The sequence below is a fragment of the Acinetobacter sp. BY419 genome, from assembly GCF_019038395.1.
Lineage (GTDB): Bacteria > Pseudomonadota > Gammaproteobacteria > Pseudomonadales > Moraxellaceae > Acinetobacter.
In genome coordinates, this window is record NZ_JAGFXZ010000027.1 from 1 (window position 1) to 43,304 (window position 43,304).

The 43,304-nt window shown below is 44.3% G+C and carries 41 protein-coding genes, 1 other RNA gene and 3 pseudogenes; 23 read left to right on the forward strand and 22 right to left on the reverse strand.

Annotation, left to right across the window (positions count from 1 at the left end; genetic code table 11):
- From KUG37_RS10950 to KUG37_RS14900, 3 genes and pseudogenes are all read left to right on the forward strand, one after another.
- A pseudogene (locus KUG37_RS10950) lies at positions 1-111 on the forward strand (IS982 family transposase); the annotation flags it as partial.
- Between the two features lie 27 nt (positions 112-138).
- The gene (locus KUG37_RS10955) at positions 139-945 is read left to right on the forward strand and encodes an SDR family NAD(P)-dependent oxidoreductase (RefSeq protein WP_216936498.1); all 807 of its coding nucleotides are present in this window, start codon (positions 139-141) and stop codon (positions 943-945) included.
- Between the two features lie 144 nt (positions 946-1,089).
- Positions 1,090-1,329 (forward strand): helix-turn-helix domain-containing protein, encoded by a 240-nt coding sequence (locus KUG37_RS14900; RefSeq protein ID WP_216936412.1) that lies wholly within the window; start codon positions 1,090-1,092, stop codon positions 1,327-1,329.
- A gap of 30 nt (positions 1,330-1,359) precedes the next feature.
- Here KUG37_RS14900 and KUG37_RS14905 read toward each other — a convergent pair whose 3' ends face one another.
- Complete coding sequence (locus tag KUG37_RS14905) at positions 1,360-1,665, reverse strand: helix-turn-helix transcriptional regulator (protein WP_367947477.1); 306 nt, start codon at positions 1,663-1,665, stop codon at positions 1,360-1,362.
- Entirely contained in the window at positions 1,586-2,032 is a 447-nt protein-coding gene (locus tag KUG37_RS10970) for a hypothetical protein (protein ID WP_216936418.1), read from the reverse strand. The genes KUG37_RS14905 and KUG37_RS10970 overlap by 80 nt, the downstream gene beginning before the upstream one ends.
- A 154-nt stretch (positions 2,033-2,186) precedes the next feature.
- Here KUG37_RS10970 and KUG37_RS10975 point away from each other — a divergent pair, with 154 nt between their 5' ends.
- Positions 2,187-3,068: a phytanoyl-CoA dioxygenase family protein gene (locus KUG37_RS10975; RefSeq protein WP_216936420.1), complete on the forward strand. Its 882-nt coding sequence runs from the start codon at positions 2,187-2,189 to the stop codon at positions 3,066-3,068.
- Positions 3,069-3,302: 234 nt separating this feature from the next.
- Positions 3,303-3,647: pseudogene (locus tag KUG37_RS10980) on the forward strand (phage tail protein); the annotation flags it as partial.
- On the opposite strand, the pseudogene KUG37_RS10985 reads toward KUG37_RS10980, so the two are convergent.
- Together KUG37_RS10985 and ssrA are read right to left on the reverse strand one after the other, a co-directional pair.
- Positions 3,607-3,768 (reverse strand): annotated as a pseudogene (locus KUG37_RS10985) (Arm DNA-binding domain-containing protein); the annotation flags it as partial. The pseudogenes KUG37_RS10980 and KUG37_RS10985 overlap by 41 nt on opposite strands.
- 205 nt (positions 3,769-3,973) lie before the next feature.
- Positions 3,974-4,332, reverse strand: a transfer-messenger RNA (tmRNA) gene (gene ssrA, locus KUG37_RS10990).
- Between the two features lie 131 nt (positions 4,333-4,463).
- Here ssrA and glpK point away from each other — a divergent pair.
- The gene (glpK, locus tag KUG37_RS10995; protein WP_216936424.1) at positions 4,464-5,948 is read left to right on the forward strand and encodes a glycerol kinase GlpK; all 1,485 of its coding nucleotides are present in this window, start codon (positions 4,464-4,466) and stop codon (positions 5,946-5,948) included.
- Between the two features lie 82 nt (positions 5,949-6,030).
- Here the strand turns inward: glpK and KUG37_RS11000 are convergent, their stop codons facing one another.
- Entirely contained in the window at positions 6,031-6,528 is a 498-nt protein-coding gene (locus KUG37_RS11000) for a thioesterase family protein (protein WP_216936427.1), read from the reverse strand.
- A 105-nt stretch (positions 6,529-6,633) separates the two neighbouring features.
- On the opposite strand from KUG37_RS11000, the gene hemB reads away from it, so the two are divergent.
- Both hemB and thiO read left to right on the forward strand, forming a co-directional pair.
- Entirely contained in the window at positions 6,634-7,647 is a 1,014-nt protein-coding gene (gene hemB / locus KUG37_RS11005; protein WP_216936430.1) for a porphobilinogen synthase, read from the forward strand.
- A 15-nt stretch (positions 7,648-7,662) separates the two neighbouring features.
- Positions 7,663-8,787: a glycine oxidase ThiO gene (gene thiO, locus KUG37_RS11010; protein WP_216936432.1), complete on the forward strand. Its 1,125-nt coding sequence runs from the start codon at positions 7,663-7,665 to the stop codon at positions 8,785-8,787.
- On the opposite strand, the gene KUG37_RS11015 is transcribed toward thiO, so the two are convergent.
- Positions 8,776-9,681: a TIGR01777 family oxidoreductase gene (locus tag KUG37_RS11015; RefSeq protein WP_216936434.1), complete on the reverse strand. Its 906-nt coding sequence runs from the start codon at positions 9,679-9,681 to the stop codon at positions 8,776-8,778. The genes thiO and KUG37_RS11015 overlap by 12 nt on opposite strands.
- A 152-nt stretch (positions 9,682-9,833) precedes the next feature.
- Positions 9,834-10,295: an ABZJ_00895 family protein gene (locus KUG37_RS11020; RefSeq protein WP_216936437.1), complete on the reverse strand. Its 462-nt coding sequence runs from the start codon at positions 10,293-10,295 to the stop codon at positions 9,834-9,836.
- Positions 10,296-10,767: 472 nt separating this feature from the next.
- Here KUG37_RS11020 and KUG37_RS11025 point away from each other — a divergent pair, with 472 nt between their 5' ends.
- From KUG37_RS11025 to KUG37_RS11035, 3 genes are read left to right on the forward strand one after another with little or no spacing between them, the layout of a single operon-like run.
- Positions 10,768-12,021: an exonuclease SbcCD subunit D C-terminal domain-containing protein gene (locus KUG37_RS11025; RefSeq protein WP_216936439.1), complete on the forward strand. Its 1,254-nt coding sequence runs from the start codon at positions 10,768-10,770 to the stop codon at positions 12,019-12,021.
- 8 nt (positions 12,022-12,029) lie between these two features.
- Complete coding sequence (locus tag KUG37_RS11030; protein WP_216936440.1) at positions 12,030-15,635, forward strand: AAA family ATPase; 3,606 nt, start codon at positions 12,030-12,032, stop codon at positions 15,633-15,635.
- A 5-nt stretch (positions 15,636-15,640) separates the two neighbouring features.
- Positions 15,641-16,750: an acyltransferase gene (locus KUG37_RS11035; RefSeq protein ID WP_216936442.1), complete on the forward strand. Its 1,110-nt coding sequence runs from the start codon at positions 15,641-15,643 to the stop codon at positions 16,748-16,750.
- Positions 16,751-16,784: 34 nt separating this feature from the next.
- Here KUG37_RS11035 and KUG37_RS11040 read toward each other — a convergent pair whose 3' ends face one another.
- Complete coding sequence (locus KUG37_RS11040) at positions 16,785-17,474, reverse strand: YggS family pyridoxal phosphate-dependent enzyme (protein WP_216936500.1); 690 nt, start codon at positions 17,472-17,474, stop codon at positions 16,785-16,787.
- A gap of 121 nt (positions 17,475-17,595) precedes the next feature.
- On the opposite strand from KUG37_RS11040, the gene KUG37_RS11045 reads away from it, so the two are divergent.
- Both KUG37_RS11045 and KUG37_RS11050 read left to right on the forward strand, forming a co-directional pair.
- Entirely contained in the window at positions 17,596-18,633 is a 1,038-nt protein-coding gene (locus KUG37_RS11045) for a type IV pilus twitching motility protein PilT (protein ID WP_216936445.1), read from the forward strand.
- Positions 18,634-18,663: 30 nt separating this feature from the next.
- Positions 18,664-19,785, forward strand: coding sequence for a PilT/PilU family type 4a pilus ATPase (locus tag KUG37_RS11050; RefSeq protein WP_216936447.1), 1,122 nt, complete (start codon positions 18,664-18,666; stop codon positions 19,783-19,785).
- Between the two features lie 67 nt (positions 19,786-19,852).
- Here KUG37_RS11050 and fur read toward each other — a convergent pair whose 3' ends face one another.
- Positions 19,853-20,290 carry a ferric iron uptake transcriptional regulator gene (gene fur / locus KUG37_RS11055; RefSeq protein ID WP_005096051.1) on the reverse strand — a complete coding sequence of 146 codons (438 nt, stop codon included), beginning with the start codon at positions 20,288-20,290 and terminating at the stop codon, positions 19,853-19,855.
- A 112-nt stretch (positions 20,291-20,402) separates the two neighbouring features.
- Between fur and KUG37_RS11060 the strand changes: the two genes are divergently transcribed.
- Complete coding sequence (locus KUG37_RS11060; protein WP_216936449.1) at positions 20,403-20,801, forward strand: outer membrane protein assembly factor BamE; 399 nt, start codon at positions 20,403-20,405, stop codon at positions 20,799-20,801.
- Positions 20,802-20,901: 100 nt separating this feature from the next.
- Here KUG37_RS11060 and KUG37_RS11065 read toward each other — a convergent pair whose 3' ends face one another.
- The 9 genes from KUG37_RS11065 to KUG37_RS11105 form a co-directional block, all read right to left on the reverse strand.
- Positions 20,902-21,234 (reverse strand): RnfH family protein, encoded by a 333-nt coding sequence (locus KUG37_RS11065; RefSeq protein WP_216936451.1) that lies wholly within the window; start codon positions 21,232-21,234, stop codon positions 20,902-20,904.
- Entirely contained in the window at positions 21,234-22,313 is a 1,080-nt protein-coding gene (locus KUG37_RS11070; protein WP_216936453.1) for a hypothetical protein, read from the reverse strand. The genes KUG37_RS11065 and KUG37_RS11070 overlap by 1 nt, the downstream gene beginning before the upstream one ends.
- Positions 22,314-22,456: 143 nt before the next feature.
- The gene (locus tag KUG37_RS11075; protein ID WP_216936455.1) at positions 22,457-22,912 is read right to left on the reverse strand and encodes a bacteriohemerythrin; all 456 of its coding nucleotides are present in this window, start codon (positions 22,910-22,912) and stop codon (positions 22,457-22,459) included.
- Between the two features lie 286 nt (positions 22,913-23,198).
- On the reverse strand, positions 23,199-24,047 hold the full coding sequence (locus KUG37_RS11080) for a class II glutamine amidotransferase (RefSeq protein ID WP_216936457.1): 849 nt from the start codon (positions 24,045-24,047) through the stop codon (positions 23,199-23,201).
- Between the two features lie 143 nt (positions 24,048-24,190).
- A complete protein-coding gene (argB, locus tag KUG37_RS11085; protein ID WP_216936459.1) occupies positions 24,191-25,099 on the reverse strand; it encodes an acetylglutamate kinase in 909 nt (302 codons plus the stop codon).
- Positions 25,100-25,109: 10 nt separating this feature from the next.
- Positions 25,110-26,528, reverse strand: a complete 1,419-nt coding sequence (locus KUG37_RS11090; RefSeq protein ID WP_216936467.1) for a phosphomannomutase/phosphoglucomutase — start codon at positions 26,526-26,528, stop codon at positions 25,110-25,112.
- A 559-nt stretch (positions 26,529-27,087) separates the two neighbouring features.
- Positions 27,088-27,540, reverse strand: coding sequence for a dUTP diphosphatase (gene dut, locus KUG37_RS11095; protein WP_216936469.1), 453 nt, complete (start codon positions 27,538-27,540; stop codon positions 27,088-27,090).
- Between the two features lie 46 nt (positions 27,541-27,586).
- Positions 27,587-29,626: a UvrD-helicase domain-containing protein gene (locus tag KUG37_RS11100; protein ID WP_216936471.1), complete on the reverse strand. Its 2,040-nt coding sequence runs from the start codon at positions 29,624-29,626 to the stop codon at positions 27,587-27,589.
- A 147-nt stretch (positions 29,627-29,773) separates the two neighbouring features.
- Positions 29,774-30,427 (reverse strand): OmpA family protein, encoded by a 654-nt coding sequence (locus tag KUG37_RS11105; protein ID WP_216936473.1) that lies wholly within the window; start codon positions 30,425-30,427, stop codon positions 29,774-29,776.
- Between the two features lie 254 nt (positions 30,428-30,681).
- Between KUG37_RS11105 and KUG37_RS11110 the strand changes: the two genes are divergently transcribed.
- The 6 genes from KUG37_RS11110 (at position 30,682) to KUG37_RS11135 (ending at position 35,339) form a co-directional block, all read left to right on the forward strand.
- Positions 30,682-31,608, forward strand: a complete 927-nt coding sequence (locus KUG37_RS11110; RefSeq protein WP_216936475.1) for an acyltransferase — start codon at positions 30,682-30,684, stop codon at positions 31,606-31,608.
- 17 nt (positions 31,609-31,625) lie between these two features.
- The gene (locus KUG37_RS11115) at positions 31,626-32,690 is read left to right on the forward strand and encodes a preprotein translocase subunit SecA (RefSeq protein ID WP_216936477.1); all 1,065 of its coding nucleotides are present in this window, start codon (positions 31,626-31,628) and stop codon (positions 32,688-32,690) included.
- Between the two features lie 159 nt (positions 32,691-32,849).
- Positions 32,850-33,566 carry a septum site-determining protein MinC gene (minC, locus tag KUG37_RS11120; protein WP_216936479.1) on the forward strand — a complete coding sequence of 239 codons (717 nt, stop codon included), beginning with the start codon at positions 32,850-32,852 and terminating at the stop codon, positions 33,564-33,566.
- A 66-nt stretch (positions 33,567-33,632) separates the two neighbouring features.
- Positions 33,633-34,445 (forward strand): septum site-determining protein MinD, encoded by an 813-nt coding sequence (minD, locus tag KUG37_RS11125; RefSeq protein WP_004646120.1) that lies wholly within the window; start codon positions 33,633-33,635, stop codon positions 34,443-34,445.
- Between the two features lie 2 nt (positions 34,446-34,447).
- Complete coding sequence (gene minE / locus KUG37_RS11130) at positions 34,448-34,720, forward strand: cell division topological specificity factor MinE (RefSeq protein WP_216936481.1); 273 nt, start codon at positions 34,448-34,450, stop codon at positions 34,718-34,720.
- 331 nt (positions 34,721-35,051) lie between these two features.
- A complete protein-coding gene (locus KUG37_RS11135) occupies positions 35,052-35,339 on the forward strand; it encodes a PA4642 family protein (RefSeq protein WP_005096030.1) in 288 nt (95 codons plus the stop codon).
- Between the two features lie 66 nt (positions 35,340-35,405).
- On the opposite strand, the gene KUG37_RS11140 is transcribed toward KUG37_RS11135, so the two are convergent.
- Positions 35,406-38,462, reverse strand: a complete 3,057-nt coding sequence (locus tag KUG37_RS11140) for a DNA translocase FtsK (protein ID WP_216936484.1) — start codon at positions 38,460-38,462, stop codon at positions 35,406-35,408.
- 250 nt (positions 38,463-38,712) lie between these two features.
- Here KUG37_RS11140 and trxB point away from each other — a divergent pair, with 250 nt between their 5' ends.
- The 3 genes from trxB (at position 38,713) to KUG37_RS11155 (ending at position 41,335) form a co-directional block, all read left to right on the forward strand.
- Entirely contained in the window at positions 38,713-39,675 is a 963-nt protein-coding gene (trxB, locus tag KUG37_RS11145; protein ID WP_216936486.1) for a thioredoxin-disulfide reductase, read from the forward strand.
- A gap of 91 nt (positions 39,676-39,766) precedes the next feature.
- Positions 39,767-40,498: a leucyl/phenylalanyl-tRNA--protein transferase gene (gene aat / locus KUG37_RS11150; protein ID WP_216936488.1), complete on the forward strand. Its 732-nt coding sequence runs from the start codon at positions 39,767-39,769 to the stop codon at positions 40,496-40,498.
- 21 nt (positions 40,499-40,519) lie between these two features.
- Positions 40,520-41,335 (forward strand): arginyltransferase, encoded by an 816-nt coding sequence (locus KUG37_RS11155; protein WP_216936490.1) that lies wholly within the window; start codon positions 40,520-40,522, stop codon positions 41,333-41,335.
- 15 nt (positions 41,336-41,350) lie between these two features.
- Here the strand turns inward: KUG37_RS11155 and rimI are convergent, their stop codons facing one another.
- The 3 genes from rimI to KUG37_RS11170 form a co-directional block, all read right to left on the reverse strand.
- On the reverse strand, positions 41,351-41,809 hold the full coding sequence (gene rimI, locus KUG37_RS11160) for a ribosomal protein S18-alanine N-acetyltransferase (RefSeq protein WP_216936492.1): 459 nt from the start codon (positions 41,807-41,809) through the stop codon (positions 41,351-41,353).
- A gap of 105 nt (positions 41,810-41,914) precedes the next feature.
- Positions 41,915-42,796: a metal-dependent hydrolase gene (locus KUG37_RS11165; protein WP_216936495.1), complete on the reverse strand. Its 882-nt coding sequence runs from the start codon at positions 42,794-42,796 to the stop codon at positions 41,915-41,917.
- 221 nt (positions 42,797-43,017) lie between these two features.
- A partial coding sequence (locus KUG37_RS11170) for an elongation factor Tu (protein ID WP_216936497.1) occupies positions 43,018-43,304 on the reverse strand: 287 nt, incomplete at its 5' end.

A 43,304-nucleotide genomic window follows, 5' to 3' on the forward strand; every position in this document is an offset into this window, starting at 1 on the left:
AAAGCACGTAGTCTTCATGGATTTCTCAGCGGAATTTATGCTTCGCTATGTGCATATCAATTAACCCATCGAAATAAGCCAAAAATTCAAATTATGAAATCATCGGCTTAAGCAGGATTCAGGTTATTTAGAAAAAAAATAAAGCCAAGCCAGAAAGTATTTGCTGTCGTTACAGGCGCCGGAAGCGGGATTGGCCGCAGCTTTGCACTTGAGCTGGCTAAACGTGGCGGTATGATAGTCTGTTCTGATATTAACTTAGAGGCTGCTGAAGAAACAGTAGCACTGGTTGAAGCGCTGGGCGCTCGAGCTTTTGCAGTAAAATGTGATGTTAGCAATGCCGAACAGGTCAGACAACTGGCAAATCAGGCTGAACAATTGATGCAGCATCCGACCACATTAGTGATTAATAATGCGGGCGTGGGTATGGGCGGTAAATTTGATGAAATGACCCTGGAAGAATGGAAATGGGTTGCTGATGTGAATTTATGGGGAGTGATTCATGGTTGTCATTATTTTGTACCTAAGTTTAAACAGTTAGGGTACGGGGCAATTATTAATGTGGCTTCTGCCGCTTCCTATACGGCTGTCCCAGAAATGGCAGCATATAACGTTACTAAGGCTGGTGTACGTGCTTTATCGGAAACTCTGGCTGCTGAGCTTAGAAAATTTAATATCAAAGTTAATGTTGTCTGTCCGACGCTAGTACCGACCAATATTATTAAAAATGGCAAAGTTCCACATCAAGCGATTTTGGACTATGCCTTGACTAATTTTGCATTTACCACTAGCAATAAAGTCGCTAAATTGACTTTGGACCGTCTGGATAAAGACCAGCTTTACACTATTCCACAACTAGATGCCAAACTGCTTTGGTTAATGAAACGTACCGCTCCGAATTTATATGTAAGATTTCTAGGCAATTTATATCGATTCATACCTAGATAGGAATATGAAATGAGACTAATTGTTGTCTTAATTTTTTCCTGATTACTGTTTTTTACCAACGGTCGACCATTTACAGGAATGATGTGTTTATTTCTACAAGTCGGTGGGTAATCCTCCCATAAATAACCGAAATCTGCAAAAACATTGGGGGTAAGTCAGAAAGTTTTACAGCTATGTTTTCATGAAATTATGGGAACAAGTCCAGCGCAATATTTGAAAGCAGTGCGTTTAAACCGAGTAAAACGCAACCTCAAGAAGGCTGATCCACAAATAAAATCAGTGCAAGATATAGCGTGTGAATGGGGATTTTGGCATCCAAGTAATTTCACTGCCAACTATAAAGCGATGTTTGGTGAGCTACCTTCAGAAACCTTGATGCATTAGTATTGACCAATTTCCTGCTAGCATTTACTCCTATTTAATCAATTGATGGAGGAGAACATTTAAATGGAGGCGATCATCAAGATTTAATTTTTCAAAAATACGGTTCATGTTAATTTTTACAGTCCCCAGGGAAATATTCATACTGTTCGAAATATCTTTATTGGCATACCCCTCCATCACCAATAAACATACTTCAATTTCCCGCCGCGTTAGTTTCATCTCTAATAAAGAATTTTTAATAATCTGTTGTTTGAAATCATCTATTTCTAAAAATACTTGTGCTAAGAATATGTTGTAAGGCCTGTATTGCGGAGTAATCCTGTTTTTTATGCTCATTTGGATTAGTCAAAGCAATACCAGCATAAGCATGATTATTTTTCCAGAACACAATTTCCATAATTTCATTAATCCCACATTGATTTACAAAAATTTTATAAGGTTCCGATTTAGGCTTGGTTTGCAGACTACGACTCAATAAATTTGTACTGTCATGACTTTTTAAAAAATATTCGACATTCAATGGATCATACGCTTGTAGTATTCCATTATATTTATCTACAAATTGCTTAGGGATATTAATATTTGAATTAATTAAAGCATCTTGATTATGTTCATCAACTTTATAAAAAATTGCCCCTTCAGCGTCTAAATAGTGTTTGGCGAGAATTAAGGAACTTTCAATAATCAAGCGTTCTTCAAGCACTGGTTCATCCATTTGTTATTTTATATAGATAAAGCAAAAATCATTCCAACCTTATATGATTTTTTCTATTTTTATATAACTAAGGTTAGATGCTGCCTTTTGAGAAACCGCTTAATTTTATTTCAACGACTTGTAGTTAGTGTGGAGAAATAAGATGGAATTAGTGCGTTTTGCAAATACAGTGAGCAGTGAAGAAATTATTAATGCTGTGAAAGAACATGGTTACTGCATCATTGATAATTTAGTTGATAGTGAGGTCATGGATAAAATTGCCGAAGAAATGGCAGAGTTTATTGATACAAGCCCTTATGGCTGTGACCGTTTTTTGGGACACACGACCAAACGTACAGGTTCACTGGTAGCACGCTCAGAAACGGCACGTGAATTAATTGCCTTACCAGTAATTCTAGATGCTGCCCAAAAGCACTTATCTAAGTCTTCTACGTTCCAGCTGAACTTAACCCAAATTATTAGTGTATACCCCGGCTCTCCTGCACAAGTATTACATCAAGACCAACTGACTTGGGACTTCTTTAATTTTCCTGATGAATTTGAAACTCAATTCAACTTACTTTGGGCGTTGACGGACTATACAGAAGAAAATAGTGCAACTCGTTTAGTTCCTAAAAGTATGTATGCGGGTACACGTCAAAAATTTACACCTGAGCAAACAGTGTGTGCTGAAATGAAAAAGGGGTCAGTTCTGATTTATACCGGTAAGATTTACCATGGCGCAGGTGAAAATAAAACAGATAAAGTTCGCCAATCTATTAACATTACTTATTCTGCAGGCTGGTTACGCCAAGAAGAAAATCAATACTTGGCAACACCGCCTGAGATTGCTGCAACACTTTCAGACGATATGTTGAAGTTAATGGGTTATCAATGTGCTTGCTTCGCACTCGGTTATGTACGTGACTTTGAAGATCCTTTAAATGTTTTCCGTAATAAGCAAAAACGCATCGTACCCGGTTTAAATATCGTAAAAGAGAATGGTCATGACATTGCAAAATCTTATGCTTTAGAAGAAATCTAATATTAGATACTGGCGAAGAATGAACTATGAAAATAGAAATTCTTCGCCACTTTTTTTTGATGGTTTATCAATACTCATTCTTGTATGCAGAGAAGCTGTACACTTAGTATGGTGACAATTGAACCGAAGAAATATTTAAAATAATTTTAATAACTTAAGTAAAAATAAATCTTAATTTATCCCCAATTTTACCCTTCCTTTATAAACTTCCAATAACCTAGGCAATACGCAGACAATGCTGTGGCCACAGGACGCAAGAAACGTCAATTTATAGGCTCAGGAGATGATAACATTTCTCTCTCTGGTTTTATTTATCAGGAGCATGTTTTTGGTAATCGTGCTGAGCTTGATGACTTGGCAGCGATGCCTGATACAGGACAGGGCTTTTTTCTGGTCAATGGCAGCGGTTATTTGTATCGGGTTTATACCATCGACAGCATTGACGAGACTAAGCAAGTTTTATTGTTCAAGGGTGTGCCCAGAAAGATTGATTTTATGATCAAACTTAGCCGTGTTGATTATGAGCGTATCGAACAGCGCCGATACCCAACCATGACCATTTCCCATCGGGCTTTTTAAATCTCAGTTGCCATGATTTAGTGCCATTCGCTTTAACAAAGAAGTAAAGCCCATTACCGTCAAGCTCGCGATAATCTTTATCTTCAGATTCTAAGTTTTCGAGAATGGTATCTGACAGCAGTCGCTTTCTTAATGTCTGACCTTTTCATTTTTGTATCACTTCGGTTTCAATAACTATCGAATGATACAAGATGTGATACACGACAAGCATTACTATAGTTATTGATGATTCGTTATAAATACACGTAAAAAAGCCCTGAATCCTTTACAGGTCAGGGCTTTCCAATTCATAAGTCGTTATGCAACGTCATGTGAATTTATAAATTTGGTGGAGGTGGCGGGAGTTGAACCCGCGTCCGCCAGCATTACGCTCGAGAATACTACATGCTTAGATATCGTCTATTGTTTTAACTCTTTGTGACCCGACGAACAGGGTACAAATCGCGATCCTCTTAGTTTAGTACAAAGCCCCGAGGCTTGGCTTTATACGGCCTTGTGTGCGTGCGCTTCAGTCGGTCTCTCTAACCACAAGTATTCGGAGAGGCGGACAAGCTGCCCTTAGGCAGCTAGAGCGTATGATTCGTCGTTTGCGACTAAAAAATGCAAATTTGATTTACGAGAGAAAATGCGCTCTCGGCATGCATCTATGAGTTTCATCACCAGCGTCGAAGCCAGAAACACCCCCAAAGTACGAAGCCATCATAGCATAACTGTCAAAAATTACGATGCATTTTCTGAACATTTACACAACTTGATGTGCTTAATTACATTATTGCGCTAATATTTTACTTTTCAAGCCGTATAACAGAAAAATTTATGAGCTATTTACTGGCCCTGGATCAGGGAACCACCTCAAGCCGGGCCATTATTTTTAATGAACATGGACAAATCCAGGCAACAGCTCAACGTGAAACGCATATTCAGACCCCGCATTCGGGTTGGGTGGAACAAGATGCGCAAGAAATCTGGAGTTCACAAATTGCGGTGGTACAGCAAGCTCTCGCTACCGCAGGTATTCTGGCGAAGGATATTAAAGCCATTGGCCTGACCAACCAACGAGAAACCACGGTGGTCTGGGATCGCAGAAACGGCAAACCGCTTGCACCGGCAATCGTCTGGCAAGACCGCCGCACATCTGACTGGTGTAACCAGCTGATTGAAAAAGGCTGGATGTCCAAAATTCAGCAAAAAACCGGGTTACGGATTGACCCTTATTTTAGTGCGGGAAAATTGGTCTGGTTTCTGGAGCATGTCGAGGGAGTACGGGCACTGGCTGAACAAGGTCATGTGGCGTTTGGTACCATCGACAGCTGGCTGATCTGGAATCTGACCCAAGGCGCAGAGCATGTGATTGAAGCCAGTAATGCTTCTCGCACCATGTTGATGAATCTGCACCAACAAATCTGGGATGAAGAACTGCTTCAGCTATTTAATATCCCTGCTTCGGTATTGCCGAAAATTATTAGTTCAGACTGTTATGTCGCTGACACAGCCTCAGGTTTACTCGGTGCCAATATTCCCATTACCGGTATTTTGGGTGATCAGCAATCTGCTCTGTTTGGTCAGTCCTGTTTTGAGGTGGGGAGTGCTAAAAACACGTATGGCACAGGCTGTTTTATGCTGTTCAACACCGGTCATGATATTCAGCTCAGTCAGAACAAGCTGCTTTCCACCCTCGCTTGGCAAGCGCATGATCAAACCACCTATGCGCTGGAAGGCAGCGTATTTATGGCCGGCGCTGTAGTGCAATGGTTACGCGACGGCCTCGGGATTATTCAAAAAAGCAGTGATGTAGAAAAGCTAGCCTGTAAGGTCGAACATAGTGACGGCGTGGTATTGGTGCCGGCATTTACCGGACTCGGCGCGCCGCATTGGGATAGTGAAGCGCGTGCCTTGTTATGCGGCATGTCTCGCGGCACCACCAAAGCGCATATCGCCCGTGCCGCATTAGAGTCAATCGCCTTTCAAGTATCGGATGTCCTCAGTGCGATGCAATCCGATATTGCCCATCCTTTAAAAGAATTGCGCGTCGATGGCGGTGCGAGTAGCAATGACATGCTGATGCAATTTCAGGCAGATATTCTGAATGTACCGGTACTACGTCCGAAAATGCTGGAAGCTACTGCCTGGGGCTCGGCCGCCATGGCCGGCTTAAAAGCTGGAGTATTTTCCAACCTGGATGAAATTGCCGAGTCCTGGCAGCTGGAACGTGCTTTTGAACCCAAAATGGAAAATAATGAGAGAGAAGCACATCTAGCCAAATGGCAGAATGCCTTAAAACGGGCTAAATCTGATCTCTAAATCCTCCAGACGCATATTGAATCATGATAAAAAAAAGCACTGTTGAACAGTGCTTTTTCAACTTTCTTATTTCATTAATTTATTAATAGGCATAAGACGCAATTGCGGTTGCAATCGCCTTATCTTCATCGTTTACCATGGTCATGCGCATGGTGCAGCCCTTTCGCCCCAAACGTAAGGTTTCTGCACGCGCAATAAAATATTTGCCACGTCCAGGCGCCAGATAATCAACACGCATATCGACCGTGGCCAAGCGGGACACTTTTTTGATCGTATCTGCAATCGTTTCAGGTTCAGCTTTTTTATACAGTTCGCCCATGGCAACAATCCCGCCAATACTGTCAAGGATCGTGGCCGCAAGCCCCCCATGCAGAATCTGAAAAGCCACATTGCCAATCATGAAATCCTGCATTTCCACATAAGCCTCAATCTGGCCCTCGACCACGCGCATGGTCATGCCATTATGCTTAAAAAAAGGAGAACTATTAAAAGCATGTACCAGCTGATTCAGGACCACATCAATATCCACTTTCGAGCCCAGATGTATATTACCTGTCCAGCTTCTCTCTGTCTTACTCATCACTCTGCTCGAATCCACCACAATAAAAAACCGCTAATTTATGCCCAAAAATTTGAGTTAGGGCTACAATAGAGGCCTAGTTTAATACTGATTACTGAGATTTTTATGACTTATACGTTCAATCGTCCCGCGTTTCCTGCAACTCGCATGCGTCGTATTCGTAAAAATGAACATTTACGTTCGATGGTTCGTGAAACCCATCTCGCGGCAGATCATCTCATTTATCCAGTATTTGTCTTGCCAGGTCAAAACCAGACTCAAGATATTCCCAGTATGCCGAATATCCAGCGCCTGTCAGCTGACTTGTTGTTAAAAAAATCAGAACGCCTGCTAGAACTCGGTGTCAATAAACTGGCGCTATTTCCGGTCACCCCACAAGAAGATAAAAGCCTGACTGCAGAAGCCGCATGGCATGAAGATGGTCTGGTACAAAACACTTTACGTTTATTAAAAAAAGAACTGCCAGAAATGGTGCTGATTACTGACGGCGCATTAGACCCATATACCACCCATGGTCAGGATGGCATTATTGATGAAACTGGTTATGTCTTAAATGATGAAACGGTCGAATGTCTGATTAAACAGGGCTTGAGCCATGCCGAAGCAGGCGCAGATGTGTTTGCCCCAAGTGACATGATGGATGGCCGGATCGGGGCGATTCGTCAGGCTCTTGAGGCGAACGGCTATATTTATACCAGTATCATGGCCTATTCAGCCAAATATGCATCGAGCTTTTATGGCCCCTTCCGTGATGCAGTCGGTTCTGCAAGCAACTTAAAAGGCGGCAATAAATACAATTACCAAATGGATGTTGGTAACCGTGCTGAAGCCCTGCATGAAATTGCGCTGGATATTCAGGAAGGCGCCGACATGGTGATTGTCAAACCGGGCATGCCTTATCTGGATATCGTCCGTGAAGTGAAAGATACGTTCGGTGTGCCAACTTTTGTCTATCAGGTCAGTGGTGAATACGCGATGCTGGCAGCGGCAATTCAAAATGGCTGGTTATCTGACAATGTGATTATTGAATCGCTGATGAGCTGCCGCCGTGCCGGTGCAGACGGCATCTGGACTTATTTTGCCGAAGAAGCTGCGCTTAAACTGAAAGACATGAAGTAAAAGGATTTCGGCGCAATGCATATCGCCATTATCGGCGCTGGCATCACCGGGTTGATGTCGGCGCTGGAACTGCTTGAACAGGGATGTTCTGTTACTCTTTTTGATCAGCAAGCCGCTGGACAGGCTGCATCTTGGGCTGGAGGTGGCATCCTCTCCCCGATGTATCCCTGGCGTTATCCAGTTGCTGTAAATGCCCTTGCTCGCCATGCCAAACCGCTATATCAGGAGTGGAATCAAAAATTGCAGCCAGTGACGGGTATTGATTTCCAGATTCATGCAACAGGCATGCTGATTTTTGATGAAGCCGATTTTAAAATTGGTTTAAGTTATGCCGAAACACATCAAGATCCGCAGCAACAGGCCGAATGGCTAGATCAGCCTCAGCTGCAACAGATCAATCCCCGAATTGATCAGAGCAAGTTCAAACAGGCGATTTATTTCCCCGAGCTGGCCAATATCCGTAATCCACGACTATTACAGTCGATCATTAGCTACTTAAAGCAGCATCCGCGTGTCACCTGGCAAGAAGATTGTAAAATCACTCGGCTCAATATTCAGCAAGGCCAGCTAAAAAATATCTCGGATGAAAAGGGTCACATTTTTCAGGCCGACCAGTTCGTGTTTACCACAGGTGCATGGTCACAGCGCTGGTCAGAGCAACTAGATCTCGAGATTCCGGTACAACCGGTGCAAGGCCAGATGCTGCTGTTTAAAACTCCAGAAAACTGGCTGTCCACCATGTGTATGAACAAGGTCATGTACCTGATTCCACGACAGGACGGGCATGTTTTATGTGGTTCCAGTATGCGTCAGGTCGGTTTTGACACCTCGCCTTCTGCTGACATCCGGCAGGATATTCTGCAAGCCTGTTTAGAGATGGTGCCAGAACTGGCAGATTTTCCGCTGGTCAAGCAATGGGCGGGATTAAGACCCAGCTCTCCCGATGGTATTCCCTATATTGGCAAAATTCCCAAGCTACACAATGCCTGGGCTAATTTTGGACATTTCCGTAATGGTTTATGTATGGGGCCGGCATCAGGCAAACTACTCGCTCAATTAATCCTTGAACAAACGCCAAGCGTTGATCCGCAGCCCTATGATCCGGCCCGTTTATTGGAGCCAGGTCGCTTAGCGTTTTAAGATATTGCTCAGCGCTTCTTTCAGGGTTGGATAATGAAACTGGAATCCAGCCTCCTGCAAAGCTTTGGGCTGTACATACTGACCGTTTAATACCAGTTGTGATTGTTCTCCCAGCATCATTTTCAGGCTGCATGCCGGCAGTGGCAGTAAGGGTTTGCGTTTCAGTAGCTGAGCTGCAGTGCGTGCAAACTGAGCCTGACTACTTTTTTCTGGCGCGGCCACATTAAATATCTGCTCGGTCGTGGTTTCAAGCATCAAGAATTCAATCGCACGTAATACATCTTGCAAATGCACCCAGGTGACTGGCTGACGCCCATGACCAATCCGCCCGAACAGATTCAATTTAATCGGTAACAACATCTGCGGAAGAATCCCGCCGCCTTGACCGAAAACCACAGCAAAGCGAACAATTCTGGTGTTCAGCCCGGTATAGGATAAGGCCAGTTGTTCCCACTTGGCACAGAGCTCAGACATAAAAATATCTTGTGGCGGGCTTTGTTCCGTACAGACCTGTTCCCAGTGCTCTGTCGGATCAATACCATAATAGCCAACGGCCGATGTTGAAATAATCCGTTTTGGTTTAATCTGATTTTTTTCTAAATAATCAAATAACTGTCTGGTGGTATCTAAACGGCTATCCAGCAATTTCTTTTTACGCGCTGCCGTCCAGCGGCCCTGACCAATACTTTCGCCAGCCAGATTCACTACATAATCAATCTGATGTTGTTTTAACTCATCCAGCCGGTTAATCCAGTGAAAATCCGGATGCGGTTCACGTTGATTTTTTCGACGGGTCAGGCCAATCACCCGATAATCGCGCTCTAATAAAAACCGCACGAGATGACTGCCAATAAAACCACTGGCCCCAGTCACCAGCACGACAGGTTTATACATCAGTCACTCGTCACCTTATTATTTTCTTGGTTTAAATTATACGCCACCCACTTTCAGATTTTTAAACAGAAAGAATCTTTGTAGTGGTGTATTTGTATCTTTAGCCATGCGATCAATCTATAAATATCAATCGACACAGCATGCTTCACCTATTAGGATTGCGGTGAATTGCCAAACATTTTATCTGCCATACGCTGTGCCTGCTTGCCATAGAACCAGTAGGTCAATAAATATAGCGGAATCGCGATTATCAGGAACATAATCGCAACGATACTCATAAACTGTGGCTGCTGTAGATACAGCATAAAGTCCTGCCAGGCATTCGGATTAGACCGGGTTGCAATGACAATACCGAGCAAGAGAAATAATAAATTATAACCCCAATAAATCAGGCTAAACCCGAGGGTGATTTTTTTGCGCTCTGCCTGAGTCGGTGCGCGTTTTTGCTGTTTTAAAAATTTAAAGAGCACCCAAATCATGGCTACCAGATAGGGAACAATCGTCAAGACTGCACCCATACCCATTGGCAGCAAGGCCGCCAGTACACCGCAGATACAGGTAAAAATAAAACAGATAAAGAAAAACCAGATAAAATAACGACTTAGCGGCAGCATATGCATGACTCTGTGATCTTCAACTAACTAGTATAAAAAAAATTAGGTTTTTTTTCATTTTATTGTCAACCATCCACTACAAGGTGACGTTATATAGAGTACAAGGTACAAAAATTTGGACTGGCATCCACGAATTTTTGTTGACCTTTAGAGCTAAAGCAATAAGTCTAGTGTACAGGAAAATTTTGAATAGCAGCCAAAATCTTCATGTAACACAAATTTTGACCGACGATTTCATCATCACTCGAATCGTCGGTTTTTATTTTTTAAAAACCATATTTTTTTAAGCCTGACGGATCGCAGGACTTTTCAATATTTAGGATTGATAGGCAATCAGCCGTTTATTTTCGCCTTGATTAAAATAAATTCAGATGGCGATAAACCACAGCCAGATGAAAATTTCTTTTTCAAGTAGATTTTTACCTGCGCTTTTTCCTATAGTAGCAAGGCAGACATCTAAAGGTTCATCTACATGGCAGTTCATTTTCTTCACACTTCCGATTGGCATCTGGGACAATTTTTCCATAACCATGACCGTGAATTTGAACATGCGCAGTTTTTGAATTGGCTGCTGGAGCAAATTAAAGTAAAGCAGCCCCATGCCCTGCTGATTGCCGGTGATATTTTTGATGTGATCAATCCGGCTTCGAGTGCGCAAAGACAGCTGTATCAGTTTCTGGCCGATGCGCATGACCTGGCGCCGCATATGCAGACCCTGATGATTGCAGGCAATCATGATTCCGGCTACCGGATTGAGCAGGTTGAACCTTTGCTGGCTAAATTCAATGCCAAAGCGGTGGGAATTGTAGGCCGAACTGCCGAGAACACCCTGAATCTGGATCGTCTATTAATTCCGATTTATGACCAGAATAAAAATATCATCGCCTGGTGTCTGACCCTGCCCTATTTACGCAGTGCTGAAATTACCGGACTGAATGAACATACCAGCAATAGTCAGAATGCCATCAGCTATCTGCATCAACAGCTGATTGCCGAAGCCAAGGCGCGCAAACAGCCGCACCAGGCACTGATTTTAATGTCACATGCGCATATGCAAGGCGGTGAGACTTCTGACTCTGAGCGTCCGATTATTGTCGGTAATGAAGAAGCCCTGTCGACGGCGCTGTTTGATGACGTGATTGATTATGTCGCACTCGGTCATTTGCATAAACCGCAAAAGGTCGGTCAGCCGCACATTCGTTATAGTGGCTCACCCATTCCCCTGTCATTTAGTGAAATAAATTATCCGCATCAGGTGATTGAAGTCCGGATTGATCCTGAACAAAACCTGGAAAACTGCTTTCAGTATGATGCCTTAACCATTCCGCGTACCGTTGAGCTGTTCCGGATTCGGGAAAAGCTGGAAAATTTAATTACTCAAATTCAGGCGCTACCTGCCGGAGAAATTGAACAGCTATCTGCACGGCATTTTCTGGAAATAGAATACACCACCGATGCTCCGCCTCCGGTAGATTTACGCCAGCAAATTGAGCTGGCTTTGCCCGCCAACCGTTATCGTCTGCTACGCATCAGCCGGATTTATCAGCAACAAGCCGCACATACACCCGGAGATTCGAAGATTGATCTGGCACCACCGACCCCGGAAGCTTTGTTTTTCAATATCTGGAAAAAAATGGGCTATGAGCAGGATCATTCGGTACAACGGGATTTTCAGGAATTATTGATTGAAGCCCAGCACGAACTCGCACAAAAACAACAAGCCTAGGATTGGCCATGAAAATTTTACGTCTAAGCCTGAATAACCTGGCATCTCTCACTGGCACTCATCATATTGATTTTGAATCCAGCCCACTGGTTCATGCCGGATTGATTGCGATTACTGGAAAAACCGGTGCCGGGAAATCCACCCTGCTCGATGCCATGTGTCTGGCACTGTACAATGAAATCCCACGGCTAAAAGGTGCGTCAGGCAGCCTGAAAGATGCCGGTGGTCAGGATGTTTCCATCAAGGATTCCAAGAATATTTTACGCCGTGGCTGTGTGCATGGTTTTGCCGAGCTGGAATTTATTGCGCTCGACAGCAAACGCTATATGGCACGTTGGGAAATTAAACGGGCACGCCAGAAAGTCGATGGTAATTTAAAAGTAGACCGTTACATTAAGTGCATTGATGATGACACGACGCTGACTCAAAAAATATCCGAAGTCACACCCTTGATTGAAAAGCTGGTGGGCTTAAGTTTTGAGCAGTTTACCCGCGCGGTTTTATTGGCACAGTCGGAAGTCGGTGCCTTTCTTAAAGCCAAAGATAATGAACGCGCGGACTTGCTGGAATATCTGACCAATTCGCAAATTTTCAGTCTGGTCAGTCAGAAAGCTGCAGAAAAATTTAGTGAAGTTAAAAACCAGCGCAACGATCTGGAAAAGTTGATCGGGCATATTGAAATTCTGTCTGAAGAAGACATGAGTGCCTTAAAACAGCAACAAAGTTCCTTATCTTTACAGCTTCAGAATCTGCAGCAATCCGAAAAACTGCTTGAAAATGAGAAACAATGGCATCTGGACCGACATAAACTGTATGCAGAAGTCCATGCCAAAAAAGAAGTCTATGAGGTACAGCTGGATGCAGTAAACAAGTCTGCTGGGCAGCAACAGTTACTGGAGCAGCTAGATGAATTCCAGTCGATTCGAGATCAGTTCGTCAGTCGTACTCGTTTAGTCCCTCAAAAAGAGCAGATTCAGCACCAGCACACCCAATTCACGCTGGAATTTGAAAAGCTCAAACAGTGCTTTGTAGCAGAAGAGGCCAAACTTACCGCCTTGCAACAACAGCAGCAACAGTTTCAGCAACATTTGGTAGGCCTGAAGCCACATCTGGAAGCAGGTTTAAAACTGGATCATGCAATTGATACAGTATCGGAGCAGTACAAAAAACTGCATGCAGAACAAAGCCAGTTTAAAACTCTCCGTTTACAGCCTTTAGAAGAGCAGTTGCAACAGCAACAACAGACATTGAATCAGCTTCAGACACGACAGGAAAAAGTCACACAGCAATTGGCGGAATCTGACTTTTTAAATGTGTTTGATCTGGAACCGCAAAGTACCTTACAACGCATACAGGACTATATGCGTCAGCAGCAACAACTTCAGCAGCAGAATCCTGAAAGCTTCAATCAGTCTTTGGCTGAACTGGAAAAAACCGCCACAGCGCTTTCAGTCAATCTAAACCAATGGATACAACAGTATCGTAGTCTGGAACAGCTAGATCAGCAGCTCAAAGCGATTCAGGAAACGCGTCAACAAGGCCAAGCTGAACAGCGTCAGCTCGACCTGCTGCAGCAACGTGTGCAATACGCAGTTCAACAATCACAAGAATTTGAACAACTGCAATCGACTGTACACACTCAACAGCAGCAGCTGAAAGCGCTGCAAGATGCTGAACAGATGCAGCAACAACAGATTCAAGCCGAACAACTGGCCTATGAACAACTCGAACAGATACTTGCCCAGCAACGTTTATTGCATGCACAAAGTGTGCAGGATCTTCGTGTCCGGTTAAAACCCGATGAGCCATGCATGGTTTGTGGGAGTTCCGTCCATCCTTTTGTTGATGCAGCCCATGAACGTCTGGAACACAGCCTGAACCAGTTACAGGAACAACAGTTACAACAGGCGAAACAGCAGCTGGATCAGCACCTGCAATCTCAGCAACAGCAAAGGATTGAAACCTCCAAAGCACAAACGGTGATTGAACAACAGCAACAGCGTTGCCAGGCCTTGGAAAATCAGATTCAGCAACTCTATGCTGAATGTAAATCGCAACTGCTTAAGCTCGAAGTTATCACAGCGCATCACAACGATCTTGCTACATTTACGCAGTTACTGGCAAATCACACCCAGAGTCTGGTCCAGCAGCTAGAGTTGTCGCAACAGCAGGAACAACAGCTCCAGCAACACTTACAACAATGGCGTCAGCAACAACAGCAATTGCACCAGTTACAACTGGCTTTACAGCAACGTCAGCAGCTTGATCAGCTGATACAACCGCTTCTGAGTGCACTGCCCGAGCAGTACCAGTCGCAACCGCCTATGGTATGGCTACCTCAGTTGCAGCAACAATTACAGCAGCGCATGCAGTATGTGTCTGTAAAAAAACAGCTGGACTCCGACCTGCATCAACAGCAGCAAATACTTGAAAAGAGCCAGTATCAACTACAACTGGAACATCAAAGTTTTGCTCAATTGAGCCAGTCTGTAGAGCAGTTAATTCAGCAAGGCAAAGACCTACGTCAACAGTTGGCTGAACTGACCGAGCAGCATGCAGGACAAGTCTACCGTGTCGCTGCGGAATGGCGCGATGCACTGGATCAGCAAGCCAAGACCTTAGAACAGGCTTTAGAACAACAACGACAACGCACAGCGCATGCTGAAAAACAATTGCATCAAGCCAACCTAAAACTGCAAGAGTTTATGACGCAACTTCAGCAAATCGACCGGCAACTGCAGCAATATCAGCAGAATATTCAGGTCTGGCAATCGGCGCATCCGCAGGTAACGGCAGTTCAGATTGAGCAATGGCTCAGCATTGATCTGAGCAGCCATCAACGTATTCGTCAGGATCTGGCCAATCAAAAACAGGCGCTAGAAAATGCCAAAACCGCTTGGCAATTACTGGAAGAACAGTATCAGGCTCATTTAAAATTGCAGCCAGAACATGAATTTGAGGACATTGCACAAAAGCTGAGTACGCTGCATCAGGAAAAAATAACGCAGCAAGAAGCACTCAATGAGACTGATGCCAAACTGCGTATGAATGCCAATAATCAAAGCACATATGCCAAATATCAGCAGCAAATCGAGCAGATCAAAGCCGAAGAATATCGCTGGGGTCGTATCTACGATTTAATCGGACATAAGGAAGGTACCAAGTTCCAGAAAATTGCGCAGGAACATCATCTGGATATCCTGGTGGAATATGCGAATCAGCAATTGCAGCCATTGGCACCGCGTTATCAGTTGCATCGTATTCCGGACAGCCTGAGTCTAGCGATTATCGATCTGGACATGAACAGTGAAGTGCGTCCGGTCTTGTCCTTATCTGGCGGTGAAACTTTCCTGGTGTCGCTGGCCCTGGCACTGGCCATTGCCAATATGGCTTCCGGCTCCATGAAACTGGAATCACTGTTTATTGATGAAGGTTTTGGTACGCTAGATCCGGCTTCGTTACATATGGTGATGAATGCGCTGGATCATTTACAAAGCCAGGGCCGTAAAGTGGTATTGATCTCGCATGTACAGGAAATGCATGAACGGATTCCGGTACAGATTCAGGTCAAACCGGTTGGTGCAGGTGCCAGTACCATTCAGATTATAGGTTAAGGATCATGAACGCTGCCCCGGACAAGCTCTCGCCCTATTTCAGTCTACAGCTCGAGAGCCTGCGGGGCATCAGTGCCATTGTGGTGCTGTTCAGTCATTGCTTTCAGGCATTTATTGCGCCTTTTGATCTAAGCTTATATTCCTGGGTACGCCTGCTTGGTCAGGCTGCGGTCATGATTTTCTTTGCCTTAAGCGGTTATCTGATCGGTTATTCAATCCAGCACAATATTCATCAGCATGGCCAGTTCAATCTGCACCGTTATATCCAACAACGTTATCGCAGGATTTTGCCACCCTTCCTGTTTGCCATGGCCTTGACCCTGCTGCTATATCTACTCGCTCCACTCTTATTTTCCAGCCAGACTCAGGCCTTTCAAAACAGCTTTGGCATGATGATCCGGACTGGCTATAATTTAGATATGCCGGAGTTTATTGGCTCTCTGCTGTTTTTGAATGGCTTTGTCACGCCAACGGTTTCAGCCAATGCTCCGCTCTGGAGTCTCAGCTTTGAAGTCTGGTTTTATGTACTGGCCGGCTTTCTGCCTTTTTTGAAAGATTCAGAGATGGCTAAAATCGGCTTTTTTATTGTTTTGGCTGTACTGTCAGTCCTGAATATCCAGTTTTTTATTTATTTTTTGGTCTGGCTTAGTGCCTTTGCCTGTTCATTTCGATATATCCAGATGCGTTTTTTAAATCGCTTACAGCCGGTCAAGTTGGGCCTATTTGGCTTGGCATTGTTAATCGCCTGTTTTGATGCTTACCAGTTTCAGGTGATCGATGAGACTCAGCAATACCGTGCTGCGAATTTTGTCCCTTTTAATTTCTGTCTGGGTCTGGCATTTAGCTGCTGGCAGGTACAGCTTCAGCATCAACGCAGCCACTATTATCCGGTCTGGGTACAATCCGCTGATTTTTCCTATACCTTGTATGTGACCCATTTCCCTTTGCTGCTGTTTATTCTGGGCTGTATTCCGGCAACCTTGGCTTATGGTCTTGGCGGAGCTGTTTTAGCCTTGCTCGGCAGCATGGGCGGCTTAATTGTCTTTGCCTGGCTCATGGCCAAATGGCTCGAGCCAGGCAGACAAAAAACATTATCTACTACGACCTTAAAATAATGCTTTGCTGCAACAAGTAACTGACTGTTGAGGATTAGTCCTCCTTTTTAGGACGTGCACCAAATAATGCTGTGCCCACCCGAACCATGCTGGAACCGGCAGCAATCGCAGCCTGCATATCGGCCGACATCCCCATACTTAAAGTATCCCAGTCTTCAGGATGAGCATGTTGTGCCTTGACCTGTTCAAATAACGCTTTGGCATCACTAAAAGCTTGAGTATTGTCCGGAGCAGGAATCACCATCAGGCCACGCAGGCGTAAATTTGGCAGTTGGCTAATCTGTGTGACCAAATCCGCGACTTCTTCCGGCGGGCACCCATCTTTCGTATCTTGTCCATCAATATTGACCTGAATACAGATATTCAGCGCGGGCTGATCCTCGCTGCGTTGACCGGATAAACGCTCGGCAATAATCAGGCGATCGACTCCATGCACCCAGGCAAAATTTTCTGCCAGATGTTTGGTCTTGTTACGCTGTACATGTCCAATAAAATGCCATTCAATATCCAGCTCTTTTAAAGCCGTCATTTTTTCCAGCGCTTCCTGCAAATAGTTTTCACCAAATGCGCGTTGCCCGGCCTGATACATTTCTGCCAGTACCGCACTTGGCTGGGTCTTTGAAACGGCAAGCAGTTGCACTGACTCTGGCTGACGACCGGCTTCGGCACATGCGCTTTCAATCTGAGCTAAGACCTGATTTCGTGACTGTTGCAACATATTCATTGATGGGTTTCTCATTTCATTCATTTTTTTCCCTTGCCCATAAACTAAGGGTTGGTTAAGCTGTGGGAAAGCCTTATTATTCTATCAAAATAATTAACATTTTAATGAACTCGGGGACCTTATGGATATCACAGAATTGTTGGCATTTTCTGCTAAAAATGGTGCGTCGGATTTACACTTGTCTGCAGGCTTGCCGCCAATGATCCGTGTCGATGGGGAAGTTCGTCGCATCAATCTGCCGGCATTAGAACATAAAGAAGTGCATAAACTCGTTTATGACATCATGAACGATAAACAACGTCGTGATTTTGAAGAAAACCTGGAAACTGACTTCTCTTTTGAAGTACCGGGTGTAGCCCGTTTCCGTGTCAACGCATTTAACCAGAACCGTGGTGCCGGTGCAGTATTCCGTACCATTCCATCTAAAGTCCTCACCCTTGAAGATCTTGGCATGGGACAGATTTTTAAAGATATCTGTGAATATCCGCGTGGTCTGGTATTGGTCACTGGCCCTACCGGTTCGGGTAAGTCAACCACATTGGCAGCGATGCTGGACTATATTAATGACAACCGCTATGACCATATCCTGACCGTTGAAGATCCGATCGAATTTGTGCATCAGTCGAAAAAATGCCTGATCAACCAGCGTGAAGTGCATCGTGATACCCACGGCTTTAATGAAGCGTTGCGTTCAGCACTACGTGAAGACCCGGATATTATTCTGGTCGGTGAGATGCGTGACCTTGAAACCATCCGTTTGGCCCTAACCGCTGCAGAGACTGGTCACCTGGTATTTGGTACCCTGCATACCACCTCAGCGGCCAAAACTATTGACCGTGTGATTGATGTGTTCCCTGCTGAAGAAAAAGATATGGTCCGTGCCATGCTCTCAGAATCCTTACAAGCCGTTGTTTCACAAGCGCTGCTGAAGAAAAATGGCGGTGGACGTGTTGCGGCACATGAGATCATGATTGGTATGCCTGCCATTCGTAACCTGATCCGTGAAAATAAAGTCGCACAAATGTATTCTGCGATTCAAACCGGTGCCAATTATGGCATGGTGACGCTGGATCAGACCCTGAAAACGCTGGTATCCAAAGGCATCATCAGCCCGCAAGTTGCACGTACTGCAGCCAAGCAGCCAGAAGCATTCTTATAAGAAAATTGAATTGTATTAGGATTTATATACATGGATTTTAACGGCTTACTTGATTATATGGTGGAGAAAAAAGCATCGGATCTGTTCATTACTGCCGATGTCGAACCTTCCATCAAAATTAATGGACAGATTTTACCGATTGGCTCGATAAAGTTACCCGGTGCGGCAGTAGGACAACTGCTTAATTCCATCATGACCGAAAAGCAGCGTAAAGAATTTGCTGAGAGCCGTGAATGTAACTTTGCCATCAGCAGGCCGGACAAAAATGCCCGCTTCCGTGTCAGTGCTTTTCAGCAACGTGATCAGCCCGGAATGGTTTTGCGTCGGATTGAAACCGTGATTCCAACCATGGATGAACTCAAGTTACCGCCTATTTTAAAAGAACTGGCGATGACCAAACGAGGCATTATTATTTTTGTCGGGGCAACCGGTACCGGTAAATCAACCTCGTTGGCATCTTTGGTCGGTTATCGCAATGAAAATTCCAAAGGTCATATCATTACCATTGAAGATCCGATCGAGTTTATTCACCAGCATAAGGGCTGTATCATTACCCAGCGTGAAGTTGGCATTGATACGGATTCATTTGAAATTGCCCTGAAAAACACCTTACGTCAGGCACCGGACGTGATCCTGATCGGTGAGATCCGTTCGCGTGAAACCATGGACTATGCCATTGCCTTTGCTGAAACCGGCCATCTGGTTTTTGCCACCCTGCATGCAAACAACGCCAACCAGGCGATTGACCGGATTATTCACTTCTTTGAAGCAGACCGGCATAATCAGCTGTTCATGGACCTCTCCTTGAACATGAAAGCTATTGTGGCGCAGCAACTGATTCCAACCATCGATGGTAATGGTCGCCGCGCAGCCATTGAGATTCTGATTAACTCACCACTAATTGCCGACATGATTCGTAAAGGTGATGTGCATGAGATCAAGGACCTGATGAAGCGTTCCCGTGAACTGGGCATGCAGACCTTCGATCAGGCGCTGTATGAGCTGTATAAAGCCAAACAGATCAGCTATAAAGATGCGCTGAAACACGCGGACTCCCCCAACGATCTGCGTTTGCAAATCAAGCTGGCAGAAGAAGGTAGCGGCCATTTATTGCGTGCACACTCCAATATTACCTTTGATGGTCAGTCCTGATGATCTTGAAGGTATAAAAAAACAGGCTTCCCATGAAGCCTGTTTTTTGTTTTAACCGAAGGTCAAATTATTTCTTACGGAATACTTCCTGGCAGGCAGGCGCATCGCAATAGCCATACAGATTCAGTGAGTGACCGGTCAACTCGAAACCAAATTTTTCGGCAACGTCATGCTGCTCTTTTTCGATGGTATCATTAATAAATTCAACAACTTTGCTGCAATTTAAACAAACCAGGTGATCGTGATGATCTTCCTGCATAATTTCAAAAACTGAATGATTATTTTCAAAATTATGGCGTTCGATGATGCCCGCGGCTTCAAACTGCGTTAACACACGATACACAGTTGCTAAACCTACATCTTCGCCCTGATCGAGTAAAGTCTTGTAAATATCTTCCGCACTTAAATGATGTTGTCTTGAATTTTCTAGTAATTCTAATATTTTAATTCGTGGAAGGGTAACTTTCAGTCCAGCTTTTCGTAAATCTTGGTTTGAAATAGTCATGTAAAAAGGTCTCTCAACAAAATCAAAGTTGGAATATGCAACAAAGTTTAGATGCAGTATGATCTATCCTTGGATCAAATGCATCATAATTAATTTGGGATAGTTTAGCAAAATGCAAAAAATCATGCTGACGTTATTCGTCACTTCATTGCTCGTCGGCTGTTCGACATTAGGTGTTTATAAAGTAGATATTCCACAAGGAACCCCTTTAACCAAAGCACAGGCCGCTAAAATTCAGGTGGGAATGAGCCATCAACAGGTGCGTTTCTTACTGGGCAGTCCAACAGTAAGCGATCCACTTAATCCTTTACGTTGGGACTACATTTATAACTATACCCCAGGAACCTACGCTAAAAAAGCCAAGATCCCGGCAGCGCAAGGCCAGCATTTGAAAATCTACTTTAATCAGTCCGGTATCGTAGAACGTGTTGAAGGTTTGGAGACTATTCCAGAAACTCAACCCGGCTTACCAGGATCAAGAGAAGCAATTTTAAATGCGCCTCCACTATAGTCGGTTTCTCATGAAAAAGCCCCTGAATCATCAGGGGCTTTTTTGATTACGTTGATTGATTGATCAGATAATCAAGGGCACTGCTCATTCAAACAGCTTTCTATTCGGAAGAGGGTTTCAGCTTTCTTAAAAGATTGCCTCTGGCATAACGACCCACCGGATTCTTCTCGGCGCGTTTACGCCTGATATCTTTAGGATTGATGGTCAGTGGTCGATAAATTTCAACCCGGTCACCTGCTACCAGTGGCTGATGATAATCCTGCAAGCGCACGCCAAAGATACCCAAAGATAAGGGTTCAGGTAATGCAACCTGCTCTGCTATATCACTTTGCTGGATAGCGTCCAATGCAGTCATACCAGCCTGAAATGGGACAGCCAGATGCCACTGTTGCTCCGGAGTCGCATAAGCCACCCAGATCATCGGCTTATTCATCAGATTAACTGTCCTAAGACCGCAACCATCGCCAGAATAATCCCAACAGGCAATACCACACGTACTGCAATACGCCACATGTTATAGAAGACTTCAGAGCTGAAATTCATTGATTTACGCAAATGGCTGATCTTCATGATCCAGCCGGCAAATAGCGCGTAGATCAAGCAAATCAATAAACCCCAGAGTAACAGCACCACATTGAAAATTGGCGTCACATTTGGTATTACCCAGATTAGAGTAACAACAGCCACAATCACCCATCGAATCGCAGGATGAAGCTGACGTTGCTGTAACTGTTCACGTGCCATTTGCAAAATTAATGCGGCAGCCGCCACTATCGCTGCGACCAAGGTGAATGCAGGGATTTGTGCCTGCACTGTGAAAAAGGCAAATGTAATGACAGCAACTAACTGTGCAATCCAGATCGGCAAGACTGTCTTGCTGGCAACATCCTGTTGTTTTACCGCGCTCAGGCTAGACTGCCAGTACAGACCCATACCCAGTCCACTGGCAACCAGTGCCAATACCGTCGCATTCCCCCACTCAGAAAACTCGACTGGAGTCACTTGCCATACAGGCAATGCTGTTCCCATGACATTTGCCAAGAGCAGTGAAGCCAGCACCCCCACTGCTGTAATGAGCAGTAGAATTTGACGTGGTAACAAGGACAAGGCCAGAGCCGCCAACGCCAATCCTATAAACAAAAGATTCGGTGCAAGATCAAATGCAGCAAGCGCCAGAATATTGCTGGCATTGTTCAGCATGGCACCTGCCAGAAACGGAATAAAGATCACACTTAACCAGCCGACAATACGCCATTTCTGTGACGCATCCGCTTCACGGGTCAGCGTAGACAGCGCCTGTAATGCGGTAGTTTTAGAGCGCTTGGCCAAAGCAATTTCCAAGTAGCAGACTGGAAGTGCCAGAATCAGCATGGTGGCTAACCAGAGCATCCAGAAATCCAGCTGACGATCAATCTGTATACCGGTTATCGGTGCGAGCGTCGCGATGATAATAAACGATAAACAGAAAGCCATCAGCGGCGATAACCATTTTGACATAGCATTGTCCTGCATGATGCATTCCTATAAAAATCTAGCGCTATTTTGCCTTGTGAAGCGGTGAAAATCAAAAACAAAAAGCAAACCACCATGATGATGATTTGCTGCGCCAAATTTATAATTGAATTGTAATTCTTGTTATCTGCTCAGATCTTTTATTATGAGAAAAACCGGGCGAACCAGTTTTTACCTTTTTTCTGTTCTTTTTCTTTAATGATTCCCATCATATTTACTTTGACTGCACCCACATAATCGGCATCATCGTGCTGAATATGGTTAATGAGCCATTTAGATAATACTTCATGCAGTTCTGATTCAATCGACTGCCCAAGTTCAAAACGGTCACGATAAGACTCGATTTTTTTAATAAACAGGTCATGCACACGTTTATGGGGAACTCGGTATTTATAACCTGCTTCTTCCTGAAGAGATTCTTCGAAGGTAAAATGCGACTGGGTATAATCAATAATATTATCGAGGATCTGTTTAATACGGGCACGGTCGGTGTTTACATTGATCTCCTCAATTTCATTGATATAATCAAGAATTCGTTTGTGCTGATCGTCAATCACATCGATGCCAGTATTATAATCTGGGATCCATTTCATTTTCATTACGACCACCTATATAAATATTAATGACTTATCACATTAAAGGCATCATATAGACTATTGATTCAAATAAAAATGAAGTAAATCAGTCAACTTTGAGCTAATAACCACAAAAACAGCATAAGCATCTGTTTTAAAGACAAATTAAATATTAAACCCAAGCATAAGAGTCAGATATTATTTAATCAATTCACGATTTTAAATATTGTATTTTCCATCTCATTTAAATAAAAAACTCATTAAAAAACGGGAATTAACACCCGCTCTTTAAAATATTAAGTGCTGTTTTTTAATATAAGTCTGCTTTGGTCAAACGTTTTAAGGAAGGATCCAGACGTTCCCGCTCCAACCGCTCAACCTGAGTCAGTTGGGAACGATGCTTGGTACCATCTTTAAACAGGATCATTTCTCCCGGTTGAAAAGCGGTCCATTCTTCATTCTGGGTCAATGGCTCGGTGGTAATGACGGCGACCCGATCTTTCGGGGTGGTCACCTGGCTAAAGTCGACTTCAACATCAATATCAATGAGCTGGGCCGGTCTAAACGGGTATTCACGTACCAGCCAATGTAATTTGGTGATGGCATAACTAAACAGGGCCTGACCATTGGAAAGGCAAAAATTAAAGGTGCCATGTTCTGCAATCGCAGGGCAGACTTCAGTCAGCAAATCAAAAACCTGATCCAGATGCGGTTCATCATAGCCAAAGCGTTTCACCAGTTGATCAAGTAAATAGCAAAACGCACGTTCGCTATCGGTATTGCCGACCGGGGTAAAACGGCCACTCAGCACCGGGAAATAATCATGTAAATCGCCATTATGGGCAAAAATCCATTGCCGGCCCCAAAGTTCACGGCTAAAAGGATGCGAATTTTCCAGATTGATCTTGCCTTGGGTCGCTTTACGGATATGCGCAATCACATTACGCGATTTGATTGGATAATTCCGCACCAGCTCTGCAATTGGTGACTCAACCGCAGACTGATTATCCACAAATAAACGACAGGCTTTATCCTCAAAGAAAGCAATTCCAAAACCATCAGCATGATCCGATGTTATTCCTGCCCGTTGAGAAAACCCGCGAAATGAAAAAGTAATATCCGTCGGGGTGGCACAATTCATTCCAAGCAGTTGGCACATGGTCTGGATTCAGCTCGCTATTGACTTAGAAACTTATTGTGCATGACTACTTCAGTCATTTCAAATATCTGGCGCGAATAAATTAAGATAAAAAAGAGCCTCCATCGAGACTCTTTTTTTCAGCATATGTTGTGCAGCATCACTTATGTACGATGTGGATTCGGGCGGTTGGTAATCAGGGTACCTACACCGTGATCGGTGAAAATTTCCAGCAGGCTCGCATGCGGTACGCGACCATCAACAATATGTGCACTCACCACACCGCCTTTCACCGCATCAAGCGCACAGCCCACTTTTGGAATCATGCCACCATAAATCACGCCAGTCTCGATCAGACGATCGACTTCCTGCGTGGTTAAACCGGTCAGCAAGTTTTTATTTTCATCAAGCACACCGCTGATATTGGTCAGCAAAATCAGCTTCTCTGCACCAAGAGCTTCAGCCACCTTACCCGCTACCAGATCAGCATTGATATTGTAAGTATTACCTTCTTCATCTACCCCAAGCGGTGCAATCACTGGAATAAAATCACTATTGGTAAACATTTCCAGCACATCGGTTTTTATACCGACCACTTCACCGACCAGACCCAAATCAATTTGCTGGACTGAGCCATCTTCGGCAATTTTTTCCATTAACAGCTTTTGAGCGCGAATCAGGTTACCATCTTTACCGGTTAAACCAATCGCACGACCACCATGCTGGTTGATCAGGTTCACAATCGATTTATTGACACTACCACCCAGCACCATCTCGACCACTTCCATGGTCGCAGGATCAGTCACGCGCATCCCGTCAATACGGTCTGACTCACGGCCCAGCTGTTTCAGCATGGAATCCACTTGCGGACCACCGCCATGTACCACGATCGGATTAATGCCGACCGTTTTTAATAATACGATATCGCGTGCAAATGAGCTTTCCAGTTCAGGATCGGTCATTGCATTGCCGCCGTATTTTACCACCAGGGTTTTACCCGCAAAGCGTTGAATATACGGCAAAGCTTCTGTCAAAATCTGTGCTTTGTCGATGCCTGTTTGTTGATTTGGCATTCGCCTCTCCCTATTGAGCATCTAAAATATCTTGAGCGATCTCTGGATAACGGTCACGCAACATGGCCACAAACAGATGACGAATCTCATTCAGACGCTGGGCATCATCGGCATCAAAGCGCACTGTGAAATACTCACCTGTATTGGATGCTCGAATGATGCCAAAACCATCCTCAAAATCAAGACGTATCCCATCAATTTTACTGATTTGCGCGTCAATTGTTGCAGATTGCTGCTCAACAACGTTTAAAAGCTCAACTGGAGACACCTGATGGGTCGAAATATACAGGTCTTCGGTTCCACAGCATTTAGGATAAGCGGCTAAGGCCTGTGACAGCGTTTGGCCCGTTTGGTCCAGATATTCCATGACTCTGAGCGCTGCATACAGGCCATCATCGTAGCCCCAGCCACGACCATCATTAAATACATAATGTCCGGCATATTCACCGCCAAAAATCGCCTGCTGCTGAGATTTTGCCAGATAAGTTCGCAAGAATGAACTGCCCGTACGGATCATCACCGGCTCACCACCCAAGCGTTGCACCGTATCCCGAACCAGGGTCGAACATTTGACATCATAAACAAATTGACGGGGTGCCGAACCGGTTAAACAGATTTCCGCAAAAAGGCACAACAACTGATCCGCAGTGATAATCCGGCCCTGCTCATCAATCAGAACCACACGGTCTCCATCACCATCCAGTGCAATGCCCAGATCGGCCTGCTGCTGCAACACAGTTTGGCGTAAATTATCCAGATGTGCTTCTTGTGAAGGGTCTGGGGCATGATCTGGAAAATGACCATTGGCATTACAACGCAAGGCTGTAACTTCGCATCCCAGCTTATTGAGTACCAGGTTGGCACAACGTCCAGCCGAGCCATTTAGACCATCCAGCACGACTTTGAATGATCGAGTGAACTGGATATCTTGCAAGATTCCCTGCTGATATTGCAGACAAAACTCAGAAATAATCAGATGGGGCTGTTCCGGCAATGTCAGTAACTGATGACTACAATGAGGTTCTGCCAGTTGCGCCACCTGCTGAATCAGATCGGGACATGGCGGCTCACCACAGATTATCCATTTAATTCCGTTATCTTCTTTAGGATTATGGCTAGCAGTGACCATAATGCCGTTGCCATCAAACTGGCGTGCGGTGAAATACAGCATTGGACTGGAGCAACAACCGATAATGGTGGTTTCAAGTGAATAATCTTTAAAAATACGCGCAATAATGTCGGCAAAAGCCGGACTACTGATCCGTGCATCATAACCAATCGCGACACGTGTCTGTCCCGCAACCTGATATTGCTGCGCTAAACCGTGGGCAATTGCTTCAATAATTCCCGTACCCAATACACTGACTTTACCGCGTATATCATAGGCACGAAAAATATGCAGCGGGAGTGGATGACTCATAGATCCCATAAACTATTCTTTTCACTATTCGTTAGTATAAGGAGATATAAAATGATGGTTTCATCATAATGACTTTAAACATTTGTTTTTGTTTTAAGACTCGCTATTTTTAAACGATTTCAATGTAACAATCAATTATAAAAATATAATCCAAAATTTTAGAAGTATAGTATTCTTGTAATTAAATCGCTTTGATTTACTCTTTATTCAAATTTTATTTTCTTAAGATTCAGTCTATTTATTTTGATTGAAGAGCAATTTACTTATCACAGCCAACTACCCTTATTTAAATAAATAATATTTTATTGCCTAAAATATGAGAGTTTTTCCAAACATCATTTTTTAATCACTGATATTCCTCAGGAAGCGGTCCTTTTATGCCCCTTATCCCATTTAGAAGCAGTGCGTCTCATCCCAAAGGAAGAAAGGACTTCCACTCTCTATTTAAATATGAATAGAGCGATCGTGTTCTGATTTATGAAAGATATCTATTATTCAATTATTAAACGAAATGAGTTATTTATTCAAAATGACTTACATCAGCCCAGTAATGTAAGTCATCTTATATTTAGTTTTTACCAGTATGACCAAAACCACCCGCGCCACGCTCGGTTGCTTCGAATTCATCCACCAGATCAAATTCAGCTTGTACTACCGGCACCAGCACATACTGAGCCAAACGCTCACCTGGTTCCAGGCTGAATGGAGTCTGGCTGCGATTCCAGACCGATACCATCAATTCACCCTGATAATCTGAATCGATGAGGCCGACCAGATTACCCAGCACGATCCCATGTTTATGACCCAGGCCTGAACGTGGCAGAATCAGACCCGCAAAGGCCGCATCTTCGATATAAATTGCCAAGCCTGTTTTCACCAAGACAGTTTGGCCCGGCTCAATGATGGTGGTTGCTTCAACACAAGCACGCAAATCCAGCCCTGCTGAACCTGTCGTAGCATAAGTCGGTAATGGCCATTCCTGACCGAGACGCGAGTCAAGGACTTTCACCTGAACTTTCATGTATTCATTCCTGTTGTTTCATTTAAAATAAGAGACAGCGTGCGTATTATCGTTTGATGAGGTTACGCAAATTATCCAGATAATGCTGTGCCTGTAATTTCGGATCGATGTTGCCGGCCAGCTTTTTCTTGCGACCTAACCATTCCAGCTCATCTTCTGGCAATTCATCCAGGAAACGGCTTGGGGTCATTTGCTTCATCTGACCACCCGCCTTGCGCTGTTCTGCCAGAGTTATGGTCAGCCCTTGACGCGCACGGGTAATCCCCACATACATCAGACGGCGCTCCTCTTCGACAGTTTCTGCAGCAATCGAGTTTTTATGTGGCAGAATTTCTTCTTCCAGCCCGATCAGATAGACATAAGGGAACTCAAGACCTTTAGATGCATGCAAGGTCAGCAGGTTGACCTTATCGGTGTCTTCTTCTTCCTGTTGCTGATCCAGCATATCCAGCAGCACCATTTTACGAATCACACTTTCAATATTCTTTTCGTCGACATCTTCAGCACGGTTAATCAGGCTCTGAATGCTGCTGTACAGCACCTCGATATTGTCGAGCTTGGTTTTTTCCTGCGCCGGCGTGGCTGCAGTTTCCTTGATGTAATCGATATAACCGGCTTCAATCATCATCTGACGAATGATCGGCACGGGTTCATCATCATCCAGTAAATTGCGGGTAAAGCCCTCAATAAAATCGGCAAACTCAGCCAATTGGGTAGTGGCCTTTTTCGGAATCACCATGGTCAGACGCTGATCTGCTGCTGCTGCCAGCAAGGACAGGTTATTTTCCTGAGCAAATAATCCAAGTTTTTCTAGTGTTACCGGACCAATCGCCCGTTTTGGCGTATTGATAATTCTCAGAAACGCGCTGTCATCTTCAGGGTTAATGATCAGGCGTAAATAACTCATCATGTCCTTGATTTCGGCACGCGCAAAGAAGGACTGTCCGCCAGAAAGTTTGTACGGAATCTGCATCTGACGTAAATAGGTTTCCAAAATACGCGCCTGAAAATTCCCGCGGTACAACACCGCATAATCTTTCCAGCTTTTACCATTCATCAATTTATGCGTGATCAGGTCTTTGACCACGCGTTCTGCTTCGTCGTCGTCATTGCGGCAGGTAATCACCCGGATCACTTCACCATGGCCTTTGTCTGACCAGAGTTTTTTTTCAAAAATATGCGGATTATTACCAATGACAGTGTTGGCTGCTTTAAGAATACGACTGGTCGAACGATAGTTCTGTTCCAGCTTGATCACTTTTAAATTCGGGAAATCTTGCTGCAGCAGGGCCATATTTTCCGGCTTAGCACCACGCCAGGCATAAATCGACTGGTCATCGTCGCCTACGGCAGTGAACTGCCCCATCACGCCCACCAGTAATTTCACCAGAATATACTGTGCGGTGTTGGTATCCTGATATTCATCGACCAGCAAATAACGCACGCGGTTTTGCCATTTGTCTCGGACTTCGGCATTTTCCTGCAGCAAGCGCGCTGGCATCACAATCAGGTCATCAAAATCTACTGCGTTATAAGCACGCAAATTACGCTCATAGAGCTGATATAAATGCGCAAACTGGACATCTTCGGCAGTTTCACAGGTGGTATGCGCCTGCTCGGGTGGAATCAGATCATTTTTCCAGTCCGAGATCATTTTCATGGCTTTGGCAATCAGTTCTTTGCTTTCCGCACCGGATAAATTATCACGATGCATCAAATCCATCAGAATGCGCTTGCAGTCATCTGCATCCAGAATCGAGAAATTATTTTTAAGTGGGGTATGTTTCAACTCCAGGCGTAGCATATTCAGGCCAAAGGTATGGAAAGTCGAAACTGAAACACCTTTACTTTCTTCACGCGTCAATAACTTGCTGACACGTTCTTTCATCTCACGTGCTGCTTTATTGGTAAAGGTCATAGCGGTAATACGATGCGCAGGAATCCCGCAATGCTTGACTAAATACGCGATTTTTCGCGTGATCACTGAAGTCTTACCTGAACCCGCTCCTGCAAGTACTAACAAGGGTCCTTGAGTGTATTTCATGGCTTCAAGTTGCTTGTCATTTAACTGACTGGCGAGTGACATAGGGCTTCCTCTTCTAGATTCGGCTCCGATTATAGTCATCTCTGTAGCACTTTGCCTAATGCAAATTACGTTTTTAATGGTCATTAATCTGGCATAAAAAAACCACCCGAAGGTGGTTTTTTAATTCAGCATTGAATCCATAAAGAATTATTGGATTGCGTAAATGCTTAGCTCCACACGACGGTTTTGCTCACGGCCTTGTGGTGTCGCATTAGATGCGATTGGATCCGCTGAACCGAGTCCTTGCGCATTAATGCGTGTAGGTGAAATGCCCTGAGCAATCAGGTAGTTTGCAACAGCTTGTGCGCGTGCCTGAGACAGCGGGATATTGATTGAGTCATTACCAGTGCTGTCAGTATAGCCAGTCACCAGGATACCGCTCTTGGTATCTTCAGTCAGTGTCTGTGCAACCTTGTTCAAAGTTGGATAGAAATTTGGTTTGATATTCGATTTATTGGTATCAAATGTAATGTTACCAGGCATGATCAGGCCAACAGAACCATCTGGATTACGGTTAACTTCGACACCAGTACCCGCCATTTGCTGACGCAATTTTTTCTCTTTGTTATCCAGATAAACACCAGTAGCACCACCTAGGACTGCACCGATAGCAGCAGCACGGTTATTTTGACGGCTAGTATTCGCATTGCCTTTAGAAATACCGTATCCTGCTGCAGCACCAATTAAAGTACCTAAAGCAGTTTTGTCATATTCCACGCCACCCAGGTTACTACCAGTTGATTGACAACCTGTAAGTGCTACTGCCCCTGCTACAGCTGCGGAAATTACTAGTGCACGCATTGCATGCCTCCTTTTGTATGCTTTGTTGTATATAAGTGAAATAATGGATGAAACAGAATGGAATCACCATTGAATTTTTGTTAATAATAAATCGTTTAGTAATATTTTGTAATGTTTATATGTAACTAAAATGAAGGAGTTCATCACAATATCTTCATAGTTTCCTGTTCAGGCTTTTTTATTTGCTCAACTGTCTCTATATTACTCAAAATATGAAAAAATTTAAGCGATTAATTTGTGGGGACTGTTTTGATATGTCATCAAATAGCAACAAGCAAAAGACTTTAAAAAAACTGGCACGTGGCCTGACGGTCACTTCAGTCATGACCGGCAGTACGTTTTTTCATGGCCCCCCGGTGTTGGCTTTGGGTTTCACCAAACTTTTTAAAAAATCTGCAAAAGTGGATGAAACCAACATCAAGATCACCAACAGCTGGTTAGGGGTAAATAACTGGCTGATTGATCATGTCCTGAAAAACACGCAATGGCAAATCAGCATAGATGAATCGCTGGATTTAAATATGCAGGGCCGTTATTTGATGACCTGTAATCATCAAAGCTGGGTCGATACCACCGTCAACCAATACTTCGGTTTGACCCGTATGCCCCTGACGCGTTTCTTTACCAAATGGGAACTTATTTTTATTCCTTTTATCGGCCAAGCCTTTAAAATTTTAGGCTTCCCGATGATGAAACGACATAGCAAGGAACAGATTGCCAAAAATCCTGCGCTGAAATACCGGGATATGGAAGAAGCGCGCAAATCCTGTGAACAGCTGATCAGTCAGCCGTTTACCTTGTTAAATTATCTGGAAGGCACCCGCTTTACCCAGGAAAAGCACGATCAGCAGCAATCTCCCTATACATATTTACTGAAACCTAAGGCGGGTGGTCTGGCATTGGCGCTGAGCATCTTGGGCGATAAAATTGATGCACTGGTCGACATGACCATCGTTTATCCTGACGGTATTCCGGGTTATGGTGAATTTTGGTTAGGTGAAGTGCCACGTATTGCGGTAAATTTAAGAAAAATTGATATTCCTGACTGGGTGCTCGGTGGCAATTATGAAGATAATGCTGAATACCGTGCACGTTTCCAGAAATGGATAGATCAAATCTGGACTGAAAAAGATCAACTAATAGCGCAAATGCGGCAGAACTTTGACCAAAGTACTGTCTGATTTTTGCCTGAGTAACCATGAAGAACGACAACCCGGATATTACCTCCAGCTCATTTAAATTTATTCGTAAAGGAACTTGGGGCTGGAAAGTTGCACTGATTTACGACATTTTTATGATGATTTTAATCATCATCAACCTGTTCTGTCTTAGTGCCAATGCCATTTTAATAAGCGATTTTGGTCAGTGGTTGTTTGACTTCATTCGTTTACCCGAAGTCTTGCAGTTTTATAAAAGTGATTTACGCCCTTGGGTCATCATTACCGAGGGCTGGTTTACCACTTTCCTGATCTGTGAATTGCTAGCACGCTGGGGTATTGCAATTGTGCTGTGTCACCATCGACGCTGGTGGTTCTTCCCATTTGTGCACTGGTATGAAATTCTATCGATTCTGCCACAGCTACGTTTTCTGCGCCTGCTGCGTGCAGTGGCGATTGGCTATAACCTGCATAGCCACGGCTATCAGGTCATTCCCAGCCGCTGGTACCGCCAGGGTCATTTTTATTACAACATGCTGATGGAAGAACTTTCCAGCCGGGTGGTGCTGACTGTACTGGATGGCATTAAACGTGAACTAACCACGAGTACTTCACATAAACAGTTGATTGATGATTTAGTCGAACATCACCGTAAGTTACTGGCAATTGCCTTGGCAGATATCTTGCAGGAATCTTTGGGTAAGGAACTGCAGGCGCAACGCTTCATGATTGCTAAAAATGTGGGACAAGTGGTGAATAAGGCCATTGAAGATACACCAGAGTTGACCCAGCTATTACGTCTGATTCCGATTGTTGGTAGTCGAATTGAACAGCAAATTCAAAGTATTGGCCAACGTCTGGGGGAAAATATCACTCAAGGTCTGATCGATCCATTTACCCACACAGGTCAAAAAGAAAATCCGACTTTTACCATGATTTCAGATAAAATCAGCCAGATTCAGGTTGAACATAATCCTCATATTGATAAATTGGTGGAATCGGCTGTTTTTGAAACACTTGAAGCGATACGAAAACAGGTTAAAGTCAAACAGTGGCAACAGATTTTAGAAGAACATGAGCAAAATCAGAGCTCAATAGATAAATAAAGTTTAAAGTACAGAATCAGACCAAACAGTCCGGTTCTGTTCGTATAAAAAAATAACTGAGATCGCTAGAGAATTACTGCGATTTGTTCTAGGATTTGCACTATTTACAACATTGCTTCGACATAAAACCAGCAGGTCAGAAGTATTTAAGGAAGAATTATGGCTGATATACGGATAAAAGGCAGAATGGTCAATGCGATACGCATTAGTCTAGATACCAATGATCATGATGCAATCCGACAGCAACTTAGCCCAAAATTACAAGCAGCATTTCCATCTGGTACTTTGGCAGTCATTGAAAGTTCAGTGGAGCAGGAACTGATTGCCTTGATTCAGTTGTTAATCGACCTGGATATACAACCGATGGCCGTGACTGAAGGCTTACTCGGAGATCAGGCGCGTGCCATCCAGTTTCCGGTACTGCCACCTGATCGCCAGCTTGAAGAAATTAAAGCCACCAAAGAACAGGTGGTAGAAGTCAAACCTGAACCGGCAGTTGCTGCCAGTGATAATCCGGTAGTTGCAGGCCCGATCGTTGCCCATGTAACCTCATATCATGATGAAATTCTACGTACCGGCCAATGTATTGTGCAGCATAATGGCGACATTATTCTCAATGCCGGTCTGAACAGCGGTTCAGAAATCATTGCATCGGGCAATATCCATGTCTATGGCAGTGCCCGCGGCCGCCTGATTGCTGGTGCTGGTGGCAATACTGCAGCACGCATTTTTTGCCATAACCTGGAAGCTGAACTGATCTCGATTGCAGGCACCTATTGTGTGGCGGATGACATTCCACCGCATGTGGTTAAAAAATCTGTGCATATTTACTTAAATGATCAACTAGAGCTTGTATTTGAAGCTCTACAATTTTAATGTATAAATAAACACCAAAAACCCCTTTTTAAACAGGGGATTTGAACCATAACAGGAGTGGATTCGGTGGCGAAAATTGTTGTCGTAACGTCAGGCAAAGGTGGTGTAGGTAAAACTACAACAAGTGCATCTTTTGCAACAGGTTTAGCCCTACGCGGTCACAAAACTGTTGTTATTGATTTTGATGTGGGTTTACGTAACCTTGATTTGATTATGGGCTGTGAACGCCGTGTAGTTTATGATTTTGTGAATGTTTTAAATAACGAAGCACGATTACAACAAGCACTGATTCGCGATAAAGATATTGAAAACTTATATATTTTACCTGCATCACAAACACGTGATAAAGATGCCTTAACCGATGAAGGTGTTGCTCGTGTAATGGATGAGCTTTCGCAGGAATTTGATTATATTATTTGTGATTCACCTGCCGGTATTGAGCGCGGTGCCATTCTGGCCATGTACCACGCAGATGAAGCGATCATCGTAACTAACCCTGAAATTTCTTCAGTGCGTGACTCTGACCGTATCATTGGTATGCTCGACAGTAAAACTAAAAAAGTAGAACAAAACGAAGGTCGCATTCGTAAGCATCTGTGTATTACCCGTTTCAATCCGGAACGTGCCGATAAACAGGAAATGCTGACGATTGACGATATTTCTAAAGATATTTTACGTGTACCAACCTTGGGCGTGATTCCTGAGTGTCCAAGCGTTTTACAAGCATCAAATGAAGGTAAGCCGGTGATTCTTTTCACTGAGGCTTCTGCAGGTCAGGCTTATGATGACCTGGTGGCACGTTTCCTTGGCGAAGAGCGTCCTTACCGTCATATCGAGGTAAAACCTAAGGGCTGGTTAGCACGACTATTTGGAGCGTAGACATGGCAGGATTCTGGAGTAAACTTTTTAGTGGCGAGGATAAACCATCAAGCGCACGTACTGCTAAAGACCGTTTGAAGGTGATCGTTGCATCCGAACAAGGCTTGGGTCGTCGTTTGAGCCAGGACAAAATTGACCAGATGAAGATCGAAATCATGCAAGTGGTCAATCGTTATGTTCGCGGTGTTGATGAACAGCATATTCAAATGTCGGTACGTTCTGAAGCCAATATTGAAATGCTTGAAATGAATATCAATTTACCTGAAGAACGATAATCTGATTTTTGATTGGTCAAGCAAATTGATTCAAGGCAAAATATGAGACTGGATAAGCAAAGCACTGCTTTGCCCAGTCGCAAGACGAGAAGCTATGTGCTTCGAGTGGACTGGATAAGCTAAGTATAACTTTTACCCTACCGCAAGATGAGAAGCTTAGCTTCGAATAGACTGAATCACCAAACTTAAAGTATGACTTTAAGGATTTAGTCAGTCGCAAGACGAAAAGCTGCGCTTCAAGTTGGCAGGGCCAAGCAAAACGGCTTTTTTTATCCTCCAAATTTTGCCTTTTTTCATGCCGAAAAAACTACATTAGATCAAGGAAATTGCGATGGCATTATCTCAACCAGCGACCTTTAACGAAGAATGGTCAGATGAACGTGTATTTGCCTACCTGAACCAGCTTCCTCCTGCAGGCGTTAATGCTGATTTTCACGTGCTCTATCATGCTTTCAAGCATATGCGTCCATTCGATTATGAACGCCTGTTGACAAAATTTGTCGCTGATGGCCGTGATGTCAATGCAACCAATCCAGAAGGACAGCGAATTCATGACGTGATTGCCACCTTCCCACGTCAAAGTGCCGAGTTTTTGGCGGTATTGGCTAAGTTTGCCTGATTTTAAATAGTGTATTAAAAAGCCTGCTATATAAGCAGGCTTTTTTTAGGGCTGAAATTTCTGGAACTAGACCAGAATCTCACGCTTACCATTGGCACCCATGCCGCTGACAATGCCGTTTTCTTCCATCTGGTCGATAATTCGTGCAGCACGGTTATAACCCAGGCTAAACTTACGCTGGAGCGAAGACGTCGATGCCTTGCGGGTTTCTAGAACGAATGCCACACACTGATCATACAGTGCATCGCGATCTGAACCGCCCTCGCCACCATCTTCAAAACCGCGACTCGATGGTTCTTCATCAAATGGTGTCAGGATTTCATCGACATAATTTGGCGAACCACGTTCACGCCATGCATCACAGATCCGGTTCACCTCATCATCGGCAATAAAGGCGCCATGCACACGCTCAGGTTCAATCTTACCTGGGCCCAAGAACAGCATGTCACCATGACCAAGTAGGTCTTCTGCACCACCCGCATCCAGAATGGTGCGCGAGTCGATCTTCGAGTTCACACGCAGCGCGACACGCGTCGGAATGTTGGCTTTAATCAGACCGGTAATCACATCGACCGATGGTCGCTGAGTTGCTAATAGCAAGTGAATACCTGCCGCACGCGATTTTTGTGCCAGACGGGTAATCATCTCTTCAGCTTTTTTACCCACCTGCATGATCATGTCAGCAAATTCATCCGCGACAATCACAATAGATGGCAACGGCGTTAAACGCGGTGCACGCTCACCCACCACTGAATCGCTGGCCTTCCAGGTTGGATCGATCAGGTCTTCGCCATTGGCAATTGCCTCTTCGACCTTGCGGTTATAATCGCTCAGTTTACGGATTTTCAGGAAAGACATCAGCTTATAACGACGTTCCATTTCATTGACACACCAGTTCAATGCACTCACCGCATCTTTCATATCGGTGACTACAGGCGTCAACAAATGGGGAATATCGTTATAGTTGGCCAATTCCAACTGCTTTGGATCAATCAGAATCAAACGCAACTGTTCAGGGCTGTATTTGAGCAACATCGATAGAATCATCGAATTGACTGCGACCGATTTACCTGAACCCGTGGTTCCGGCCACCAGCATATGCGGCGCTTTGCCCAAGTCAGCAATCACCGGATTACCGGAAATATCCTTACCCATTGCCATGGAGAGGATGCTGTTCGGATCAGTGAAGGCTGGAATGGTGAGAAGTTCAATTAAACGCACCATTTCACGGGTACTGTTTGGTACTTCAATACCGATATACGGTTTGCCCGGAATCACTTCAACCACACGAACCGATGCCATCGACATTGAACGTGCCAGATCTCGGGAAATATTCGTCACTTTAGAGGCTTTTACCCCTGGTGCCAGATCCAGTTCAAAACGTGTCACGACTGGGCCCGGCTGTGCTTCTACCACTTTGGCTTTGACATTAAATTCTTGCAGCTTGATTTCAAGCAGTTCAGATAAACGTACCAACTGTTCTTCGGTAAAATTCACTTTTTTATTCGGATCGACTTTATCCAGCAAATCGAGACCCGGAAGAGGCGATAGGTCTTTACGACGCTCAGCCACTTGCATGGCGCGTGACATTGGACGGCCTGAAGCATCGGTTAAAGGTGCGTCAAAATCAAACTCGTCTTCATCTTGTGGCTTACCCGCCGTTTCTTGCCAGGCTTCTACAAATTCTTCTTTAGATAAAGCCTCGCGTACTGATGCATGGGTTGCAGAAGGATGAGATGCCGGCTGCGCTACACCTTGATGCTGAATCGGTGCCTGTACAAAAGCAGAGGATTGCGCGTAGCTAGATGCGCGTACAGGTTGAGTTGGCTCCTCTTCAACCAGTAAATCACCCAGATCATCCAGATCGGCTTGTAATGCGCTATTTTTTACTGCATGTGCGGTTGCTACAGAGGCCATAACAGGCGCAACATTGGCAATATCTTCTGCAAATCTCAGAGACTTTTCAGCAGGCGCAGCATTGAATGGGCTATGCACATCTGTCGCAGTTTTCCCTTGTGGAACAGCAGCCAGCAGTTCATCAAAGATTTCATCATCATCCCAGTCTAGCGCTGTATGTGTAGCAGGCGCTGTTCCGGCTTGTGAATGCGGCTGAGACGGCATAGCTGGGGAATTAGCTAAATGTGAAGCTGGAGCACTGTGCTGCTCTTCTTCGGCAGCTTTGAGTAAGGCATCAATATCCTGTTTATGGCGCTGATCTTCATTGGAATGTAAGGCACGCCATACCTGCCCTGTTGCCACAACACGGTCCGGCTGTTGAGGCACTTGCTGTGCTTGCTTAAATGTTTCGACAGGCTCAGCAGCCTGCTGCACAGTTTCGGGAATATTGTCATCGAACTGCGGCTGTTGTGATTCTTTATCAGCAAAATCATCAAATAAGCGTTCAGCCACCTGATCACGCACCACCGGATCGATATTGACCAGTTGATGCTCCGGTGCAGGCGTGACGGCAACAGCTACTTTTTTCGCATTATTGACTGGCTCTTTTTTTGCGACAGCTGCAGTCCGGTCAAAATCAGACATACCTTCAGGTACATTGCGATAGAACAGATCCTGTAAATAAGCCGGGGTGGCCTTGATGCTGCTCCAGGTTTTATTCCACTTCACCCCAAAGGCCAAGGTAAATAATACCACCCACAGCACCAGCAGAAAGAATGCTGCACCATATACCGTCAGCAGTTGTTCCAGACTTTGGCCCAGTTCATAGCCAATGATACCTCCAGAAGAATTATCCAGCGTATCGCTAGGAACTTGCCAGAATAAAAACAACAATGCTGATGTGGTCAAAAGCAAGAAGAATTGGGCGGCATAGCGGAATGGCCGGTTCAGGAAGCTGCGCGGCCACCAGACCTGAATCGCTTCCATAAACAGATAGGCAGGAATCAGCAGACTTGCCCAACCGAGAAAGCCAAACAAAAGGTCTGCAATCCAGGCACCCGCTACCCCACTGGCATTCGAAACGGTTTGCGTATCGCTAGAGATATGCATCCATCCCGGATCAAATGGCGTATAGGTCACTGTTGCAAGAAACAGATAAATCCCAAACGAGACTAAAAATAATGTCATTATTAAGCGCTGTGCATAGGCACTCGACACCGCTGTCATATACTGTCCTGTAACCAATTCTTCATGAATATTCTTTTGCTTTAATACTTAAAAAAAGCGACGCAATAATATATATATTATGCACCTGTTCTATAAAAAAAGATGCACTATTGTGCAAGCACAATGTGTACTTATGCTATATAGCCCAAATCGATTTCACTGATCAATAATATCAACTTTAATCTCACACCACTGTTATACAGTTTCACGTATAATTCAATAAATTTCTAAATAAAAAAGGATACAGCTGATGAGCGCACGTCACTCACGACTGATTATTTTAGGTTCTGGCCCTGCAGGCTATAGCGCAGCAGTCTATGCAGCGCGTGCAAACTTGAAACCCACCCTGATTGCAGGCTTGCAACTGGGTGGGCAGCTTACTACGACCACTGAAGTAGATAACTGGCCGGGTGACCCTGAAGGCTTAACTGGCCCTGCATTGATGGAGCGTATGCAGGCGCATGCCGAGCGCTTTGGCACTGAAATCGTATATGACCACATCAATGAAGTTGACCTGAGCCAGCGTCCTTTCGTATTAAAAGGCGATATGGAAGAGTTCACTTGTGATGCGTTAATCATCTGTACCGGTGCAACAGCTCAATACCTTGGCCTTGAATCTGAAGCTGCCTTTATGGGTCAGGGGGTGAGTGCCTGTGCCACCTGTGACGGTTTCTTCTATAAAAACCAGAAAGTGATGGTTGTTGGTGGTGGTAATACCGCTGTTGAAGAAGCGTTATACTTATCCAATATTGCTTCGCATGTGACCCTGGTACATCGCCGTGATTCATTACGTTCTGAAAAAATCTTGCAAGATCATTTATTTGCTAAAGAAAAAGAAGGCAAGATCAGCATTATCTGGAACCATCAAGTCGATGAAGTACTCGGGGATGCACAATCTGGTGTGACCTCAGTACGTATTAAGTCAACTCTGGATGGCTCGACTCAAAATGTTGACGTAACTGGTATGTTTGTCGCAATTGGTCACAAACCAAATAGCGGCATGTTTGAAGGCCAGTTAGAGCTTCGTGACGGTTATATCCAGGTACAAAGTGGTACTGCAGGTAATGCAACCCAAACTTCGGTGCCGGGTGTATTTGCAGCCGGTGACATTGCTGACAGCATTTACCGTCAGGCAATTACTTCTGCGGGTTCAGGCTGTATGGCTGCACTGGATGCGGAAAAATATCTTGATGCCATGGGCAAACTAGACTAAGCAGCAAAAATAAAAAAGCCGTCCTGATGGGCGGCTTTTTTATTGCTAGAATTAGATTATGATTTATCTATAGTTTTATTTCAGGTCTGCCATGCATCTACTTCCTCGCTCACAGTTTATTTTTCCTGACCCGATGGCGGTTGATCCTGACGGTGAAGGGCTGATTTGCATTGGCGCAGACCTCTCCCCTTCCACACTTTTTGAAGCCTATACCCATGGCTTATTCCCTTGGTTTTCTGAGGGTGAACCCATTTGCTGGTGGAGTCCTGAACCACGCTGTATTATTCGGCCCCATGATTATCATCCTAGTAAATCCCTGATCCGCAATATGAAAAAATGGGACTATAAAATTACGGTCAATCATGCTTTTGAAAGGGTGATTCGTTCCTGTTCACTGCCGCGTGCTTATGCAGAAGATACCTGGATTAGTGAAGATATTATCGCAGGATACTGTGACATGTTCGATGCCGGATATGGCTATAGTATTGAGGTCTGGGAAGATGATCGCATCGTAGGTGGGCTTTATGGTGTGACGATTGGCCAGGGTTGTTTTGGTGAATCGATGTTTAGTACGCAGACCGATGCTTCTAAAATGGCTTTCTATACTTTAATGTTGATTGGGCAGGAAAATGAACTGCCCTGGATCGACTGCCAGCTGGTGAATGATCACCTGTTAAGCCTGGGTGCCTGCACACTTTCTCGCCAGGCCTATCTTACTTCGTTACAAGATATTGTAAAAAAGCCTGCTATCGATTGGAAAAAGTATCAGGAAGGTGTATTTTCAAGTAAAACAATAGCGCAAAACGCGCGATTAAGTGAATGAAAATAACAGAGGGTAGTTGTTATGAACTCTTATCAGCCAAAGGCCCTACTGAACGATTTACAGTATTATATTACGCCGCCACATGACTGCAGCTATTTGCCCAACAAGTCAGCGCGCATGGTTTTTCTGGATCCTGCGCATCGTATAGATGTGGTGACTTTATCGGAACTGTCACGTACCGGTTTCCGTCGCAGTGGCGATTTTGTCTATCGTCCCGAATGTCACCTGTGCCGTCAATGCCTGTCTTCGCGTGTGCCGGTCGCTGAATTCCGCATGAACAGTTCACAAAAAAAAGCCTGGAAACGCAATCAGGATCTGCTGATGAAACTTACCAGTCCAAAGCAAGCCGGTGACCTGCACTATGCACTGTATGAACGCTACATCAATGAACGCCACGCAGATGGCGACATGTTTCCCCCCACTCGGGACCAGTTCGAAAAATTTTTATTGCAAAGCTGTACCGATAGCTTCTTTCTAGAATTATGGCAGGATGATCGTTTGATCAGCGTTTCCACCTGCGACTTGCTGGATGATGGCATCTCTGCCGTCTATACCTTCTTTGATCCGGATGAAAATCGCCGCTCACTCGGTGCATTTGCCATTCTGAAACAGATTGAACATGCACAAAAGCTTGGCTTACAGTTTATCTATCTGGGTTATTGGGTACCGCATTCCAACAAGATGAATTACAAATCCCAGTATCTGCCACTGGAACTCTTGATAGATGGACAATGGCGACGCTTAAATCATGCCCTGAGTGCCACGGAGATTCAGCACCTGGGAAACTCATTGATGACGACCTTACCCAGCGGATGGAATCACCAGATCATTAAATAAGCTCGTCAGCTTCTCTTATTTAAACAGGCTGGCAAAATCATCGGTACATGCTTTCACCATAATGATGGCATGTTCGCGACCTCTGTTGCTGGTCGGATAATAATTCTTGCGCAGATCAATCTGATGAAAGCCTGATTTTTCATAAAGCTTGATTGCGGCCTGATTACTTTCGCGAACTTCAAGAAAAATCTGTACCGGATTATTCTTGAGCATGGCTACTGAAGCCTCCAGTAACTGATAGCCCAAACCACGGCCTTGCTGTGCCGGATCAACTGCCATCAGCAATAAATTAGCTTCATCCAGCACCGGTTGTAAAATACAAAACCCTACCACCTGCCCCTGCACTTCGATTACTGTGCTTTGATAAGCTGTCACAGCATCCTCAAACTGCTTCAAGGTCCAGGGATGTGATTGAACCAATCTCTCAATCTTTGCAACGGCTTCTACATCCGCTGCTTGCATTAAACGAATCATCTTCGTTCATCTTATATAGAATCAACCTTCGCATTATAGAAACTTCATACAAAAAATCGAACAAAAAAAAGAGCGATTTCTGTCGCTCTTCAATATTCAGCTCTGTTACAGACCCAGTTCGGCTTTCCAGGTTGCCAGCAGCCGATCTGTATGAAGATCATTCGGATGGAATCCCGGTTTAAAATACATCAGCATTTCTTTAGCCATACCCGTAATCACGCCTTTAGAAGGACTGTAAGCATAAGTATAAATAGAATTTAAGGATTCAAGATTGAGCTGCCGATCCTGTTTGAGTAAACGGGCAAGGAAATAGCTTTGCACCACAAACAATGTCGCCATCGCGATGACCAAGGATGAGGTACGCAGTGCATATGCTTTTAAGCCTTTTCCAAAAACGCCTTCAAAGACATCATAAGCGACTGCCTTATGTTCATTTTCTTCGATGGCATGCCATAACCACATGGTTTTCATAGTTTCATCTGTCATCAGTTCTTGAATGTGGCTATTGGTTAACAGCTGTGAGGCAATCGTTGCGGTGAAATGCTCAAGTGCCGTCGTTGCAGTCAAATCTATCATTTCTTGGGTTATACCCACAGGCTTAGCCAATTTGGCCATGACTTTACGCGTCATTTGAATGACTTTATCGGTATAACGATCAAGTGTCTCCACATCATGTCCATGCTTTTGTGCAGAAGCATTAAACCCGATATGCTCATGAGTATGCATGGCTTCTTGACCAATAAAAGCGGAAATTTCTTTTTGTAATGCATCGTTATTGGCGATGGCAGGATGTTTACGCACTACACGTACGCTATCGATGAAGTACTTTTCACCCGCTGGAAATAGTGCAGATAATGCGGTCATAAAATGTGTGAGACCTGCTGAACCATTCATCCAGTATTCCGGTACAGCATCAAAATCAAAGTTCATGCGACGAACCGGAAAACTTGCACCCGCACGATTGGTAATATTTACTTTAGCGTTCATCTGACCACTCCATCGGGTCAATTCAGGCCCGAAAATGTAATATTCATATTCTTATTTGTATACTACGTGGTAATTTTTTTTACATAAGTGCAGTTTAGGTCAGGCCAATATCAGATAAGGCCAGCTTTATAAATAATTGTCAGACATTTTTTTTTAGTGTTATACAAATTTAAGTCAAAAAAAGCGCCTCAAAGAGGCGCTTTTTTTTACACAATTAGTGATTATGCAGTTACTTTAGAAACTACACCAGCACCAACTGTACGACCGCCTTCACGGATCGCAAAACGTAGACCTGGGTCCATTGCGATCGGGTGGATTAGCTCTACTGACATCTCAACGTTGTCACCAGGCATAACCATTTCCACGCCTTCTTTAAGCGAGATCGCACCAGTTACGTCCGTAGTACGGAAGTAGAACTGTGGACGGTAGCCGTTAAGGAATGGAGTGTGACGACCACCTTCTTCTTTAGAAAGTACGTATACTTCCGCATCGAATTTAGTATGTGGCT

Bases quoted from the DNA above. Each gene is read 5' to 3' on its own strand.
- minE (WP_216936481.1), top strand. From the start codon at position 34,448: ATGGCAGGATTCTGGAGTAAACTTTTTAGTGGCGAGGATAAACCATCA.
- rimI (WP_216936492.1), bottom strand. From the start codon at position 41,809: ATGATTCGTTTAATGCAAGCAGCGGATGTAGAAGCCGTTGCAAAGATT.
- thiO (WP_216936432.1), top strand. From the start codon at position 7,663: ATGCATATCGCCATTATCGGCGCTGGCATCACCGGGTTGATGTCGGCG.
- KUG37_RS11080 (WP_216936457.1), bottom strand. From the start codon at position 24,047: ATGTGCCAACTGCTTGGAATGAATTGTGCCACCCCGACGGATATTACT.
- KUG37_RS11020 (WP_216936437.1), bottom strand. From the start codon at position 10,295: ATGCTGCCGCTAAGTCGTTATTTTATCTGGTTTTTCTTTATCTGTTTT.
- KUG37_RS11165 (WP_216936495.1), bottom strand. From the start codon at position 42,796: ATGAACGCTAAAGTAAATATTACCAATCGTGCGGGTGCAAGTTTTCCG.
- glpK (WP_216936424.1), top strand. From the start codon at position 4,464: ATGAGCTATTTACTGGCCCTGGATCAGGGAACCACCTCAAGCCGGGCC.
- KUG37_RS11025 (WP_216936439.1), top strand. From the start codon at position 10,768: ATGGCAGTTCATTTTCTTCACACTTCCGATTGGCATCTGGGACAATTT.
- KUG37_RS10975 (WP_216936420.1), top strand. From the start codon at position 2,187: ATGGAATTAGTGCGTTTTGCAAATACAGTGAGCAGTGAAGAAATTATT.
- KUG37_RS11035 (WP_216936442.1), top strand. From the start codon at position 15,641: ATGAACGCTGCCCCGGACAAGCTCTCGCCCTATTTCAGTCTACAGCTC.
- KUG37_RS11065 (WP_216936451.1), bottom strand. From the start codon at position 21,234: ATGAATAAGCCGATGATCTGGGTGGCTTATGCGACTCCGGAGCAACAG.
- KUG37_RS11050 (WP_216936447.1), top strand. From the start codon at position 18,664: ATGGATTTTAACGGCTTACTTGATTATATGGTGGAGAAAAAAGCATCG.
- KUG37_RS11135 (WP_005096030.1), top strand. From the start codon at position 35,052: ATGGCATTATCTCAACCAGCGACCTTTAACGAAGAATGGTCAGATGAA.
- KUG37_RS11070 (WP_216936453.1), bottom strand. From the start codon at position 22,313: ATGCAGGACAATGCTATGTCAAAATGGTTATCGCCGCTGATGGCTTTC.
- KUG37_RS14905 (WP_367947477.1), bottom strand. From the start codon at position 1,665: ATGAGCATAAAAAACAGGATTACTCCGCAATACAGGCCTTACAACATA.
- trxB (WP_216936486.1), top strand. From the start codon at position 38,713: ATGAGCGCACGTCACTCACGACTGATTATTTTAGGTTCTGGCCCTGCA.
- fur (WP_005096051.1), bottom strand. From the start codon at position 20,290: ATGACTATTTCAAACCAAGATTTACGAAAAGCTGGACTGAAAGTTACC.
- minC (WP_216936479.1), top strand. From the start codon at position 32,850: ATGGCTGATATACGGATAAAAGGCAGAATGGTCAATGCGATACGCATT.
- KUG37_RS11030 (WP_216936440.1), top strand. From the start codon at position 12,030: ATGAAAATTTTACGTCTAAGCCTGAATAACCTGGCATCTCTCACTGGC.
- KUG37_RS11045 (WP_216936445.1), top strand. From the start codon at position 17,596: ATGGATATCACAGAATTGTTGGCATTTTCTGCTAAAAATGGTGCGTCG.
- argB (WP_216936459.1), bottom strand. From the start codon at position 25,099: ATGCCAAATCAACAAACAGGCATCGACAAAGCACAGATTTTGACAGAA.
- KUG37_RS11155 (WP_216936490.1), top strand. From the start codon at position 40,520: ATGAACTCTTATCAGCCAAAGGCCCTACTGAACGATTTACAGTATTAT.
- KUG37_RS11090 (WP_216936467.1), bottom strand. From the start codon at position 26,528: ATGGGATCTATGAGTCATCCACTCCCGCTGCATATTTTTCGTGCCTAT.
- KUG37_RS11015 (WP_216936434.1), bottom strand. From the start codon at position 9,681: ATGTATAAACCTGTCGTGCTGGTGACTGGGGCCAGTGGTTTTATTGGC.
- KUG37_RS11100 (WP_216936471.1), bottom strand. From the start codon at position 29,626: ATGTCACTCGCCAGTCAGTTAAATGACAAGCAACTTGAAGCCATGAAA.
- KUG37_RS11040 (WP_216936500.1), bottom strand. From the start codon at position 17,474: ATGAATATGTTGCAACAGTCACGAAATCAGGTCTTAGCTCAGATTGAA.
- KUG37_RS11110 (WP_216936475.1), top strand. From the start codon at position 30,682: ATGTCATCAAATAGCAACAAGCAAAAGACTTTAAAAAAACTGGCACGT.
- aat (WP_216936488.1), top strand. From the start codon at position 39,767: ATGCATCTACTTCCTCGCTCACAGTTTATTTTTCCTGACCCGATGGCG.
- dut (WP_216936469.1), bottom strand. From the start codon at position 27,540: ATGAAAGTTCAGGTGAAAGTCCTTGACTCGCGTCTCGGTCAGGAATGG.
- KUG37_RS11000 (WP_216936427.1), bottom strand. From the start codon at position 6,528: ATGAGTAAGACAGAGAGAAGCTGGACAGGTAATATACATCTGGGCTCG.
- KUG37_RS11115 (WP_216936477.1), top strand. From the start codon at position 31,626: ATGAAGAACGACAACCCGGATATTACCTCCAGCTCATTTAAATTTATT.
- KUG37_RS11105 (WP_216936473.1), bottom strand. From the start codon at position 30,427: ATGCGTGCACTAGTAATTTCCGCAGCTGTAGCAGGGGCAGTAGCACTT.
- KUG37_RS11060 (WP_216936449.1), top strand. From the start codon at position 20,403: ATGCAAAAAATCATGCTGACGTTATTCGTCACTTCATTGCTCGTCGGC.
- KUG37_RS11140 (WP_216936484.1), bottom strand. From the start codon at position 38,462: ATGACAGCGGTGTCGAGTGCCTATGCACAGCGCTTAATAATGACATTA.
- hemB (WP_216936430.1), top strand. From the start codon at position 6,634: ATGACTTATACGTTCAATCGTCCCGCGTTTCCTGCAACTCGCATGCGT.
- KUG37_RS11075 (WP_216936455.1), bottom strand. From the start codon at position 22,912: ATGAAAATGAAATGGATCCCAGATTATAATACTGGCATCGATGTGATT.